Genomic DNA, 57,671 nt, shown 5'->3' with positions numbered 1-57,671 from the left:
TTCATTTTACTATTAAATAAAATCAACCGTTTGGCTTGAAATGTTGAATCTAATGGGTATGGAGGAAAACTGTGGTTTAGCCGTTTTTACTTCTATCTGTATGTGGTTATCTAAATCATTTTCCCAGTTTAATCCCACCCACTATGCCTCACTCTGCGGGATTAAACTGGTTTGATTAATTCAAGTAAAGTGCAAAGACGCAAAGCAGACTGACGGCTATCACTGAGTGCTGTAAATAACGACGGCTGGCTAATAAATTTTCTTTGCCTTGTTTTAGGCTAGCGACGAGTCTATGTTGCTTATAAATTCGGCACATGAGTTCATCGGTTTGAGGATCGATAAGCAGTTCAAACTTGCAAGGTGCGCCGTCTTTAAGCTGAATGGTATGCTCGCTTTGAGGCTTAAAGTTAAGCTTGTGCGACACCATCTGGCCATTAACGAAGACCCGCTCTAAACCACTCCAATTGCTGGCTTGCAGTTCTACGACATCTTGGTTGAGATCATATTTGAAACGGATCATAGCGCTATCCTGTGCTGGGACCTGATAGGCTAATTCAAGCAGACAAATATGACGTTTTCCAGCGTGATTAAATGAATATTCTGTGTCGAAATTAAAAGCGCGGCTAAACCATGAGCTTAGTGATAGATTAAATTTTAGATAACAAAAAAGCGACCAGAGGTCGCTTTTTTCAATATTTGACGGGCATAAAAAATAATAAACGCGTAGAAAAATTACTGCTTAGCGGCTTCGATAATGGCTTTCGCCATTTCATCAGCCACGGCGCCGGTTGTACGGTTCTGCGCATCGGCTTGGCTGAATATTTTCAGTAGCGTGTTGTAAATTTCCTCTACTTTAGCCGTCGATTTTGCTGCGTCGTAATCTTTTTCGAACGACACGTTGATAATGCCGCCTGCGTTGATCACATAGTCTGGCGCGTAAAGTATGCCCATTTCTTTCAGTTGTTCACCGTGGCGTACTTCGGCTAATTGGTTATTGGCACAGCCAGCAACAATTTTGGCTTTCAGTTGCGGTAAGGTCGCATCGTTTAAGGTTGCGCCAAGGGCACAAGGGGCATACACATCCACATCTTGCGCGTAGATGTCTTGAGGCGCGACAACAATGGCACCAAAGTCGGTAGCGACTTTGTCTAATGAGGCTTGATGAATGTCGGTAACAATCAGTTCAGCGCCTTCGTTATGCAAGTGTTTGCACAGGTAATAGCCAACGTGACCGACGCCTTGAACGGCGATTTTAAGGCCTTTAAGGCTGTCTAAACCAAGTCTATGTTTAACCGCAGCTTTGATGCCTAAATAAGTGCCAAGGGCTGTGAACGGTGATGGATCGCCACTTTTGCCTTCAAGACCCGCCATATAAGGGGTTTCTTCATGGGCGATCATAATATCAGCCGTAGTAGTGCCAACATCTTCCGCTGAATAGTAGCGGCCACCTAGGCTGTTAATCAAACGGCCAAAGGCGCGGAATAGGGCTTCGCGATCTTGTCTTTTCGGATCGGCAATGATCACGGATTTACCACCGCCCATGGTTAAACCTGCTAGGGCATTTTTATAAGTCATGCCACGAGAAAGGCGTAATACGTCAGTCAGGGCTTCATCATCCGATTGGTAGTTCCACATCCTACATCCACCCACGGCAGGACCAAGGTTAGTGTTATGGATGGCGACAATGGCCTTTAAGCCACTTTTTTTATCATGACAGAATACAACCTGTTCATGTTCGTCAAAGGATACATGATTAAATACAGCCACGTGAATTTCTCCGCTATACACAATGAAAAAGCCGACGAGGTGAGCCTCTATCGACTGCTTGTTATATTTATTGCAGAACCATAGCATTTAGCGATACTCTCAACCATGCATAATGACCGAATAAATACATTATTTGTGGCAATTTAGCTTTCCACTTTACGTAAACGTAAGTTTTACGATTAAGAATGGATTGTACTGAATTTAACGTAACGAATAGAATGAATCGCGTACTGATCCCAAGAATTAGGCTCGCGTTATAACAATAAGATAGGACGGAAGTATGACTGAACAAGCTGTCGACCAAACTCAACAAAATTTATCAGCTGAAGAAATAGAAAAGCTGCGTCAAGAGTGGGTCAGAACTCAATTTCAAAAAGCCAATCGTTTTCTCGCTGAAAAAGGCGTGATACCAAGCAAAGTCCTCGCCGATGAAAGCCGTTATCTTGCGCCTTATATGGCGATTTGGAAGATGGAATCAAAGCGTCCAAGCAACAAAACCTATTGGGTGATGTCAGGTGATTTACCGTCGGATTTTGTCGATGTGAAAGTGGCGACGACGGCCCGTGATGCCGTGCGTCATTTCTCTATGATGTGGCAAATGCAGGCGGAAAACTTAGTGCGTTCGGGTGCAACCCGTGATGCCACTCAGGCTAAATTTGCTCAACTATTAGTATCGCGTGCCGAGAGTTTATATCGTATGCACAACGACGATAAACTGTGGAATGCTTAAACTCAAATGAGTTGAGGATTGTATTTAGATAGTATTGAGTTAATACAGTCACTTGTGTCGATTGATACTGATAATTGAAATAACAATAAGGCACTCAGTTGAGTGCCTTTTTTATACTGACTTTTATGTTGATTTCCTATGTTAAGAACAAGGTCATCGAACAAAGTCGATAGGGCTTATTCTTCGCTGTCGCTCAAGTAGTAGAAACCTTGATTGATGAGTTTCAACAGTAAGGCTTGGACTTCTTCATGCTGACATATTTCAGTCGCTTCATCGGCGTTTAAGCTGACGTTATCGCTCAACTGTGCGATTACGTCTGCCGGTGTTTGGGGCAGTTCGTGTACATCACCATTGATGAATAATCGCGGCGTGGCGTCATTTTCAAGGCGCAATACTTTCAAACCGCCGATACGGCTGACGCCAGCACCTTGGGCGAAGGCATCTTGCAAATCTTCAATGCTGTAAGCTTCTTCGCCTTCACACAAATCAAGTTCGAAACGGTTTTGACTGAGCAGTTTACCTAACACGATTTGGTAGCTATTGGGATCTTGGCTCAGCTGACTCAAGAGTGACATGATGCCCACTTGATGATCTTGGCTGACAATACCCGCTGAACTCGGTTCAGTTTGCGATGTGAAACGCTGCTGACCTAAGTTATTGTCGAGCAAATAATCGGCGACTTCACTGACTAATTCTTGCTGGCTTGGTGCACGGAAACCGATAGAGTAACTCATTGCCACAGTTAGGGTTTCGCCGCAGTGTGGGAAACCAGGTGGAATATAAAGCATGTCGCCTTTTTCTAACACTACATCGATAATGGGTGTGAAGTCTTCAACCAGCGGCGAGTTTGGATTGCCGCCACGGCGTTGTTGCGGGGTATTGTCACCCACAGTCCAGCGACGTTCACCTTCGCCTTGAATGATAAACACATCGTAGTTATCGACGTGTGGGCCGACACCGCCACTTGGGGTTGCAAATGATGCCATCAAGTCATCGAAGCGCCAGTCAGGTAAAAAACGCAGCGCTTCAACTAATGGTTGCGAATCTGGGTACCAATGGTTGACGGCTTGCACTAATAATTGCCAATGGGTTTCGCCATAGCTGTCGTAATCTTCAAACGGACCTTGCACTACTTCCCAATCATTGTCTTTGGTGACGACGATGCGTGAAGAGATTTCTTCTTCACAGGCAAGGCCTGCTAATTCATCGGCGCTGATAGGATCTTCAAATTGCGGAAATGCTTTTTTGATCAACAGGGGTTTCTTTTGCCAGTATTCACTAAGAAACTGGGCGATATCGAGATTGAGTGTATACATAGTGTTAAAAAAGGCGACCACATCACGGTGATGTGGGTCGCCTTAATCCTTATTTCTGTTTAAGAAAGAGTATTGTCCGTCGCCAACTTCAGTTAATAACTAATTTCAGTCAATAGCTTAATATTAGTTAATCGCCAATTTTAATTAATAACTTACTTCAGTTCGTCGACAAACGTTTCGGCACGACCAATGTAGTTGGCTGGCGTCATTTTCTTCAGTTCAGTTTTCACTGAGTCTGGTAATTCAAGTCCGTCAATAAACACTGACAGTTGCTGCGCGTCGATACGTTTACCGCGCGTCAGTTCTTTTAATTTTTCGTATGGCTTTTCAATACCATAACGACGCATTACCGTTTGTACGGGTTCTGCTAACACTTCCCAGTTGTGATCTAACTCATCACGCAGATGCGCTTCGTTAACTTCTAACTTGCTGATGCCTTTTAAGGTCGCTTGATACGCGATCAACGCATGGGCAATACCCACACCTAAGTTACGCAGTACAGTCGAGTCAGTTAAGTCACGTTGCCATCTTGATAACGGTAGTTTAGACGCTAAATGTTGCATCAGTGCGTTAGCGATACCTAAGTTACCTTCAGAGTTTTCAAAATCGATGGGGTTAACTTTGTGCGGCATAGTCGATGAACCGATTTCACCGGCGATAGTGCGTTGTTTGAAGTGACCTAGGGCGATGTAACCCCAAATATCACGGTCAAAGTCAATCAGCACAGTGTTGAAACGGGCAACCGCATCAAACAATTCGGCAATGTAATCGTGTGGCTCGATTTGCGTCGTGTAGGCATTCCAGTGCAAGCCAAGGCTAGTCACAAAACGCTCAGACAGCTCATGCCAATTAACTTCAGGATAGGCTGACAAGTGAGCATTGTAGTTACCAACGGCACCATTCAGTTTACCCATGATTTCAACATTGGCGATTTGTTTGATTTGACGTTCAAGGCGCACTGCGACGTTCGCCATTTCTTTACCGAGCGTCGAAGGTGACGCGGGTTGGCCATGGGTACGTGACATTAATGGCACAGAGCGATATTCAATCGCCAGCTTTTTAATTGCCGTCAGCAACTCATTGCAGTAGGGCAGTAAAACATGCTCACGGGCTTCAGTCAGCATTAAACCGTGGCTTAAGTTGTTGATATCTTCAGAAGTACAAGCAAAGTGAACAAACTCACCCACTGCGGCTAATTCGCTATTGCCTGCGATTTTTTCTTTAATGAAGTATTCAACCGCTTTTACATCGTGGTTAGTGGTGCTTTCGATAGCCTTAACACGCAGCGCATCTTGTTCGTTGAAATTGTCTTTAATGCCATCTAGTACGGCGATAGCTGACGCGCTCAATGTTGGCACTTCGCTAATGTCTAGACAGTCGGCTAACAGTTTTAGCCAATTGATTTCAACCTGAACACGGTACTTGGTAAGACCGAACTCGCTGAAAATCCCTCTCAATGACGCGGTTTTACTACCATAACGACCGTCTACCGGAGAGATAGCAGTTAGTGCGGAAAGATCCATGTGTAGCTCCTTGATGAACGCTAATTTTATTATAGGGTAAGACTTTTCTTGGCTGTATCGACTATGGCTTTGCGGGCGAAGACTAAGTGTCGACGTTTACCGCCCAACTGACGCCACAGTACTGCGCTGCGTATAGCGGCAAGCAGCAGAGCACGAATTTTATGTTGTACAATAGGGCGCTGCAAACACACAGGATTACCCGATATTTGGATTTTTGGCCCTAAATTACTGATGATGTCACTGTAAATGCTGGCAAGATTGGCAACAACTTGCTCATCTGTGATGGCAAAATGATGTAGCTGGCGATTCACTTGATTAATACGTTCAGCCAACATGCCTAAGCCACTGTTAGAGCGCACGAGTTTACGCTCTAGGGCAAGCACGCCCACTAAATAGCGGGTGATTTCAACATCTTTTTGGCTGCTGTCACCGAGCTGGTTCAGGATCAGCTTATAGCCTTTTTGCAATACGATTTTATCTTGGTAGACATCGGGCGTATTGTCAGGATTGGTGACGAGAATGGTGTTTAAGCTCGCTGCGAGCTCGGCATTATCCAATTCGCCATGGCGCGCTAAATGTTGAACTTGGGCAATGGCTTGCAGTATGCCTGCAAACGCCATCGTCCGATTAATGAGTTGCTCGTTCACGCTTTACCCTCGGATTAATTGATCTATGATGCCGCCACCTAGGCAGACCTCACCATCATAAAATACCGCAGACTGTCCAGGCGTCACCGCCGCAACAGGTTCATCGAAGACCACGCGCAAGGTGTGTTCATCTGTGTAGGTTAATGTACAAGGCACATCTTGTTGGCGATAACGGGTTTTCACTGCGATATGACAACCATCGACAGGCCCAGTTCTATCTACCCAATGCAGTTGGTTAACTGTCATGCCGGTCGACATCAAACGGGGATGGTGTCCGCCTTGACCCACGATCAATACGTTACGCTCAAGATCTTTATCGACCACATACCAAGGATCGTCATTGCTGTTTTTCATGCCGCCAATGCCTAAGCCTTTACGTTGGCCTAAGGTGTGGTACATGAGTCCTTGGTGCGTGCCTATGACTTCACCTTCTGGGGTTTCAATATTGCCAGGCTGCGCCGGTAAATAAGTCCCTAGAAATTCAGTGAACTTGCGCTCACCGATAAAGCAGATGCCAGTACTGTCTTTTTTGTCATGAGTGATTAAGCCCATTTCTTTCGCAATTTCACGAACTTGATGTTTTTCGAGCTCACCGACAGGGAACAGGCTTCGGGCTACTTGCTCGTGGCTTAAGGTGTAGAGGAAATAACTTTGATCTTTATTGCCATCAACGCCACGGAGCATTTGCGTACTGCCGTCGCTGTTATCGCGACGGCGAACATAGTGGCCCATTGCGATGTAATCGGCGTCGAGGATTTCGTCGGCAAATTCTAAAAATGCCTTAAATTTGATTTCTTTGTTGCACATGATATCGGGATTTGGCGTGCGGCCCGCTTTGTATTCGGCGAGGAAATACTCAAATACATTGTCCCAATATTCGGCAGCAAAGTTGACTGTATGTAGCTTGATCCCAAGCTTGTCGCACACGGCTTGGGCGTCTTTTAAATCTTCTGCGGCCGCGCAGTACTCGTTATTGTCATCTTCTTCCCAGTTCTTCATGAAAAGGCCTTCAACCTGATAGCCTTGCTGCATAAGCAAATAGGCTGAAACAGATGAATCTACACCGCCGGACATGCCGACAATGACTTTTTTTCCTGTATGAGTGGGTTCGATTGATGTCATAAATCCTAAAAACCATTGAGTATGTGTGTTGGCTAGGTGGATGAATTTAAGCCGCGACATTGAGCGCGTAACAAAAATACCTAACCTAACTAAAAATATGGGCTAACTAAAAATCCAAGCTCACTTTAAATCCAAGCTCACTTTACATCTAGGTGCTGTGCTGCTGATTGCTAAATCAAACTTTTCCAGCGCTATCAAATAAAATGAGTCCGCAAACTGTCAGTAAACCTCGCATTTACGGCCAACTATTTATTTGCTGTACAAGGCCTCTGCAGTAGCACATGCATTAAGCTTAGCCAGCCGTTTATGCGGGGCGGTATTCTATCACGCCTTGCTCGCTTGGGCTATCGTGAGGCGGTCACTATTGAGTAAGCTAAGGGGATAAGTTTGGCCATTTTGTGCCTGATTGAGATAGTCTTTTAAGCAATCGAGTACTAAGGGGCTGCGCAGTAAAGATGGCATGGCTTCTATCTGCGCAAGACTTAACCAATGCGCACTATGGATCGCTTTATCCTGCGGCGCAGGTGAGGGCATATCATCTAACTGCACGAAAAAAGTAAAGCGCACAAAGGCTAAGTCTTCACTGGCGCTAAGTTGATAAATGCCGACGAGTCCTTGGGCTTTGAGTGATAACCCCGTTTCTTCAAACACTTCGCGCTCACAGGCTTGGATCAAGCTTTCATTCGCTTCTAAGTGACCCGCGGGTTGATTAAAGCGTTGCTCGCCTTCAATCCACTCTTCTACCATCAGATATTTGTCCTGTGAAGCTGCATGAACAATACAAGCGACGGTCACATGGGGTTTATATCTTTGACTCATGGAGCCTCCTTTGAGTGGATTTGAATGAAGAAAGTAGGCTGAAATTTAGACTTCATCACCGAGACGGATACATTTGTGCTCACCCGATGGCAAATTATCTAGACTCCATTGGCCTATTTTATAACGGATTAATCTTAAGGTCGGAAAACCGATATGCGCTGTCATGCGTCTGACTTGGCGGTTGCGGCCTTCATGAATTTGGATTTCTAGCCAAGTTGTTGGGATATTTTTGCGCTCTCTCACCGGTGGATTACGTGGCCAAATGTCGGGTGAATCCATGATTTTGACTTTAGCAGGCAGCGTCATACCATCATTTAATTCAACACCTTGGCGCAGTTTTGTCAGTACATCTTCCGTCGGAACGCCTTCTACTTGCACCCAATAGGTTTTAAAGGTTTTCTTTTTTGGCTCTGTCAGCCTTGCCTGTAATTGACCGTCATTAGTCAGCAACAACAAGCCCTCACTGTCTCTGTCTAAGCGGCCTGCGGCATACACGTCAGCAATGGGAATGTAGTCTTTTAGGGTTTTACGACCTTGTTCATCGGTAAACTGGCAAAGTACATCAAAAGGCTTATTAAACAGCACGATAATTGGTGCGAGCGTTTGACTCTGCACCGGTTTTGCCGCCGCAATTGCGCGTCGATTAGGATTTTTAAAGGGTTCTTTCTTTAAACTGCCATTGGCATTTCGTGCTGGCGCCACTTTGCTATCTACGGCGGTAGCGCGGTTGGCAGGGCCTCTGCTGGCGGGTTTAGCGGGTTTAATCGGGCTCTTGGCTGGGGAACTTGCGCTGGCATTGGCACCTTTAGGTTGAAACTTGTTTTTGTTCATACTTTTGCTAACAGGAGGTTGAGACACGCTTACCTGACTTGATTGAGTCGTTAATGTGGTCATAGTGTACTTGGCATTCGCCGTTAGTGGAATTTGAATATTATTGCGAATGCTCTATGATGTCGGCCAGAAAATGTGATCTGTGCCTAAATGTTTATTAGGTTTTAATGAGTCGTTGTAACAAATTTTAGCTTGCGCGCAAAGACAGAAGGGCATTGAGAATTTGAAAGATGAGGGCGTGGTCGATTGCCTTGATTGATATTTTTCCTGTGCTCAGATTTGTTCGCCATGCTATAAAATTATTATAAAAAATATTAAATTTTACAATAATGTAGGATGTAACATGAAAGATAACTCATCAACAATTATTTACACTGAAACAGACGAAGCGCCAGCACTGGCCACCCTCTCACTCTTACCTATTATCAGAACGTTTACCGACGCCGCGGGCGTTGCGGTTGAAACCCGTGATATCTCGTTATCGGGCCGTATTATTGCCAGTTTCCCTGAGCAACTGACTGAAGCACAAAAGATTGGCGACCATCTGACAGAGCTTGGCGAGTTAGCGAATCAGCCAGAAGCGAACATCATCAAGTTACCAAATATCAGTGCTTCGATCCCACAATTAAAAGCCTGTATCCTTGAACTGCAGCAAAAAGGTTACGACATCCCTAATTATCCGGATGAGCCAAAAACCGACGCTGAAAAGTCAATTAAAACACGTTACGACAAGATTAAAGGCAGTGCGGTAAACCCAGTACTGCGTGAAGGTAACTCAGATCGCCGTGCCCCATTATCGGTGAAAAACTTCGCCAAGAAAAACCCGCATTCCATGGGGAAATGGGCCAAAGATTCCAAGTCACACGTTGCCCACATGACTGACGGTGATTTCTACGGTAGCGAGCAGTCTGTGACTTTATCTGATGCGGGCAGCGTGAATATCGTGCTGACCCAAAAAGATGGTCAAGAAGTGGTGCTCAAATCGGGTCTTAAGCTGCTGGCTGGCGAAATTATCGATGCTGCGGTGTTGAGTAAAAAAGCCTTAGTGAGCTTCTATGAGCGTGAAATCGAAAACGCCAAAGCTGAAGATGTGCTGTTATCGCTGCATCTGAAAGCCACTATGATGAAAGTGTCTGATCCTATTATGTTTGGTCACGCTGTGAAGGTCTTCTTCAAGCCAGTATTTGACAAACATGCGGCGCTTTTCGCTGAATTAGGCGTTGATGTTAACAACGGTTTTGGTGATGTTTATGCCAAAATAGCGACATTACCTGCTGATAGCCGCGCCGAAGTCGAAGCCGATATCGCCGCCGTTTACGCTGCGCGTCCCGCATTGGCTATGGTTGATTCTGACAAAGGTATCACCAACTTACACGTACCAAGCGACATCATTATCGATGCGTCTATGCCTGCTGCGATTCGTTCATCTGGCCAAATGTGGGGACCAGACGGTCAACTGCATGACACTAAAGCCATGATCCCTGATCGTTGCTATGCCGGTATTTACCAAGAAACGATTGCTTTTTGTAAAGAGCACGGCGCTTTTGATCCTAAAACCATGGGCAGCGTGCCAAACGTGGGCTTGATGGCGCAAAAAGCCGAAGAGTACGGCAGCCACGATAAGACCTTTGAAATTCCTGCTGACGGTGTGGTTAACGTTGTCGATGCCAGCGGTAAGGTATTGATGAGCCATAACGTGGAAGCGGGCGATATCTGGAGAATGTGCCAAGTTAAAGACGCACCTATCCGTGATTGGGTAAAACTGGCCGTGCGCCGTGCCCGTTTAAGCAATACCCCTGCGGTATTCTGGTTAGATAGCAAACGTGCCCACGATGCGCAAATCATTGCAAAAGTGCAGCAGTACCTGCCAGAACATGACACTGATGGCTTAGATATCAGCATTATGTCTCCAGAAGACGCGACGCGTTTGTCTTTGGCTCGCATCAAAGAAGGCAAAGATACCATTTCAGTTACGGGTAACGTTCTACGTGACTACCTGACTGACTTGTTCCCTATCCTCGAGCTAGGCACCAGTGCTAAAATGCTGTCAATCGTTCCATTAATGAACGGCGGCGGTCTATTTGAAACAGGTGCGGGTGGTAGTGCGCCTAAGCACGTGCAACAGCTTGAGAAAGAAGGTCACTTACGTTGGGATTCGCTCGGTGAATTCTTGGCTCTGGCGGCGTCTCTTGAGCATTTAAGCCAAACAGTGGGCAATCCAAAAGCCCAAGTATTAGCCGATACTTTAGATCAAGCCATTGGCCAATTCTTAGATAGCAATAAATCGCCATCAAGAAGAGTCGGTGAGCTGGATAACCGTGGTAGCCATTTCTACTTAGCCATGTACTGGGCACAAGCCTTAGCAGCGCAAACCAGCGATGAGCAGTTACAAGCACACTTTATTCCGTTAGCGCATGCGCTCGCGGCGAATGAGCAAGTGATTGTGGCTGAATTAGCGACGGCACAAGGTGCACCAGTCGATTTAGGTGGTTACTACCGTTTAGATGCGGCTAAGGCTGAAAAAGCCATGCGCCCAAGCGAGACGTTGAACAAGCTGTTGATTGCTTAATCCCGCTCGTTATCACTTTTAGATGGCGTGCGCGTCAGTGTTGGCCATCTAAGTTGATGTAAAGTTGTAAGTCATTAGACTGATTTTAAAAAAGGGTCTGCATTGCAGATCCTTTTTTATACCTTAAATTTGCTGTCGAGACCGATGATAAAATCTTTTTGCTGGGATGCAATGGGTGATGTGCGGCGATTGAACTTGAATTAAATTCATGCGAAATGATGATGAGCGATGCAGTATTAAGTGGTGAGAATTGATGAAACACGCAGCAATAAAAAGGCAGGGACAAGTCCCTGCCTTTTAGATCATTGGCCTCACCAAACGTTATTTTGTTGGTGAAATGGCTGAAGCGTGCATCCCTTTTGGACCGGCTTCTACTTCAAATTGAACGGGTTGGCCTGCTTTTAGAGTTCGATAGCCTTCCATTTCAATGGTAGAATAGTGTGCAAAAACGTCCTCACCACCTTGATCAGGGCAAATAAACCCGAATCCTTTGGCGTTGTTGAACCATTTAACAGTTCCGCTTGCCATACTTCCACTTCCTTCTGTTGTCTACTTACCAGTAAGATAGTAAAACCTGTATAGACGGGTATTCGTTCACCGTCTGCACAACAGAATGTAAGGAGTAAATGCGGAAGTCAAGCTAAAATTAACAAAGGGGTAACAACTGATTAATTTGAACGGATCAATTGGAAGAGGCCAACACGAGAGGCTAGTATTAAAAAATGGCAAAGATAGGAAATATTGAACACGTTGAAGAACGTGTCGAATCAGAGTTAATGCCGCCTTCGATGTATAAGGTGGTACTCAATAATGATGATTACACCCCAATGGATTTTGTGATTGAAGTTTTGCAGGTTTTCTTTCGCAAGAACGAGCAGGAAGCGACCGATATCATGTTGACGATCCATCACCAAGGAAAAGGGATTTGCGGTATTTTCCCGTTTGGGATTGCAGAAACTAAGGTGATACAAGTAAATCAATTTGCAAGACAAAACCAACATCCGTTACTGTGTTCGTTAGAGAAAGCATAAAACCGCTTTACTCTGTAGTCTGTTGTTAATTTTGGGGGTGCTTATGCTGAACAAAGATCTGGAAGTCACCTTAAATCTGGCGTTTCAGCAAGCCAGAGATGCGCGTCACGAGTATATGACAGTGGAACATCTGTTATTAGCTCTGATCGACAATCCTGCGGCTCAAGAAGCGTTAATCGCCTGTGGAGCGAATCTAGATAAACTCAGAGATGAAGTGGCAAGCTTTATCCAACAAACAACCCCAATCATTGCCGATATTGATGATGACAAAGAAACTCAGCCGACGCTTGGGTTCCAGCGAGTGCTGCAACGGGCAGTATTCCATGTGCAGTCATCGGGTCGCAATGAAGTGAACGGCGCTAACGTGTTAGTTGCCATTTTCAGTGAGCAAGAATCCCAAGCCGTGTATTTACTGCGCCGCTGCGACATTAGTCGCCTCGATGTAGTGAATTTTATTTCCCATGGTTTCGCCAAAAATGATGATGCTGAGTCACATCAAGATCAAGAACGTGTCGAAGATCAGGGCGAAGGCAGCGAAGAGCGTAGTATGTTGTCGCAATTTGCGTCCAATTTAAACCAGCTTGCTAAGCAAGGGATCATCGACCCTTTGATTGGTCGCGACCAAGAAATTGAGCGCGCGATTCAAACCCTGTGCCGTCGCCGTAAAAATAATCCACTGTTAGTGGGTGAGGCGGGTGTAGGTAAAACAGCGATTGCTGAAGGGTTGGCATATCGTATCGTCAATAAACAAGTGCCCGATGTAATACTTGAAGCGACAGTGTATTCCTTAGATTTAGGTTCACTGCTGGCGGGAACTAAGTATCGCGGTGACTTTGAAAAACGCTTTAAGAACCTGTTAAAAGAACTGGCGGCGGATAAGCATGCCATCCTATTCATCGATGAGATCCACACCATTATCGGTGCGGGCGCGGCCTCTGGCGGCGTAATGGATGCCTCTAATCTGCTGAAACCTTTGCTATCTAGCGGCAATTTACGTTGCATGGGCTCTACTACTTTCCAAGAATATCAAAGTATTTTTGAGAAAGATCGCGCACTTGCACGTCGTTTCCAAAAGGTGGATATCAATGAGCCTTCAGTGGAAGAAACCACTAAGATTTTGATGGGGCTTAAGTCTAAATACGAAGAATATCATGGGGTTCGTTATACTCAGGCCGCGATCAGCAGCGCTGCAGTATTGTCGGCCAAGCACATCAACGACAGGCATTTACCCGATAAAGCCATCGATGTGATTGATGAAGCGGGTGCGCGTATGGTGATGCTGCCTATGAGTAAACGTAAAAAGACCATAGGCCAAGCCGAGATTGAGTCGATTGTGGCGAAAATGGCACGTATCCCTGAGAAGTCGGTATCCGCTACTGATAAGGACTTACTGCGTAACCTTGAGCGCAACCTTAAGATGGTGGTCTTTGGCCAAGATAAGGCCATTGAGAGTCTGAGTTCGGCCATTCGCTTATCGCGCAGTGGCTTAGGTGCTGACCGAAAACCTGTGGGGAGCTTCTTATTCGCCGGTCCCACCGGTGTGGGTAAAACCGAAGTCACTAACCAACTGGCCAACTGCTTGGGGATGAAACTGGTGCGCTTTGACATGTCTGAGTACATGGAAAGCCATACAGTGTCACGCCTGATTGGTGCGCCTCCTGGTTATGTGGGTTATGACCAAGGTGGCTTGCTCACGGATGCAGTGATTAAAAATCCGCACTGTGTCGTGCTATTGGATGAAATTGAGAAGGCCCACCGTGATGTCTATAACCTGCTGTTGCAGGTGATGGATCACGGTACTTTGACCGATAACAATGGTCGTAAGGCGGACTTCAGACATGTGACTTTGGTGATGACCACTAACGCGGGTGTACAGGAGACTATTCGTAAGTCGATTGGCTTTACCCAGCAAGATCACACCCAAGATGCATTATCTGAAATTAATCGAGTATTTTCGCCAGAATTTCGAAATCGTCTCGATTCCATCATTTGGTTCAATCATTTGGATATGACGATTATCGCCAAAGTGGTCGATAAATTCTTGGTGGAATTGCAGGCTCAGTTGGATGCAAAACACGTTACTTTGGAAGTCAGCGACGAAGCCAGAACCTTGTTGGCCGAGAAAGGCTACGATAAGAACATGGGCGCACGTCCAATGGCTCGGGTCGTGACCGAATTGATCAAACGTCCATTGGCAGACGAGATCTTATTTGGTGTCTTAGAGTCAGGCGGTGTTGCGTATGTGGATGTGAAGGAGGGCGAGATTGTCATTCGTACCGAACGTCACGAAAAAGCGACAACAAAAGCTTAACGCTTGATTATCCATTAGTTTTAGACATAAAAATGGCTGCAATTGCAGCCATTTTTTTCATCTTTCGCAAACAAAAAAACCCGGCCTTGCCGGGTTTTTAAATCTAAGAGGCTATATCAGCGTGCGCGGAAGACAATGCGACCTTTGGTCAGATCATAAGGAGTCAGCTGGACGGTAACTTTATCGCCAGTGAGGATCCGGATGTAGTTTTTACGCATTTTGCCTGAAATGTGGGCTATCACCACATGACCATTTTCAAGCTCTACACGAAACATTGTGTTTGGCAAGGTTTCAAGGATAGTGCCTTGCATTTCAATGTTGTCTTCTTTCGCCATTAATTAATTATCCCATTAGCCTTCGAATATAAAAAACGGGCGTATCATGCCCCAAATTCCCCCCGCTGTAAAGGGGAAGTACTTAGCAAACTTGGTAATACTCCCAGCCCGTCGGTGTCAGAATTTGATAAGGGCGATACAAACGCTTGTAAGACATCTTACGGTTTTCATCTATTTGATATCCGAGATAAACAAATTCTTTATTCATGAGTTTCGCTAGTCGACACTGAATTAAAATTAACAGTGCGCCGAGGGAGCGATGTTCTTCGTCGGGGTCAAAATAGCTGTAAATTGCCGAAAGACTATTGGGCAAACTATCAGTGACCGCAACTGCCAATAATTTATTTCCATCATAGACTTCGATAAACGTTGGCGGTAACCAATGGCAAAAAAGAAAGTGATTATATTGATCTTCACTCGGGGGAAACATGGGGCCGTCAAAATGTCGCCCACGAATGTAATGTTCATATAGCGTATATTGCTCGGCGGTTTGCTCCGATGTTATACGCCAAGTCAGATCTTGGTTTTTTGCTAAAGTGCGTTTTTGGCGTTTCGATGGGACAAATTCATGCGTTGGTACACGGATTGGTTGGCATGCACTGCATCTAGGGCAACGTGGTTTGTAGATAGAGCTACCACTGCGGCGAAAACCCACTGCGAGCAAACGCTCAAATAAAATGGGATCGAGCGTATCTTCTTGGATGACGAGTAGCTGCTCCTGCTGGCCATCAAGGTAGCTGCAGGGAAATATTTGACTGATACCGATAGCGATCGATGCTTTACTCGAGTTCAAGGATGACCTCTTTAGTGGCCCAAGTATTTGGGTCCACGGGATTGTTTCTCAGTTCGCTCAGTAACGTTATAAAATCAATGCGTTTAATAGCTTTAGCTCCCAAACTTTCTAGGTGGGGATTCATCACTTGTGCGTCGATGAGTTTGAATCCCATCTTGAGTAAATGTTGTTGCAGTGCTGCAACGGCGGCCTTGGACGCATTGGTTTTTCGGTGAAACATGGATTCGCCACAAAATACTTGGCCGATCGCTAAGCCGTAAAGCCCACCGATTAAACGTTCACCTTCCCACACTTCAATGGAGTGGGCATGACCTGTGTGATGCAATTCGCGATAGGCCATTTGAATTTCTTGGGTGATCCAAGTGCCGCTCTGTTTTTCTCTTGGCTGCGCACATCCCGCCATCACATCGGTGAAAGCGTGATTGATTGTGATCCGCCAAGGTTGTTTTTTTAAGTATTTACGCAGGCTGGTGCTGATGTGAATTTCACCTGGAATAAACACGGCGCGGGGATCCGGTGACCACCATAGGATGGGATCGTCAGAATTAAACCAAGGAAAAATACCGTTGTAGTAAGCAGAGAGTAAACGTTCAGGACGTAAGTCGCCGCCGATAGCCAATAAACCATTAGGATCGGTCAAGGCGAGCTCGGGCGAAGGAAAAGCGTCAAATTCGTGATTCAGGAAAGACAGTGACTTCACAATTGAGTATGATTTAGTTATAGACCTTATTATTAAGTTAGCGGAAATTCAGATATGTGGAAACCTACTCTAGCAAGCTTTATGTTTATTTTTGCTTTTATCATCAGCCCCGCTAATGCTGGCTATGATCGCAATCAAGCCGTGCCAGTTGAGAAAGTACTCTATGGCGATATCACTTCGGTACGTAATATCACCGAAACCCAGTTAATTGAAGACCGTAATCAAGGTTGGAAAACCTTCGGCGGCGCCTTAGCGGGTGGGGTGATTGGTAATCAGTTTGGTGGCGGTTCGGGTCGAGATGTGGCGACGATTTTAGGTGCCTTGATTGGTGGGGGGATCGGTAACCGTTATGGCAGCGGTACTAGCGTGCAATCGTTTAAGCTGGTGGAACTGATGATCAATCAAGAAGATGGCACTCAGGTCATGGTGATCCAAGATTACGATGCTGGCATGACGTTTAACGCGGGTGACAGAGTTCGAGTGGTGTACCTGCAAGGTGGCGTGCGTGTTGATATCGCGATGTAAGCGATTGTCTCATCTTGAATAAGTGCTCATCTTCAGTAAATGGTCATCTAGAGTAACGGACGGTAATGCAATGACACGGACAGAACTAAGCCAATATTTAGCCGATTTTTTACATGTGTCGGCCTTTAAGGATTACGCACCCAATGGGCTGCAGGTAGAAGGCAAGGATGAGATCCGCACCTTAGTCACGGGCGTGACAGCGTGTCAGGCCTTGATCGATGAAGCGATTCGATTAAACGCCGATGCGATATTGGTTCATCACGGCTTTTTTTGGAAGAATGAGCCTGAAGTGATCACAGGCATGAAACAACGCCGAATTAAGGCGCTGCTCAAGCATGATATTAGCTTGTTTGGGTATCATTTACCCTTAGATGCCCACCCAATGCTCGGTAATAACGCGACTTTGGGGAGACAGCTTGGGATCGTCGACGCAGAAGCCATCGAAGAGGTGGCTCAGGGGCTACTGTGGCGTGGAAAACTTGATCTTGCAGTCAGTGCTAGCGAATTTTCTCACACTCTTGAGAATGCGTTAGGCAGAGCCCCACTGCACATTGGTGATCGCGATGCTAAGATCCAACATGTAGCTTGGTGTACTGGTGGCGCACAGGATTATATCGATGTTGCGGCGAGTTTAGGTGTGGATGCGTTTATCAGTGGTGAAGTGTCCGAGCGAACGTTCCATAGTGCGGTAGAGCAGGGCATACATTATTTTGCGGCGGGGCACCATGCGACAGAACGTTTTGGCATTCAAGCCTTAGGCCGTCACCTCGCCCGCGAGTTTGATCTCGTGCACCATTTTGTGGATATCACCAATCCGGTCTAATCCATTCATAAAGCGGCTTATGATGACCATCTAACTGTTTTATTCCTAAACGAAAGGCGAGCATGGCTCGCCTTTTTTATTGTGGTTTATTATTACTTATAGTCACTCAAATCCGTTTCTCTAGCGTTTGTGCAATCAGCTCTTAGCCTTTAGCTGCTAGATCAGCCCAAAAGTGGACAATACAAAGATGCCTAAGGTGCACGTGATCAGCGAGCAGACTGTGGTTAGCGCAATAATATTGGCCGCAAGGGGCGCATTGCCACCCATGGCGCGCGCCATCACATAGCTTGCGGCTGCGGTGGGTGCAGAACTCATTAAAAAGACCATTGCTAACTCAATCCCTCGATAACCCAACAGCAAGGCCCCAATAGTGATAAAAAGCGGGGCAAAGATCAGTTTCAATGCGGTCGAGAACCAAGTTGTATGCTTTTCATGTTTGAGTGAACCAATATCGAGCGAGCCGCCGGTACACAGTAGCGCTAATGGCAGGGTCATATTGGCAAAGTATTGTCCCGCATCGAGCACCATTTTCGGTACTGGAATAGCAAGCAAATAGAAAAAGATGCCGGCCATAATGGCAATGATCAACGGATTTTTGGTGATGGTCTTGATGATCACGCCAAATGCACGTTGGCTGGATTCTTCACCTTTAGGGCTTAGGCAAATAACCGCTTGAATGTTATACAGCAGCGTCATCGAGGCAACATAGACTGCGGCTAAGGCAACACCAGAACTCCCATAGGCGTTGGAAACGTAAGCTAAGCCGATAATGGCGGTATTGGCCCTAAAACCCCCTTGAATAATCACTCCTTGGTCTTTGTGCTTGGGAAATAGCCGCCCAGTTGCATAGGTGGAGAGTAGAAAAAACAGGAAATTGGCTGCTAAACCATAGCCAATTAAGGGCGCGCTGGAGGCGAGATCGTGATTGGAACTAATGATGCTAAGGAACAGCAATGCTGGCAGCGTCACGTTAAAGACTAATCTTGATGCAACATCAATAAAGTTTTCATTGATGACTTGGGTGCGTTTTAGGATCACACCGAGCGCTAACATCAAACAGATTGGGCCCGTAATCGAGGCCGAAAACAGCAACTGCTCAACGATATTTCCCATAACGACTCCTCGAGTTATTCAGTTAGCACTGCGTCGATTTTAGACTTGTCACTGATATGAATGTCACATTGCCGTGAATATCTTGTCGATAGAAATACGAGTTTTAACTCGGTCTCTTAAACCACTCAGTTAAAATTAAATGGCTTAAACTCAGTCTTTTAAAAGACGAAGTGATACTCGGCACCACGAATTGACTAGCAGTCAAAACCAACAAATAAGGCCACATAAAATGCGGCCTTATTGATTTTTCGAGCGTTATCTAGCGCAGATTACTTAACCCGCATGCCAGGCTGTGCGCCTTCATGGGGTTCTAAAATCCACAGGTCGCTGCCACCAGGGCCAGCGGCCAAAACCATGCCTTCTGACATACCAAAACGCATCTTACGTGGTGCTAAGTTAGCCACCATCACAGTTAGTTTGCCTTCAAGGTCTTCTGGCGAATAGGCCGATTTGATCCCTGCAAACACTTGGCGTGTTTCGCCACCGATGTCGAGTTGTAACTTCAGTAACTTGTCGGCGTCAGCAACATGCTCGGCTTTCACGATACGAGCGATACGCAGGTCGATTTTCGCAAAATCATCAAAGTTGATGGTCTCACTGATAGGATCGTCAATCAGTGGCTCACTACTAACCGATGAAACTTTAGCTGTTTTTTCAGGCGCAGCCGTCTTTGGTGCATCGGCCGTGACTTGCAGGTTATCCTTAGAGTCGGCAACCATAGCATTGACTTTATCGAGCTCAACACGTTGCATCATGGCTTTGAATGGCGCGATTTCATGACCCGCTAAATCTTGGTTCAATGCATTCCAAGTGAGCGGTAGTTGGAAGAAGGCTTCCACATCTTGGGCTAAACGTGGCAATACAGGTTTTAGATACGTCACGAGAATACGGAACAGATTCAAGGCATTTGAACACACTTGATGGGCCGCTTCCTGTTGATCATCGTGTTTCACCATTTGCCAAGGTGCTGCATCGGCTACAAAACCGTTAGCAATATCCGCCAGTGCCATGATTTCGCGCATTGCTTTGCCGTATTCGCGGCCTTCGTAAAATTCGGCAATCACCTCTTGCTTGGCTAGAAACGCCTCAGTCAGTTTGGTGTCGTTAATTTTCGCTAGCTTGCCATCGAAACGTTTAGTGATAAAACCTGCGGTGCGCGAGGCTAAGTTCACTAGCTTACCGACTAAGTCTGAATTCACGCGCTGGGCGAAATCTTCGAGATTTAAATCTAAATCGTCGATACGGCTGCTGAGTTTGGCGGCGTAGTAGTAACGTAAATATTCAGGATCTAAATGATCTAAATAAGTTCGCGCCTTGATGAAAGTGCCTTTGGATTTTGACATCTTAGCGCCGTTGACCGTCACATAGCCGTGGGCATAGACGCTGTTTGGCTGGCGGTAACCTGAGCCGTGTAACATGGCTGGCCAAAACAGACTGTGGAAGTAGACTATGTCTTTACCGATGAAGTGATAAACCTCGGCGGTTGAATCTTTGCCCCAGAATTCCTCAAAGCTCAGCTCAGGGCGTTTGTCACAGAGGTTTTTGAACGAACCCATATAACCGATAGGCGCATCTAGCCAAACGTAGAAATACTTACCTGGCGCATCGGGAATTTCGAAACCAAAATACGGTGCATCACGGGTGATATCCCATTGCTGCAGACCTTGCTCGAACCATTCGTCGAGTTTATTGGCCATTTCGACTTGCAGGGCACCAGAGCGAGTCCACTCTTTTAGCATGCCTTCGAAGGCGGGCAGGTCGAAGAAAAAGTGCTCAGTGTCTTTCATCACTGGTGTCGCACCCGATACCGCTGATTTTGGATTGATGAGCTCAGTTGGGCTGTAAGTCGCGCCGCAGGCATCACAGTTATCGCCGTATTGATCCAGTGACTTACACTTAGGACAAGTGCCTTTTACGAAGCGGTCTGGCAGGAACATGGATTTCTCAGGATCGAACAGCTGAGAAATACTCTTGCTCTTGATATAGCCATTCGCACGTAGCTTGAGATAAATATCACTCGCCAGTACGCGGTTTTCATCGCTGTGGGTGCTGTGATAGTTATCGAAGGCGATATTGAAATCGGCAAAATCCTGCTGATGTTCTTTGTTCACTTGTGCAATCATGTCTTCTGGTGCTATGCCTAATTGCTGTGCTTTAAGCATGATTGGCGTGCCATGGGCGTCATCGGCACAAATATAGTGGCACTCATGTCCACGAAGCTTTTGATAACGCGACCAGATATCTGTCTGTATGTATTCCAGCATGTGACCTAAATGTATCGGTCCGTTTGCATAGGGAAGTGCGCTGGTCACGAGAATTTTACGTTGTGAAGTTGCCATCTTGTCTCAAATATCGTGGTGGGCCAAAAATATTGGTAGAGATACTAACCGATTACAGGATGATTTTCATCAAAACCTGAGCCAATTGAGCTAAATCTGCGCTAATGTTTTCTGCATTATCTGGTACACTTGGGCAAATTTATTGGTGGGGGTAATTCTTTTGTCTTCAACTCAAACTGATTATCGTCTGAATGACGATCTTCTCGGGCCAGTTCTGGCTATTCTCGATTCATTTGTTGACCCGTATCTCGCGAAAGGGTTAGTGAGCGCAGGATGCGTAAATAAGCTGGCATTGGAAGGTAAGCGTTTGCAGCTTGGCTTAGTCTATCCATACCCTTGTATGACTCAGTATCGCGACACTGTCATGGCGCTGACGAATAAGTTAGCGGTGCTCGATGCTATTGATGAAGTCGAGTGTGAAATCGATTTTCAACCTAAAGCCTACTCAGCGTTATCTTCTATTGCGCCGATTGCCAATGTGAAGCAAGTGATTGCCGTAGCCTCAGGTAAGGGCGGCGTGGGTAAGTCAACCACAGCGGTGAACTTAGCTTTGGCATTAGCGGCCGAAGGTGCGCAGGTGGGTATTCTCGATGCCGATATTTACGGCCCGTCAGTGCCTATGATGTTAGGTATCCCTAATTTCAGACCGCTTTCCCCCGATGGCAAACATATGACAGCCGCCAGTGCCCATGGTATTGCCGCGCAGTCGATTGGTTTTATGCTCAGTGGTGATGAAGCTGCCGTGTGGCGTGGCCCAATGGCCGCGGGCGCGTTGGCCCAGTTACTGAATGAAACCCAATGGCCAGAACTGGATTATTTAGTCGTTGATATGCCACCAGGCACAGGGGATATTCAGCTCACGTTATCGCAAAAAGTCCCTGTGAGCGGCGCTGTTATCGTGACTACACCGCAGGATATCGCGCTGGCCGATGCCAAGAAGGGCATCAATATGTTCCAGAAAGTGAACATTCCTGTGCTGGGTATTGTCGAGAACATGAGTTTCCATTTATGTCCTGAGTGTGGTCATAAAGAACATCCATTTGGAACTCACGGCGGCAGTAAAATCGCTGAACGCTATCAAGTTCCACTGTTAGGCGCTTTGCCGCTGCACATTAATATCCGTGAAGCCATGGATAATGGTGCGCCGACCGTCGTTGCCGAACCTGACAGTGAAGTCGCAGCTCTTTATCGGGAAATTGCCCGTAAAGTGGGCGCAGAACTGGCTTTAAAGCAAAGCCAGAAAACAGTTTCTATTAGTGTTTCAGATGACGAGTAAGGTTTAAGGGTATGAATTCTCAGCAGTGTGTCATTATTGCAATTGCTGGCGCGTCAGCATCGGGCAAAAGTTTAATTGCCAAAACGATTTTTGACGAATTGCGCCGCGATTTAGGCACAGATCAAATTGGGGTAATTAATGAAGACGCGTACTATCGCGATCAGAGTCATTTATCCATGGATGAACGGGTATTAACGAATTACGATCATCCAAAAGCGCTGGACCATCAACTGCTGTGCACGCATTTACAGTTGCTCAAGTCTGGCGAAGCTGTTGATATCCCTTGTTATAGCTATACAGAACATACACGCACTGCAGAAACCTTAAAGATGACACCGAAAAAAGTGATCATTTTAGAAGGTATCTTATTGCTGACCGATCCTAAGTTACGTGCCCTGATGGACGCGAGTGTGTTTATGGACACGCCGCTGGACATTTGTTTCCTACGTCGCTTAACTCGTGATGTGGCCGAGCGGGGCCGTACTATGGAGTCTGTGATTTCACAGTACAAGAAAACCGTGCGTCCGATGTTCTTACAGTTTATCGAACCCTCGAAACAATACGCCGATATTATCGTTCCCCGTGGCGGCAAAAATCGTATTGCGACCGATATTTTAAAGACTCGTATCCAACATTTACTGGCAAAATAACGACATAAAAACTCAAGGAGTAATAGGCAAGATGCGCTTAACCGATATCGAAATTGAACAGGCCCTTGATAACGGCACTATCGTAATAGAACCTCGCCCAGGCATAGAAGCTATTTCAGGCGTCAGTGTTGATGTGCGCTTAGGTGGACAGTTTCGCGTCTTTAAAGATCATACCGCGCCTTTTATCGACTTGAGTGGTCCAAGTGCTGAGATGCAAGCGGCGCTTGATCGGGTGATGAGTGAGATTATCGAAATCCCCGATGGCGAAGCATTTTTCTTGCATCCTGGAGAATTGGCTTTGGCTGTGACTTACGAGAGCGTAACTTTACCTGCTGATATCGTCGGTTGGCTTGATGGCCGTTCGTCTCTAGCGCGTTTAGGCCTGATGGTACACGTAACGGCGCACCGTATCGATCCGGGTTGGCAAGGTAAAATTGTGCTCGAGTTTTATAACAGCGGCAAGTTACCTTTAGCCTTGCGCCCACGCATGACTATAGGTGCGCTTAACTTTGAACGTTTAAATCATGCGGTTGCACGTCCTTATAACACCCGTAAAAGTGCCAAGTACAAAGATCAGCAAGAAGCGGTGGCTAGCCGTATCAGTCAGGACTAACACGCGTGTTCTGGGTGAATGGCGCATCGCAGGCAAGTGTCGACCCTTCCGATCGAGGGCTTGCCTACGGTGATGGTCTGTTTGCAACGATGCGAACGGACGCTGAGGGGATTATTTTTTTTGAAGCCCATCAAGCCCGTTTAACCGCAAGCGCCGCAAGGCTTGGATTTCAATGGCAAATGAGTGAAGCATTGCAACAGCAACTGAATATCTTAGCCATTGAATATCCGCATCATTGCATTAAGTTAATCGTTTCCCGTGGTGTTGGTGGTCGTGGCTATACACCGCCAGAAAATGTTAATCCTACCGAAATCGTCTCAGTTCATACTATCCCCGGTCATTATGCTCAGTGGCAGCAACAGGGTATTAGCCTTAAAACTTCGTCGGTACGATTGGGTTTGCAGCCTCTGTTGGCAGGGATGAAGCATTTAAATCGACTCGAACAAGTTTTGATTAAATCACACTCTTTACCGCAGGGATTTGATGACTGGTTAGTCAAAGATATCGAGGAGAATGTGATTGAATCTTCGATGGCGAATGTGTTTTTTATCAAAGATAATCGCATTATCACGCCTTCATTAGCCCTGTGTGGCGTGGCGGGTGTGATGCGCGAACAGATAATGTTGGCCTTGCTTGAACAGAACATGAATATCGAATGTTTGCCCGTTGGCGCCGAGCGTTTAATCGAATTTGACTCAGCGTTTATCACTAACAGCGTTTTAGGGATTGTGGATGTACTGGCGATAGACTCGCTCAAGTTCACCCGTGCTCCGATTACCGCGCAACTTAGACAGACACTTTCACTCACTCTATGAAAAAAATCATTATTATCGCCAGTTCAACCCTGTTGACCTTGCTAACCTTAGTCTGTTTGGGTGCCTTTTGGGGCTATCAAACGGTTGTCGAATACAGTCAAACGCCGCTGAGTCTCAGCGAGCCTAAAGAGTTGAAGGTTGAACGCGGCACCAGTGTAAATCAACTGGCGCAGCAACTTGCCGATGACGGCGTTATTCAAGATACGTGGAAACTCAAGTGGCTACTTAAGTTTCGTCCTGAGCTTGCCAAAATTCGCACGGGACTTTATGAAATATCACCTTCACAAACGATTACTGATTTACTCAATGATTTGATCGCTGGGAAAGTAAAAACCTTCAGTTTGACCTTAGTTGAAGGTAAAACTATTGTGGAATGGGAACAACAGCTTACCAGTGCTCCGCATTTACAAATGTCACCAGAAGCTTTTGCAGCGGTATTGATGGCACAAGGCGATGATTCTGGTTTGCCTGAAGGAAAATTCTTCCCCGACACTTATCATTATACCGCCGAGGCGGATGCTAAAGTCATGCTGACTCAAAGCTATAAAATGATGGAGCAGGAGCTTGCCAAAGCGTGGGCAGAACGGGCGCCAAATTTGCCGTTAAAATCGCCCTATGAAATGCTGATTTTGGCATCGATAGTTGAAAAGGAAACCGGCCAAGCCCATGAGCGTGAGCAAATCGCCGGTGTATTTGTTAATCGTCTTAACCTAGGTATGCGTCTGCAAACCGATCCGACCGTTATTTACGGCATGGGTGATCGCTATAAGGGTAATATCACCCGCAAAGATTTAGTCGAAGAGACGCCTTTTAATACTTATCGCATCTTTGGATTGCCGCCGACGCCGATAGCTGCACCGAGTAAAGCCTCATTGATGGCCGTGTCTAAGCCCGCCAGTGTGAGTTACCTTTATTTTGTATCGCGCAACGATGGCACCCATGTGTTTTCAACCACGCTTGAAGAACACAATCACGCCGTAGACGTCTATCAGCGTAAGATAAAACCAGCGACGCCAGAAAAATCCCCAAAGTAAAAATGCAGAGAAAGAAAATCCAATGTCAGTTTTTGCAAAATTTATCGTTATTGAAGGTTTAGAAGGCGCAGGTAAGTCGAGTGCGATTAACCTTATTCGCGACTTTATTGAAAAACATACGGGTAAAGCACCGATTTGCACCCGCGAACCGGGCGGTACACCATTGGCTGAACGTATCCGTGATTTAGTTAAGATTGCCGATGCGAACGATCCCCTGTGTGATGAGGCCGAGTGTTTACTCATTTATGCTGCCAGAGCTCAGTTGGTTGCTAATGTCATAAAGCCCGCGCTTGCGCAAGGGCAATGGGTATTGGGTGATAGACATAATCTATCGTCATTAGCTTATCAAGGTGGTGGCAGAGGTTTAATGCCGTTAGTGGAAGCGGTGAGCACTGCAACACTAAAGGGATTTAAACCCGATCTTACTTTGTACTTAGATTTAGATCCTAAGCTTGGGCTTACCCGTGCAGCTAAACGTGGTGAGCTTGATAGAATTGAGCAACAAGCGATTGATTTCTTTGAGCGAGCACGCGCTACATATCTCAAACTTGCCAGCGAAGATGACAGTATCGTGGTTATAGACGCGAGCCAAACTATGGCTGAAGTGCACAAAGATATCTTAGCCGTGCTTCAGGCGATGGTATGGTAGCCGAGTCCGGATTTACGGCTGAGCAATTACCTTGGCTCGAAGGGCCAAGACAGGCATTTTTAGCGCAATTAGCGCGTCAAAAAATACCTCACGCACAACTCGTGGGCATTGATTCAGCCTATGGTGGTGAGTTGCTGAGTGTGTTTATGGCGCGCGCGGCTATGTGTTTGCAGCCAACGCCTGTGGGAGCGTGCGGTTTTTGTAAGTCTTGTCAGCTCTATGATGCGGGCAATCATCCTGATTTTTATCATATCGCCGCCGATGGCAATCAAATTAAAGTCGATCAAATTCGTGAGCTGTGTACGCGTCTGACAGCCACCGCACAGCAAAGTGGCAGGCGTGTAGCGATTATCCACCACAGCGAGCGTCTTAACTCCGCAGCCGCGAACGCACTCCTTAAAACCCTTGAGGAGCCAGGTAAAGACACCTTACTGATTTTGCAGTCGGATACGCCTGCACGTTTGATGGCGACGGTTAGCAGTCGTTGTCAACGCATTCCCTTTGTCGTTCCGAGTCGAGAGGTCATCAAAAACTGGCTTGCCCAGCGATGTGGTATTCAAGAGGATGTGACTTGGTGTTTGAGTGTGGTGGGGGGGCCGTTAAAGTTGGCTGAGAGTTTGCAGTCTGAGGGTAGCCAACAGAGTCGGTATCAATCCTTGCTACAATTTCGCAAAGATTGGGCACAAAGTTTGTCGTCTGGTCATCTGTGTGCTAGTTTGTTAATAATAAGTGAACAACAAATAATTGATGTTCTTAAGGTTTTGTACCTACTTATACGACAGGTTTTACTGAAAAATAGCCATCAAGATGCGTTTGTTCATGCGCAGCTCGGGAATTTGGCGGCTAAGATCATGGGAATGTGTCATAGCTTAAGCACAATGCCGAGCGTCAATTATCTGGCCCTGTGTCAAAGTTATGTCTTAGAATATAGAGAGATAACAAATAAGTAATATGCCATGGTAGATCTCGTCGTTAATTTTGATACTTTACATCAGTTATATCGTGCCTATATGCCTTTTATTAAGCCGGCAGGATTATTTATTGCGACCAGTGAAAGTCATTATCTTGGCCAACCGCTGACGATTGCGTATCGTTTACCCGGCGCAACCCTCACTAATGAATTTCGTGGTGTTGTGGTGTGGATTAATCCCTTAGGAGCGTCGGGTGGCCGCCCTGTGGGGATTGGCATTAAAATTATTTCTGAGCCAGATAGCCATAAACACCATATCGAAAAGTTACTGTCCCGCGAACTCGCCTCCGGCGATCTAACCTGCACTATGTAGCTTAGCCTGCATTATTGATCTGGTTTAAACGTTTGTTCACTGCCTAAACTGGCTATTTACTTCTGTTGAATTTGACCTCGATCTCTTGGCTGGGTATCCTTGTCGTCCTTTGTTACTCTGCTTGGAAATCCTTGTGCTTATTGATTCACACTGCCATCTCGATCGCCTCAAAGCGGCGCCTGATCAACAAACCTTAGAACAGATTCTTGCTAATGCTAAAGCCCGTGGCGTGGACTATATGTTGTGCGTGAATGTACGCCAGCAGGGATTTGAATCGATGCGAGATAAAGTTGCAGCCTTCGAACAGGTATTTTTGTCATCGGGTGTGCATCCATTAGACGTTAAAGAAGGCCTCGATGTTGAGCAAATTCGTCGCTTTGCCACCGATCCTAAAGTGGTCGCGATTGGTGAAACGGGGTTAGATTATTTTTATGCCGACGAAACTAAACTGCTGCAACAACAATGTTTTGAGCAGCAGATTGCCCTTGCGGTAGAAGTGAATAAACCTCTAATTGTCCATACCCGTGATGCACGTGAAGACACGATCACTATGCTTAAGCAGGGTAACGCGGATAACGTTGGCGGCGTGCTGCATTGCTTTACCGAGAACTGGGAGATGGCGAAAGCGGCGATTGATCTCGGCTTTTATATTTCGGTTTCTGGCATAGTCACTTTTAAAAATGCGGGTGATCTGCGAACCGTTATTCGCAAAGTGCCTCAGGATCGTCTGCTAGTTGAAACGGACTCGCCTTATTTGGCGCCGATCCCACACCGTGGACAAGAAAATCAGCCTGCCTATGTGCGTGATGTGGCTGAGTTTGTGGCAGAGCTTAGAGGTGAGCGTTACGAAGATCTTGCGGAGTACACCAGCAATAACTTCTTTAATTTATTCAAAGATGCGGCGCGTTTAGTCGGCCGTTAGCCGCAAGTGCTTTGACCCATTTTATGCGATTGCGTGATTGTTAGCGTACAGGCATAAAAAAAGGCCCAAAACGATTAAAGCTGTTTGGGCCTAGGGGAATGGCTCATTGAAGAGCCGTGCGCTACAGGTGAAAGCGCCATGCAGTGCGCTTTACAATAGACTCAGTGTAGTCGAGCTTTTGCCCTAGAGTCGCGTTCACCTTCCCCTTTTTTAGGTTATTTATCGCTAAAAAACAGCAGAACTATAACGATTTTGTCTGTTCTGGTAGCAATAACACTTTATCTTTCACTAAGTCTCTGGGCAGGTTGTTTTTTAACTTATTGCCTAAATGTTTCGCCATGCCTAATGGCGCGCCGCCATAACAGACGATCACTTCACCTTGGGCTTTGCCTGCGGTGGCTAAGGGAATATCTCGCCCCATTAAATACTCTTTAGCTTCAACATCGCTCACATCGACCGTTTTTGCCGTTGGGCTAAGTTGTTTTCCCGCTAAAGCAATAATCGCTTCATGGCGGACTTTAAAACCGTGCTTACTGTTATCTGCGAGTTTAATGCCAATACGCTGAAAGCGCATACGGCCGATAAAAGCGTTGAATTCATGGGGAAATAGCCAGAATTCATCATCGCGAACCATGATGAGTTCGTCCGGTAAGCTGATACCTAAATCCTGCTGAAAATAGTCTTTGATCCCTTGAGCTTGTTTCGCTGATGCGGGCGTGAAGGGGAAGTTTTTCTGCAGTTTAGGCTCTGGCTGTAACCGCGGCACAGAGGCAGTTTTTGTCAATTTAGCGACAAAGAAACCTTCACTGTCGTAAATCTGCGGCCAGACATGCAAGAAGCCTTCTGCAGTCGTGGCTCGCTCAGCGCCATCAAATAAATCACTTAAGGATTCAAATTGCACAGCATCGCCGTAGACTTGCTTTAAATACTCGCACACGCCTTGGTTTTCGAGGCGGTTTAAGGTGCAGGTTGAGTAGACCAAACTGCCGCCGGGTTTCAGTGCGAGAAACGCCGATTCGATTAAGGCTTTTTGGGTTTCGCTAATCGCCAACACATCGTCAAGGCTCCAATATTTTAACGCATCGGCGTCTTTACGCACTGTGCCTTCACCGCCACAGGGCGCATCGATAAGCACGGCATCAAAACTTTCGTACAGGTATTCGCCAAATACACGGCCATCGAAATGAGTGAGGGCGCAGTGGCTCGCACCCATGCGCAGCACATTGGCGTGCAATACTTTCACGCGGCTCGCCGAATACTCATTAGCCACCAATAAGCCTTGGTTTTGCATTAATGCGGCCATTTGAGTGGTTTTTGAACCCGGCGCGGAGGCAAGATCGAGAACGCACTGCCAATGTGCATTCGGTGTAAAAAGTGCGGTCGGCGGCAACATAGAGCTGGCTTCTTGAATATAGAATAGGCCCTGAATGTGCTCTAAGGCATTGCCGAGTTGTTCTTCTTCGTCATAACTGATCCAAAATCCGTCTTCACACCAAGGAATAGGATCGAACGTCCAGCCCTTAGGTTGCATCAAGGTCTTAAAGTCGTCGCTGCTGATTTTTAAGGTATTGACCCGAATTGAACGTCTAAGCGGCCTGTCGCAGGCGGCAATAAACTCGTCCATGGATAAATGGGCGGGGAGTTCTTGGGTGATTGTATCGATAAAATTTTGATTTAATTGGACCATTGATTTCATTGAACCATAGGAAAATAGACTGTGTATCAACTGGCGCGAGTATATCATAATCCCTTATTGGGTCTGAGATTTTCTCCCGAGCAGCCAAGGCTGCTATTGTGATTTAATGTTTATGCTCTGACGATTTCAGCGATATTGGAATGAGTCGCCATAAAGCTAGCACTCAGTAGCCATGAGCTAATAGAATAAAAACAAATAAAAATAAGGGGATTAGCGTGCTGAATCGTGTGTGGTTGGCTTTCTTTGTTACGGCATTGCTGGCAATAGCGGTGCAACTGTTCAATGGGCACATAGAAGTCCTATCGGCTTCGGTCGCGGCATTATTTGCGAGTGCTAAGCTTGCCGCTGAAATTGCCCTTGGGCTGATTGGCGTGCTTTCTCTGTGGATGGGATTGATGCAGGTAGGAGAAAAGGCTGGCGTTGTCGGCGCTATTGCCTTTGTGTTTGAGCCATTACTGCGCCGTTTGATGCCTGAAGTGCCCAAGGGGCATCCGGCCTTTGGCAGTATCACGATGAATTTAACAGCGAATATCTTTGGGTTAGATAATGCCGCCACACCACTTGGTTTAAAGGCGATGCATGATTTACAGAGTTTAAATCCGCTAAAAACCGTGGCGACTAATGCGCAAATCTTATTTTTAGTACTCAATACTTCCTCTGTGACCTTAGTGCCTGTGACGGTATTCCTTTATCGTGCCCAGCAAGGTGCCGCTGCGCCTGCGGATATTTTCTTGCCTATTTTACTGGCTACTTCGGCATCGACATTGGCGGGCTTGCTGGTTGTGGCGTTAGTGCAGCGGATTTCATTATTAAACTCAGTGGTGCTCGGTTATGGCGCCTTGATGCTCTCAGGGTTAGTGGCGAGTGGTTTTTATCTGATGACCTTAAGTGCTGAGGCCATTGGCACAGTGTCGACGGCAATGGGCAATGGTATTTTGCTGTTATTGGTATTTACCTTCGTGATTGTTGCGGGCATCCGTAAGGTGGCGGTTTATGATGAGTTTATTGAAGGGGCGAAGGCGGGTTTTGCTCAATCTATCCAGTTGATCCCTTATTTGCTCGCCATGTTATTAGCGATTGGTTTACTGCGCGCATCCGGCGCCTTGGATTATCTGTTGCACTTGATTGCCACTGGTGTGCGGATATTGGGTTTTGATACGCGTTTTGTCGATGCAATGCCGACCGCGCTAATGAAACCTTTTAGTGGCTCAGGCGCTAGAGCCATGATGCTTGAGACAATGGATCACCACGGAGTAGATTCCTTTGCGGGTCGATTAGCGGCGATTTTTCAGGGTAGCACTGAAACCACTTTCTATGTTCTCGCTGTGTATTTTGGTTCTGTGGGTATTCGTCATGGACGCCACGCCTTAGCTTGCGGTTTAACCGCGGACTTTGCGGGGATCAGCGCCGCGATTGCTGTTTGCTATTGGTTTTATGGTTAACAGGATGGCAAGTGTCTTGAGCACCCTAGAATGTGCCAATAACAGTTCGAGAAGCTAAAAATAAATCAGGCGCATTATGCGCCTGATTTATTTGTAAGAGCTTTAATATTAGTGCGTTGGTGTAAGTATTTTGATGAAAAGAATTACTGGGCTGGTGCCCATTGCTGCCATTCGTTTTCGGCTTTGTGTTGCAATCTTAATACTGTCCCAGTCGCTAAACGATTATCCCCTTGAGTCGTGTCCTTAGTCGCCACATTGATGCCGCCAGCGAGTAAGGTTTCCAGCGAGCCCGCTTCGATTTGGGCACCTGAAAAGAGGCCGACATCGACTTTAATCCCTGAGGCATCCCAGAACTGACTGCTGTGATTCACTAAGTGACTGTACTGAGCCTCGATATGGGCCTGCATCAATACACTATTACCCTGTGTCGATAGGCTATAACCGTCGATTTGACCGACTTTAATCCCTCGGAAGAAGATAGGTGTGCCGACTTTCATTGAGCCTAGGCTAGTATCTTCTAGAATGAATTTCAGCGCATCTTCGGCAACATTGGCATAGCTGCTGGCAGCGAGGTTGGCAACAAACTGGGTCGCTTTTTGACTACTCTTACCCGGTAAGACTCCTATGTAAGGACCTGTGATCAGCGTTTCTGGCGCTTTGATCCCCGCCAGAGAAATTTGTGCATCCACTAAATGATATTCACAGTCACTGCGGCTGAAATGTTCGGCATATTCCCCGTAGAGATATGCGCTAGCTGTGAGTGTATTAAGATCCGCATTGAGCTTTACCTGCGACACTTCACCCACTTGATGACCTTGATAACGAATCGCTGCCTTGGCCGTAAGCTTGCTGGAGGCGGGTAATGTGAGGCGAATTGCCTGCGCCTGACTTAATGCCAACTGCTTGCTCTCATAGAGTTTTAACGGGATTGTATTGCTCACTTTGTCATTGCTATCAAGCAGTCCCAGACTGATGCTGCCCTTTAATGCCCCTTGTAGCGGGGCAACGGCGACATCAATACCGGCAAGACTGGCACTGATATCCACGGCGCTGTTACGCCAGAATACTTTTGGCTTTTTCAGCAAGGGTTGAAACTGTTTGTCGATAGCGAGCTTGATAGCGAAGTCTTCGGTTTTGCTTTGCCAGTTCACTGAGTCAACTGTGCCAATTTGCATTTTTTTATAGTAAATCGGTGAGCCTTGGCTGACATCGGCGCCATCTTGACTGATTAACGTTAAATGCACTTGCTGCTGACGATCATAAAAAGCTGTTGCGGCATCCACAGAGCTAAAGAGGGTCAGAGCACTGTTAGCAGCTAAAGGTGTGTTGCTGTGACCTTGGATCAAGCTAACTGCACCTTGAGTGAGCGTTGTAAAATCCCTTGCTTTGACTGAGACCCCGTCTAACGATGCGTTTACCGTTAATGCTGACTCAGGCACAAAATAGCTGTCGCTGCGTATTAGACTGGCAAACTCAGGTTGTAGCTCGAGTTGGTATTCCACCGCCGATAAATCTTTGGTTAACTTAACCGCAAGCACTGAACCAATGGGGATTTGCTTGAAGCGAACTTGAGCGCCCGCTGAAATGCCCATGTTTTCGGCTGAGGTTAAGGTCAAGAAACGCTTCTTCGATTGCAGTAAATCAGGTGCCTTTGATTGTAAGGCAAAGCTGCTTGGTACCGCGCTTTTGGTGTTGATGCCTGGCAGGAAGTTGATCACGCTACCTGTCAGTAAGCGTTCTGGATTCTTAATGCCTGAGAGGGAAATATCAGCACCTTCAAGCCAAAACACGCCGTCGTTAGTTAACAGTGAACCGTATTGAGGTTCAAACTTAGCCACGGCTGTAACACCATTGGACGTGAGTTGTTTACTTAAAATACTGCCAATGCTCATGCCGCGATAAACGATGCGGGTACCTTTGTCGACACCGTTAGCATCAGCCATGGTTAGGTTTATTTCTATGCCGCCAAGGGCGGTGGTTTCTGAATCATAAAGCGAAAAAACGTCACCGTTTTTAGCTATGTCTGCTTTATCGTCAGAGCTGAAACTCACGCCGCCAGCCAGAATGGACGCCAAACTCTCTGAACTGACTTTAACTCCAGTTAGTGAAGCATCAATTTTGACGCCAGAAACATTCCAAAAGTGAGAATTTTTCTTCACTAATCGCGCGTATTGCTCTTGAATGAAAGCGCTGATAATGACTCTTTGATTGCCATCTAAACGATAGCTGACCACGCTACCCACAGGGATTTGGCGGAAAAATATTGACGAGCCAACATCGAGCGAACCGAGTTTATCGGAGGTCAATTCGACCATCACACCTTCTGAGCCGATTTGCATCGGCGGCGGTTGGCGTTCTGCTTCAAAAAAGGTCGAGGCATTACCTTTCCCTGGTTGGATAGCAATATAGTTACCCGAAAACAGCGCATCTAAGCCTTCAACACCTGTAATACTTGCTTTAGGTGTGACAAGCCAGAAGAGGGTTTCTTTATTCAAGAAAGGCTTAGCACGGTAGTCCATCATGACCTTGACGTTCACGCCTTTGAGATCTTCATCTATGCCAATGTCTTTCACTTTACCGACAGTCAAACCTTGGTATTTGACTAAGGTTTTACCTACATCAATCCCAGTGGCGCTCGGAAAGTGAATTTGAATTTCAACCCCCGATTCTTTAATGCTCTTAATGCCCAGCCAAGCACCTAATGCCAACGCGACAATAGGAAGCAGCCAAATGGGCGAAAAGAGTTTTTTCTTTACAACTTTCGGCGATTCAATTTGTGTCATCTTGAGGTTCCAATCGATCCCAGAGTAAACGAGTGTCTAAAACTTTTGCGGCTAACTGAGTTAACAGAATCACCAAGGCAAATGCGGTAGCCGCAGGCGCGGGTTTCGCGTCGAGTAATTGTCCCATGTTCACTAATGCCACTGTGATTGAGATGACAAATAAATCGAGCATTGACCAGCGGCCAATCCATTCGATGATGTGAAAACCCACCATCAATTTCTTTTTTGAAATCGGAATGTCAAAGCTGATCGCACACAGATAAATGGATAAGCCGATGATTTTAATCCATGGTACTAAAATACTGGCGGTAAACACTATGATGGCAATAGGCAGCATATCTGAATGCACTAAATGCAAAATGCCCGAAAAAATCGTGTCGTGCCGCACTTGGCCTTGGTTGGTCAGCATAGTGATAGGGTAAATGTTGGCTGGCACCAGCAAGATGGCAGCGGTAATCAACAAAGCCCAACTTTTTTGCAGGCTGGAATAGTCTCTGACGTGCAACTCAGTTTCACAGCGCTGACAGTGCGTGAGTTCACTGCTGTTGAGTTGGCGACACACTTTACAGAGACATAGGCCGATATCTTTACCTTGTTGTTTCATATCAGCTATGACCTTCCAATAACGTCCACATATGTTCTAAGTCGTATTCTCTTTGTAGAAACAAGGTCACGAGAAACAGCATAGTGAAGCAAAATGTGCCCATACCAAAATAAATGTCCGAAAAATCAGATAGCTGAAATGATGAAACTAAGAAGCTGATCACATAAATTTCCAGCATAGTGAGCTGCGATAAGATACCATGAAATTTTAATAACTGCTTCAATGAGTTACGCCAAAAAAGGCTATTCAATCCCCATTTCACAATTAAAATCTGTGTCAATATCGATAACAGTAATAAGCCTGGACCTATCACAGCTGCGGCAAGTACGGCGACACCTACAACCCAATAGCCTTGGTCAAATACTGCAAATGCCCCTTGGAAAACCGTGGTAGTACGAATACTGCCGAAAAAGTGGATCTCGAGTACGGGTAAAAAATTAGCAGGGAAATAAAACACTAATGCCGAAATACATAGGGCTAACATACCATTCACAGAGCAGTATGGCGTGTCATAAAGTGCAGTGCTGCAACGAGGACAGATTGCTCTAACGCCGCTAGGCAAGGCACGTTTGCGGACTGCTAAATCGCAGGAGCGGCATAGGGTTACTGAATTTTCTGCTGCGTTTTCATGCATATAAAAATATATATTAGCCTAATAGGAGTCATAACAGCGAGATCGGTGCAAAGTGTCGTGCTAGTTAGCTGTTAAGCCACGTCTAGCGCTTTATAATCTTGGCAACGAAAGTACGCTAATAATATCAGATTAATCAGAACACTTGCATCACAAGTTCAATCTATGTCACTCTAGTTACTGTATATAAAAACAGTGCGAGGGCAGTCATGGCAGTAATAACACAGTTTGTCGTGGTCAGAGAAGGGGTTGAAAAGATGACATTCACATCTAAGAAGGAGGCTGATGCCTACGATAAGATGCTCGATATCGCCGATAACCTTATCCCCTTCATTCAAAAAGCTGATTTGGGTATAGATGAAAGTGTGGGTGAAAAGCTCGCATTCTATTTTGCTAACAATAAAGATGAGCTGACGAACTTGCTTAAAGGCGCCGTTCAGGTTAATAGTACGCCAACGAATCCGCCTGCAGCGAAAAAAGCGGCTAAAAAGACCGAAGCAGCAGAATAAAATTGTTAGGAAATGTAATGAAATCGAAATTTTATGAGTCACTTAACCGTCAAGCCTTGGCCTTGTTGGAAGGGGAAGACGACCTTGTTGCGGCGATGGCGAATTTTTCAGCCTTGCTCAATGATAATTTAACTGAGCTGAACTGGGTGGGATTCTACGTTATGCGTGGCGAACAACTAGTATTAGGCCCGTTTCAAGGTAAAGTGGCTTGTACACGCATTCCGTTAGGAAAAGGTGTGTGTGGTACTGCAGCATTCACTAATCAAACTCAGCGAGTGGCTGATGTCCATCAATTTGATGGTCATATTGCCTGTGATTCTGCCAGTAATTCTGAAATCGTTGTGCCAGTTCGTGCGCAAGGTAACGTGGTTGCCGTGCTCGATATTGACAGTCCTATCTTCGATCGTTTCGATGAAGAAGACCAAAAGGGGCTGGAATTACTGGTTAAAAGTTTTGAAAACTGCCTATTTGATTAATTTGCGTACAATAACGCATAATTCATAGTCGCAATCGGTGGCGTGCGCCTTATAATATGCGCCTGCACGCATTAAGCTGGTTTGATTGGCATGCAATGAATAAGCTTAGTGTTTTGAGCTGTCAAAATTTGTTAAGGTATATTTTTTAACTTTAGTAAACGCGGCTAGGATGCTAATTTGTACGTTGACTCAATATTGAGTTTAACGAAGATAAACGACATGTAAGAAGCTGATATATATCACCTCGAATCGATGTCCCTTTTTGACTGTGGAAGTAATGATGGAATCAACAGAAAAGTTGACCGACACCAATGCAATTTTGGCGTATTTGTATGAAACATTTCCTTTGTGCTTTATTGCTGAAGGTGAAACTAAGCCATTAAAAATCGGATTGTTTCAAGATTTGGCTGAAAGGTTGGCTGATGATTCTAAAGTCAGTAAAACTCAGCTCAGAGTTGCCTTGAGACGTTACACCAGCAGCTGGCGCTATTTAAAGTGCGTTAAAGCAGGCGCACAACGCGTAAATCTGGATGGCGAACCTTGCGGCGAGTTAGAGCAAGAGCACATTGATCATGCTCAAGCCATGTTGAAAGAGAGTCAGGATAAGGCCAAAGCGAAACGTGCAGCACTTGCACCTAAGCCTGCGGCGAAGAAAACACCTAAAAAGGTGGCCGTTCCTCAGCGTGCTAAAACTGAGCGTCCTGCTAAGCCTGCGCCAAAAGCTGCAGCGCCAGTCGTCAATTATGTTCAAGCACAATTGACTGATTTAACGAAAAAACAACGCGTCAATGTTAAATTAGGTATGACACCCGTAGCCGGTGTGATTACTGACATTAACAAGGAAGATATTCATGTTCAGCTTGATAGTGGCCTAACGATTAAAGTTAGAGCAGAACATATCCTGCTGTAATCATTTATTAAAACGGAGTAACTTGTTGATGCGAAAACTCACTTTGGCTACCTCGATCGCCACTGTTTTTGTCGGATTCTCGGCTTGGGCCGTACCACCCACGATTCAAATCAGCGAGTTACCCACTCTCAAGCAGGAAGCGCAACATAAGGTTGCGAGCAAAAGGGTAACGGACTTATACACTCGTTCGCACTATCATAGATTCAATCTTGATGACGCCTTTTCTGCGCAAATTTTTGATCGTTATCTGCAGCAGTTGGATTATCGCCGCAATGTGTTAACCCAAGCGGATGTCGATAGTTTTAAACCTTATGCAACCCAATTCGATGACATGCTCAGTTCTGGTGAACTTGAGCCTGCCTATAAAATGTTTGATATCGTCCAAAAGCGCCGCTATGAAGGCTTTGTCTATGCTTTATCTCTATTAGATAAAGAGATGGATTTTTCTGCGCCCGGTGATGCCTATGAGTACGACCGCGATGAGGCCGCATGGCCAAAAGACCAGACAGAAATTAATGAGTTATGGCGTCAACGTGTTAAATACGATGCACTAAATCTTAAACTCACAGGTAAGCAATGGCCTGAGATTGTTGATATCCTCCAAAAGCGTTACAACAACGCTATTAAACGGTTGATTCAAACTAACAGTGAAGATGTGTTCCAAGGCGTGATGAATGCCTTCTCCCGTAGCATTGAGCCACATACAAGTTACCTTTCACCACGCAATGCTGAACGTTTCCAAATGGAAATGAACTTGAGCCTTGAAGGCATTGGTGCTCAACTGCAACTCGAAGACGATTACACTGTCATTAAAAGTTTAATTACTGGCGGCCCTGCTGCGGGCAGTGAAAAACTGTCGCCGGAAGACAAGATTGTCGGTGTCGGTCAAGAAGGCGGTGAAATTGTTGATGTGATCGGCTGGCGTTTAGACGACGTGGTCGACCTGATCAAAGGTCCTAAGGGCAGTAAAGTTGTTTTGCAAATTTTACCGAAGAAAGGCGGTTCCAATGCTAAGCCATTCGACGTTACCTTAGTACGCGATAAAATTCGTCTTGAAGACAGAGCTGCAACCTCTAAGGTGATTGAACCTAAAGACGGCGAGTACGCAAATCGCAAAGTCGGTGTGATCCAAATTCCTGGTTTCTATATGAATTTGTCGCAGGACGTTGAAAAAGAGCTAGTGAAGTTAAACGACGCCAAAGTAGAAGGCATAGTCATCGACCTTAGAGGTAACGGTGGGGGGGCATTAACGGAAGCCGTGCTGCTGACGGGACTCTTTATCGATATGGGCCCTGTAGTGCAAATTCGTGATGCCGATGGACGAGTGTCTGCGCATCGTGATAACGACGGTAAAACCAGTTATGCAGGACCATTGACTGTGATGGTTGACCGTTACAGTGCTTCAGCCTCTGAAATTTTTGCTGCCGCATTGCAAGATTATGACCGTGCACTGATTGTCGGTGAGTCGAGTTTTGGGAAAGGCACAGTACAGCAGCATAAGAGCCTAGGCCGTATCTACGACATGTATGAGAAGCCAATTGGCCATGTGCAGTATACGATTCAAAAGTTCTACCGTATTAATGGTGGTAGTACACAGATTAAAGGTGTGACCCCCAACATTGCTTACCCAAGTGCGTTGGAGCCGGGCGAGTACGGTGAAGCTGAAGAGAAAAATGCTTTACCTTGGGATAAAGTGCCTATGGCGCAATATGGTACGCTTAATGATGTTACGCCTGAGTTAGTGACTAGCCTTGAGGCCAAGCACCTTAACCGCATCAAAAGCAGCGTAGAGTTTGCTTATATCAATCAAGATATTGCCGACTTTAAAAAGCACCACAAAGAGAAGACAGTTTCTCTGGTTGAAAGTGAGCGCATTGCTTCCCGCGAAGCCGATGAGAAAAAAGTCCTCGACAGAACAAACGAGCGTCGAGTCGCCAATGGTTTAGCACCGGTTAAATCAATGGAAGACATTAAAGACGACGCTGAATTGCCAGATGCATTTTTAGACGAAACCGCTTATATCACCTTAGATATGGCTGATGTGCAAAAAATGGCTAAAACTAGTGCTAAGTAGGCGCTAGTCGAGTCGATTTATCCGATATCAAAACGCGCTTATGGCGCGTTTTTTCTTATTTAGATCAGCGTTAAAGGGATCGCAATGACACAAGCTCAAGCAAAATACTTAAAAGATTATCAAGCGCCACTTTTTACGATAGAGACTATCGATTTAGCTTTTAATTTGGCTGGCAATGAAACCCAAGTGCAGGCGATCAGTCGTATAAAACGCACTTCAAAACATGCACAAGCCTTAGTGTTGGATGGCGAAGATTTGACCGTTGTTTCGCTGACTGTTAATGGTGATGCTGTGCCTTACCATGTTAGTGCAGGTCAATTAGTTCTAGAAACTGAGCTTGATGAGTTTGAGCTGAACATTATCACTAAGCTCGATCCTGAAGCTAATTCGAGTCTTGAAGGGCTCTATATGTCCGATGGTGCCTACTGCACGCAATGCGAGGCAGAGGGCTTTCGACGTATCACTTATTTCCTTGATCGCCCTGATGTATTAGCTAAATACACTGTTCGTATCGAAGCCGATAGAGCCGCATTCCCGTTTTTACTGAGTAACGGTAATTTGATTGATCAAGGTGAGTTAGATGGCGGACGCCATTATGTTTGCTGGCAAGATCCATTTCCAAAACCAGCGTATTTATTTGCCTTAGTCGCTGGCGATTTTGATCTATTGCAAGATGAGTTCATTACTCGCAGTCGCCGTAAAGTGATCCTGCAAGTGTTCGTTGATAAAGGTAATTTACATAAAGCACACCATGCGATGGCATCACTTAAGAAATCCATGGCATGGGATGAGAGCCGTTTTGATCTTGAGTATGATTTAGATATTTACATGATAGTGGCCGTCGACTTTTTCAATATGGGGGCGATGGAAAACAAAGGCTTAAATATCTTTAACACTAAATATGTGCTTGCAGATACCTTAACGGCCACCGACGAGGATTATCACGGCATTGAATCGGTTGTAGGCCATGAGTATTTTCATAATTGGACAGGAAACCGCGTAACGTGCCGCGATTGGTTCCAATTAAGTTTAAAAGAAGGCTTAACGGTTTTTCGCGATCAAGAATTTAGCTCAGATTTAGGCTCTCGTGCTGTGAATCGAATTCATGCAATTAAAGTGATCAAGAATCAGCAATTTGCAGAAGATTCTGGCCCTATGTCCCATCCTATTCGTCCAGAATCTGTCATTGAGATGAATAATTTCTACACTGTGACTGTGTATAACAAGGGCGCTGAAGTCATCCGCATGATGCACACTTTGCTCGGCGAAGAAAAGTTTCAGGCGGGAATGAAACTGTATTTTAAACGCCACGACGGCCAAGCTGTCACCTGTGATGATTTTGTGGCGGCAATGGAAGATGCCAGCGGAGTGGATTTAACCCAGTTCCGTTTATGGTATAGCCAAGCTGGTACGCCGATTGTGACTGCGATTGACAGCTTTGATGCGCAAACGGGCGTTTATCAATTGACCCTTAAACAAAGTCTAGCGAACTGTGCATCACCGCTGCATATTCCGTTTAGCTTAGAGCTCTTAGATGCGAAGGGCCATTCTTTAGTGAATGAAATCCTCAATTTTACTCAAACTGAACAAGTGTTTAGCTTTGATGGACTCACTCATAAACCTGTCGCTTCGTTACTGCAAAACTTTTCCGCGCCCGTCAAATTACAATATCGATTCAATGTGGATCAACTCGTTCACTTGATGCGTTTTGCTAGCAGCGAAGTGGCGCGTTGGGAAGCTTCTGTGACCTTAGTGAGCCAAGCTATTTGGCAAAATGTGGCGAGTTTACAACAGCAACAAGCTATGGCTCTCGATCCCCGTGTGCGCGATAGTTTTAAAGGTGTGTTGTTAGACACTGAGCTTGATCCGGCATTGATCGCCGAAATATTAGCGATACCTACGGCTTCGGCTTTGATTGAGCAAACAGAGAGTGTCGATCTAGATGCGTTAGCTTTAGCACGTGAATTTGTATTAATAGAGCTCGCTTCACATAGTGAAGATGAATTGATTGCGCTATATCGTTCTTTAGTCGCAGTAGAGAGTACGCAGGCAAGAGCCCTTAAAAATCAGTGTTTAACTTGGTTAGCTCGGGTGTCGGATGAGGCAGAGGGGTTAGTGATTTCTCAGTTCGATAACGCCAGTAATATGACGGATTCTCTTGGTGCGTTGACGGCAGCCAATGTTGGGAATTTACCTTGTCGTGATGAACTGATGACGACATTTGAGCTACGTTGGCAGGATACGCCATTGGTGATGGATAAATGGTTTATGTTGCAAGCGACCCGTGATGCAGATGATGTGATTGAGTGTTTGCGTCAGTTGCAGCAACACAAGTGCTTTAGTATGAGCAATCCAAACCGAGTGCGTGCTTTAGTGGGCAGTTTTGCTGCCGGTAATATTTATCAATTCCACCGTAGAGACGGTAAGGGTTATGCTTTCTTAACCGAATGCTTAATGACCCTTAATAAGCTCAATCCGCAGGTTGCGGCCCGTATGGTGACGCCATTGATCCAGTATCATAAATTCGACTTAGGCCGCCAAACCTTGATAAAAGCCTGTTTAGGGCAACTTTTGGCTTTGCCTGACTTATCTAAGGATATGTACGAAAAAGTCTCTAAAGCATTGGCAAAATAGCAGTTTGTAGGAGGAGGGCAGCAGTCTGTGCTGCCCTGATATTATGGAACTGTATTTCAAACTATCGATCAGCTATCGAGATTTCTTACCTTATTATCAAGGGCTTGCCGATAAAGTCGAGGTTCGTGAAACTCAAGGGCGGATTTTGTGGATTAATGGCCGTCATTTTAGGCGTTTTTTAACCGAAAATGGCATTCAAGGCTATTTCAAATTGGTTTTAGATGACAAGGGACAATTTGTTTCATTAAATCGAGTTTAGTCTTAATTTGTTTATCTTTACTTAGAGCAATTACTTTAAACGGTCGGCTGATTACTAAGCTCGCTTTGTGATATTTTATTTTTAAATATGTTAATGAATTATATGATTTTTTAATGTGTTTTTATGTTTCATTCCTATTCTGCTTTTCGCTAATTTAAATCTCTCCTTTTTAGTTATCGGTACAAATGTACCTACATGCTTAATTCTTTAGAAAATTTTCTCTAACTGCGCCTTGCTCAAGGGGATTAATTGCTGTAACAATGATGTTACCTGTGAGCTAACAAGATGTTGGTTGTAATTCCTAAAACAAAGAATCCAGCAGGGTACGGAGAGCTAAAATGAAAATTGTTAAAAATAGTTTTAACAAATCGGCGCTTGCTTTGGGGGTGGCGTCGGCATTGAGTTTGTTAATGATCCCAAGCGTTAATGCAGTATCTTTTAATTGGGGAGAGGTTGAGGGCACATTTGACTCAACTTGGACTGCTGGTGCGAGCTGGCGTGTAGGGGAGCGCGATTGGGAAGGTCAAATTGGTAAGGTTAATCAACCCCAATTCGATTGGTCTAATTACAGCGCATTTGGCAATACTAAATACACTTCTGCTGAGATTTGGGCCCAGCCCGGATCGTATTCCAGTAACAATGACTTAAGTAATTTACTTTATTCTCAAGGCGATACTACATCCGAAATCGTTAAAGGTTTGCATGAATTGTCATTGAAATACAAAAACTACGGTTTATTCGCTCGTGGTATGTATTTCTATGATCGTAAACTCAATGACGGTAATTATGATTTTAATGATCCGATAACGGGCAAAGAGTTTGACCCTTGTGAAGATAACCGTGCTTCAGAAGTTCAATGTAAAGATATTCGCCTACTCGATGCGTTTGTGTATGGCAATTTTGATCTTAACGATGGCGCTAATCCATTATCTATTCGTGTAGGTAATCAAGTGGTGTCATGGGGTGAAAGTACACTGATTGCCCATGGGATCAGTGAAATCAACGCCGTTGACTTGAACATACTTAACGCGCCTGGTGCTGAACTCAAAGAAGCGTTCAGACCTCAAGGTATGGTGTGGGCTTCCCTTGGTTTGACGGATTCATTAACGGTAGAAGCATTCTATCAATATGATTGGCAACCTATTTGGGTACCGACACCGGGTTCTATTTTTGCTACTAACGATTTTGCGGGTTTCGGTGGTTACGCTCAAAACGCTCAGCTTGGGTTTAATGCTAACCCTGACATCAATTTAGACTTTGTGATGCAAGAATACGAGCGTTTAGCGGGCATGATTGCCAGCGGCCAATCTATTCCGACACAGCAATTGGTTTCTATGGCCTTAGCCTACCCAACAAAAGTGACGCTAGTGCAGGATGAGGCAGAGCCAAGTAATGATGGCCAATACGGTATTAAGCTGGGTTATTACGCGCCTTCACTGGGTGAAACCGAATTTGGTTTTTATTTCATGAATTATCATAGCCGTCGTCCTCTTATCAGTGGTACTGCCGCCGATTTTAGCACGGGTGCACTTTTATCTGATCTGGCGACCATAGGTCAAAACTCGGGTAATATTGATCGTGAATTGCTGCTCAATTTGAAGAGTTTCTCTAAGGCGCAAATCGTTTATCCAGAAGATATCAAGCTTTACGGTTTCAGTTTCAATACCCTGGTTGGTGATACCTCTGTCGCGGCTGAAATTGCCCATCGTCAGGATGAACCACTGCAAATCGATGACGTAGAATTGTTGTTTGCCGGTATGCCACAGCAGTTAGCTAACGCTGGTCTTCGTCCAGATCTCGATGGTATTTCACAGATTAAAGATGTTAAGCCGGGTGAAACCGTGGATGGCTTTATCCGTCTTGATACCACTCAGGCGCAGATGACTTTCACCCATTTATTTGGTCCAACGTTAGGTTTAGATAACTTGACTATGTTGGCCGAAGTGGGTGGCGTGTGGATCCATGATATGCCAGGTTTTGATGAGCTACGTCTCAATGGTCCAGGTACGTCACGTTCTGGCGGCAACCCAGATATGCCCGGCATCATTCAAGCCTTGCACAACGGTCCTGAAACTAACCCGTTCCCAACCGACTTTGCTTGGGGATACCGTTTAGTTGGAAAGGCGGATTTCAACAACGTATTTGCTGGGGTCAATATGTCTCCACGGGTGATTTTCTCCCATGACGTTGATGGTATTACACCTGATCCTATGTTCCTGTTCACGGAAGGACGTAAGTCTGTCGCGCTAGGCGTTAACTTCGACTATCAAAACCGTTGGGGTGCAGATATCTCCTATAACAATTTCTTTGGCGGTGTCGGTACGACGAATGCGATGGCAGATCGTGATTATGTTTCATTCAATATCAAGTATTCGATCTAAAAGGACTCAAACAATGAAGAAACTGACGATATTGGCGAGTGCAGTCATGCTGGCGTTCGCAGCGCCAGTCGCTATGGCTAAGATATCAGAAGCTGATGCGGCAAAACTTGGCAATGAACTTACCCCTTTAGGTGCTGAAAAAGCAGGTAATGCTGATGGTTCTATTCCTGCGTGGGATGGTGGTATCACTAAGCCTGTGGCGGGTTATACCAAAGGGATGCATCACCCAGATCCTTTCCCTGAGGATAAGATTGAATTTACTATTACCAATGCTAACAAAGCGCAATATAAAGATTTTTTAACGCTGGGTCAGATGAAGTTGTTCGAACTTTACCCTGATACCTACAAGATGAATGTGTATAAGACTCGCCGTAGCGCCTCTGTACCACAGTTCGTTTACGATGCGACTAAAGTTAACGCGACTCGTGCTGAACTGATTGCACAGGGCAATGGTATTTCTGGTGCGGCTATTGGTATTCCATTCCCGATCCCTGCAAATGGTTTAGAAGCAATTTGGAACCACATTTTGCGTTTTCGTGGTATCGATATCGAAACTTCCCGTAGCCAAGCTGCACCGACAGCCGATGGTAGCTATAGCTTAGTCGAAACGGCTGAGGAAATTCGTTTCGAATATTCTCGTCCAGAAATTACCTTAGATCAGCTTAAAGCCAGCAATACGCTGTTCTACTTTAAGCAAGTGGTGACTCAGCCTGCACGTTTAGCAGGTACAGCCTTATTGGTTAAAGAAACCATGGATCAAGAGGCGCTTCCCCGCCAAGCTTGGACCTATAACACAGGTCAACGTCGAGTACGTAAAGCGCCGAACGTGGCTTTTGATACACCGGGTACAGTGTCAGATGGTCTGCGTACGACAGATGATTTCGATATGTTTAACGGCTCTCCAGTGCGTTACAACTGGGAACTGGTTGGCAAAAAAGAAATTTATATCCCGTACAACGATTACAAACTGCATTCGGATAAGCTGAAATATGACCAAATATTGAAACCTGGTCATGTGAATCCTGAGTACGTTCGTTGGGAAAAACACCGCGTATGGCAAGTGAGGGCGACGCTGAAAGACGGTATGCGCCACATTTATAAAGTGCGCGATATGTACCTTGATGAAGATTCATGGCAAGTGTCAATCGCCGATCTCTACGACAACCGTGATCAGTTGTATCGTGTGGCCGTTGCACATGGCTTGAATTACTACGAAGTACCTGCACAGTGGGATACTTTGGAAGTCTTCCATGATTTGCAATCCCGTCGTTATCTCGCCATGGGCTTAGACAACCAAAGTGGCATGTATAACTTCGATGCCAAACTGACTGAAGCTAACTTTACCCCCGATGCATTGCGTCGTGAGGGTATCCGTTAATAGGCCAAGTACAAAGGGGCGCTTAGCGCCCCTCATTAGTTTAAGGAAGTTTGTATGTCGTTTCGCATCCTTCAGTGTGTCGCTGTATTAAGTTTCGGTGGCGCTTTTTTTCCTTCTACGTTATCTGCAACGCCCTCTGATCCGATTTTTTCTCAAGTTCAACCTCTTGCTGCTTCATCTTTGATTTTAGATATTGCCAACGTAGGTGCTGGTTTAGTGGCTGTGGGTGAACGTGGTCATGCTCTGGTGTATGACGGCAGTTGGCATCAAGTAGCAACGCCCGTGAGTTCACAGCTGACCAAAGTCTTTTTTCTCAATGAAAAACGCGGTTGGGCTGTAGGTCATGATGCAACCATTTTACAGACTCAGGATGGTGGCCAAACTTGGCAGCAGCAGATGCATTCGCCCGAGATTGAAAAACCATTCCTCGATGTGGTGTTTTTAGACGAAAACAATGGTATTGCCATTGGTGCTTACGGTTTGTTTTATCGCACCAACGATGGCGGTGCCCAGTGGCGCGAGGAGTTCCATGAGGAGCTCTTAGCAGAAGAAGATGTGGCTTATTTGGCGGAGTTAAAAGGCAGCGATCAATCGGCCTATTTGAGTGCGCGCGCTTCATTATTGCCGCACTTTAATCGTATTTTAACCTTAACCGATGGACGTTTATTATTGGTTGGCGAGCTGGGCTTAGTCGCTGTTTCTGGCGATCAAGGTAAAACATTTACGCGTACCAATTTTGATTACGATGGTTCTATGTTTAACGCCGTAGAAACGAAAAATGCTGTGTATGTGATGGGCCTTCGCGGTCATATATTCAAAGCTGATGTGAGTTTAAGCCAATGGAATCAAATAGAACTGCCTGTGCAATCCTCAATCAACGGTGCCATGGTTGTTTCTGACGACGCGCTATATTTAGTGGGAAATGCGGGGATAGTGATCAAGCTAAATGAGGACGACACTAGCAGTATCGTGACTCGTCGCCAAGGGGAAAACTTAGTGTCTATTGCGAAGGATAATCAAGGGAATATGTGGTTATCCGGCAGCCAAGGGCTGTTTATTCTTAAGCCATAAAATTTTAAAACTACAATAAATAACAGGGCCGAGAAGATGTTAGAAAAACTGGTCAACGGATTTGAGTCATTTTTGTTTCGCAATCGCGCATGGGTCGTCGGCATTTTTGTGTTTTTGACGTTGTTTTTTGGCTATCAGGCCAGTCAACTCAAAATGGATGCGGCTTTTATCAAAAATATTCCACTGCAGCACAGTTATATGCAGACCTACCTGAAACACCAAAAAGATTTTGGTGGTGCCAACAGCATCATGGTGGCGGTTGAGGATACCAGCGGTAATATTTTTAATGCTAACTATTTTGATACCTTAAAAAATGTGCATGATCAGCTGTTTTTTATTCCAGGGGTTGACCGTGCGCAGGTGAAATCAATTTTTTCGCCTTCCACTCGTTTTACTGAAGTCGTTGAGGATGGTTTTGCTGGCGGGCCTGTTATTCCAGCGGATTTTTCAACTTCAGTGTCTGGGTTAGAAACGGTTCGCGATAATATTGAAAAAGCAGGGATTGTCGGCCGATTAATTGCTAACGATTACAGTGCGGCTATGGTGTCGGCTCAATTAATGGATTTTGATCCACAGACGGGTAAACCGCTTGATACTATTGCTTTTGCTGCACAATTAGAAAAAGAGCTTAGGGGCAAGTTCGAAACCGATAAGGTTAAAATTCACATCATAGGTTTCGCCAAAATGGCGGGGGATGTGGCTGATGGTGCTAAGGGGGTATTGCTGTTCTTCGTGATCGCGATTTTGGTCACCGCCATCATGGTTTACCTCTTTTCTAAATCCATCATCTTGACCATGCTGCCACTGGTCTGCAGTTTAACGGCTGTGGTCTGGCAGCTTGGTTTATTGACTGTGATAGGTTTCGGTCTCGATCCTATGTCGATTCTGGTACCGTTTTTAGTCTTCGCCATCGGTGTGAGCCACGGGGTGCAGATCATCAATGCTGTACGGCGCCGAGTGCTTGACGGGCAAACGACAAAAGCGGCTTCGGCGTCGGCATTTCGTAGTTTATTAGTGCCGGGTGGTGTGGCATTACTGTCCGATACTGTTGGTTTTATTACCCTGTTATTTATCGATATTGGGATTATTCGCGAGCTGGCGATTTCTGCCTCGCTCGGTGTGGGCGTGATCATTTTCACTAACCTTATCCTGTTGCCTTTGGTGATTTCTTTTACTGAAATCAAAGTCAATAAACACGCAGAACCGACCGCTGAAGAAGTGCGAACTGAGGCTATTTGGCGCTTCATGGCGCGTTTTGCAACGCCTAAATATGCTGTGGTAGTCATTATTGCCACTGTGGTGTTGTATTTTGTGGGTTTGCAACAAGCCAATCAGATGAAGATTGGTGATCTACAGGGCGGCGCGCCAGCGTTACATCAAGATTCGCGTTATAACCTCGATACCTTCTTCATCACAGATCATTTCTCTATCACCACAGATGTGATGACTGTGATTGTTGAGGCAGCACCTGAAGCCTGTACTTACCACGATGTGCTCACTCAAATTGATCAGTTTGAGTGGTTAGTGCGAAATACCCCTGGGGTGGAGTCGACTGTAAGTCTGGCGTCTGTCGCTAAAAAAGTGAATGCAGGCTTCAACGAAGGTAATCCAAGATGGGAAGTGTTGCCGCGTACAACGGCGAGCTTAGTACAGGCCATTGGCCAAATTCCGACGACTTCAGGTTTATTAAATGGCGATTGTTCTGTCATGCCTGTGTATCTGTTTATGAAAGATCACAAGGCCGAAACCATAGAAACTGTGGTCGCTAAAGTCAAAGCCGTCGCCGCGAAAATGGACAACGAGAAGTTGCAGTTTAAACTGGCGTCGGGTCCTGTGGGTGTAATGGCAGCGACTAACGAAGCGGTGGCCGAGGCGCAGTTACCTATGATGATATACGTCTATGGTGCTGTGTTTGTACTCTGCTTAATCAGCTTTAAATCTTTTAAAGCCACTGTGGCGGTCATTATTCCGTTATATGTCGTGTCGACACTGGCACAAGCCTTGATGACGCAACTGGATATTGGCTTAGCTGTCAGTACTTTACCTGTCATTGCACTGGGGGTTGGTATTGGTGTGGACTATGGTATTTATATCCTCTCGACTATGTCATCTAAGCTATCAAATGGTATGCCAGTACAACAGGCTTACTATGAGGCGTTGGTCGAACGGGGCAGTGCAGTGATCTTTACGGGCCTGACTTTAGCGATTGGTGTCAGTACTTGGTTCTTCTCGGCGCTTAAATTCCAAATGGATATGGGAATATTGTTAACATTCATGTTTGTGGTAAATATGCTCGGTGCCATAATTATCCTACCTGCATTGGCCGCCATTTTCTGGCGTCAGCCTAAGTAGAGTCTACAAATGGGGAGCTAAGCTCCCCATTTACTTTTGAATACTTAGTCTGCTTTATCGATTGTTTGGTCATTTGTCATTCCTTGTTTACGCCAATACTGGATTTCAAGAGGATGTACCACTAAAATTTTCCTCGAAATACAGCGGTTTTAGTAATAAACTTCGCGCGACGATCTAGATCACATTAATTTATCTGCGATTGTTAAGCCGAAGCATCCAAATAATGAAAAAAGCGCTGCCATAGACGCTTAAGGAAACAGCAACATGGCCTTGAAAGATGCAATGCCTTCAGTACTACTTGAAAATGTAGTCAGTTTAATTCACGCTAAAGTCCCTAATTCACAAGCCAAGCAAGTTGAACAGTTCGCCACCTGCCTTTATGCCCACATGTCGAAAGACGATCTCAATGCGCGTAATGACAGTGATTTATACGGTGCGGTTCTCAGTTTATGGAACGCCCTGAACAAAACACCAAAAGGTAACACTCATCTGAGAGTGTTCAATCCTAGCCAAGCCAAACACGGCTGGCAATCTACTCACTCGATCATTGAAGTTATCCAACCTGACATGCCATTCTTGGTCGATTCAGTTGGTATGGCATTGAAGCGAATGGGTATTACTGCTCACATGATGTTGCACACTCCACTGGCGATTGAGCGTTCAGAAAGTGGTGTGACGAATGTCACTTATCTTAATCAGAGCCCTGAAAGCACTGAGCATGTCGCTGTATTTTTGATTGAAATTGACCGTCAAAGCAGCACGGTTGATATCAAAGCATTAGAGCGCGAAATTCAGTCTGTGCTTGCCGATGTCGCTTCATCAGTCAACGACTGGGAAGCCATGTCTGCCAAGTTGGCTGAGATGATCAAGGAATTGCCAAAACGTCCGTTCCCGGGCGATAAGCAAGAGTTAGAAGAAGCGATTAACTTCCTGACTTACTTGAATAATCATCACTTTACGCTATTAGGTTACCGTCAATACGATTTGAAACGTGTCGAAGGTGACGTTGAGTTAGTGCCTAATATCGCCTCTAGTTTAGGTTTGATGAACAAGCACACTAAAGCGCAACCTGAGCAAGGTTTGTTGTTATCTAGCTTCTCCGATAGTGCCCGCAAAGAAGCCTTAGACCACAGCTTACTGATCCTCACTAAGAGCAGTGCTAAGAGCCGCGTGCATCGCCCAGCTTATGTCGATTATATTGGTATTAAGCGTTTCGATAAGAAAGGCAATGTGATTGGCGAAGATAGATTTATCGGTTTATATGCGTCAAACCTGTATAACCGTAGCCCACGTGAAATCCCACTGCTGAATGAAAAAGTGCAGCGTGTGTTAGATCGTTCAGGCTTGACCCCACGTTCACACGACTATAAAGCCCTGCTAAACATCCTTGAGAATTTACCTCGTGACGAGCTAATTCAAGCCAATGTTGATGATTTATCGCACATGGCCCATGGCGTGTTAGAAATGCAAGACAGAGACAAGCTGAAACTCTTTGTACGCAAAGATGGCTTTGGCCGTTTCTTATCCTGTTTAGTGTACGTTTCTAAGGATCGTTACAACACTAAACTCCGCCAAGATACTCAACGTATTCTGGCCCAGCACTTTAACAGCAAAGAAGATGTAGAGTTTACGACTTATTTTTCCGAGTCGACGCTAGCCCGCACTCACTACATAGTCAAAGTTGATAACAATAATATGGATGTAGATGTGGCTGCCATAGAGAACAACTTAATAGAAGCGGCACGTTCGTGGGAAGATAAGTTAAGCACTGCGCTTAACAGTGCACTCGGCGAAGAAGCTGGCACTCATCTGACTAAGCGTTATTTCAATGCGTTTGAGCAAAGCTATAAAGAAGACGTATTGCCAAGTTCTGCCGTCGTCGACATGCAACAGCTCGAAGCACTGGATGATGAACACAAGCTCGGCATGTTGTTCTATCAACCGCAGGAAGCGGCGCTGAACGACAACAAAGTGCGTTTAAAGCTATTCCACAAAGATGAGCCTATTCATCTTTCTGACGTGCTGCCAATGCTCGAAAACTTTGGTCTGCGCGTGATCAACGAGCGTCCATATGAAGTCACGACTTCAGACGGTTCTACCTTCTGGATCTTAGACTTCTTGATGACAGTTAAAGTCGTCAACACAGATAACATCGCTGATAGCCAAGACAGATTCCAAACTGCACTGTCACAAGTGTGGCAAAAGAAGTTAGAAGATGACGGCTTCAACCGCATTATTCTGGCATCTGGTTTAACCGGCCGTGAAGTCTCTGTATTGCGCGCGTATGCGAAATACATGCGTCAAATCGATGCAACTTTCAGTCAGTCATATATTGAAGAAACCTTCGGTCGTTACCCACAAATCGCTGATTTGTTGGTGAAGATGTTCATCCGTAAATTTAACCCTAAACTGAAAACCCGTACTCTGGGCAAGTTTTTGGAGCAGATCAATTTACGTTTAGACGAAGTGTCTAGCTTAGATGATGACCGTATTATTCGTCGTTATTTAGACTTGATTAACGCCACTCTGCGTACCAACTTCTACCAACTGGATGCCAAAGGCGAATCTAAGAGTTATATCTCGTTTAAATTCATGCCTTCACTGATCCCTGAAATGCCACGTCCACTGCCGAAATTCGAAATATTCGTTTATTCGCCACGGGTTGAAGGTGTGCATTTACGTTACGGTAAAGTGGCTCGTGGTGGTCTGCGTTGGTCAGATCGCCGTGAAGATTTCCGTACCGAAGTATTAGGTTTGGTAAAAGCACAGCAAGTGAAAAACACTGTGATTGTGCCTGTGGGTGCTAAAGGTGGCTTTGTTTGTAAACAATTGCCAACTGAAGGCGGCCGTGAAGCTTTCTTCACCGAAGGTCAAGAATGTTACCGCATCTTTATCCGTGCATTGCTCGATATTACCGATAACATTTTGAACGGTGAAATCGTCCATCCATTGGATGTGGTTCGTCACGATGAAGATGACCCCTATTTAGTGGTAGCAGCCGATAAAGGCACAGCGACTTTCTCTGATATCGCGAACTCGATTTCCCTCGAATACCGCTTCTGGCTCGGTGATGCATTCGCATCGGGTGGCAGCAACGGTTATGACCATAAGAAAATGGGTATCACGGCCAAAGGCGGCTGGGAATCGGTTAAGCGTCATTTCCGCGAAGTCGGTATTGATTGCCAAACTACAGACTTTACCTGTTTAGGTATAGGTGACATGGCGGGCGACGTATTCGGTAACGGTATGTTGTTGTCTAAGCACACTAAACTGGTTGCAGCCTTTAACCACATGCATATCTTTATCGATCCAAATCCGGATACGGCATTAAGTTATGATGAACGGGCGCGTTTATTCGCTCTGCCACGTTCAAGCTGGGAAGACTACAGCAGCAAGTTGATTTCTAAAGGTGGCGGTATTTTCCTCCGTTCATCTAAATCAATTCCATTATCGGCAGAGATGAAGCAAATGTTGGCCACAGAGAAAACCTCTATGACCCCAACTGAGCTGATGAAAGAACTGTTGAAAATGCCAGTGGATTTGATCTGGAACGGCGGTATCGGTACGTATGTGAAATCTTCACGTGAAACCCACGCTGAAGTCGGCGATCGTGCCAACGATGCTCTACGTGTCAACGGTGGCGAACTGCGCGCTAAGATAGTCGGCGAGGGCGGTAACTTAGGTTGTACTCAGTTAGGTCGTATTGAATATGCGTCTAATGGCGGTCGCATCAACACTGACTTCGTGGATAACGTTGGTGGTGTGGACTGTTCAGACAACGAAGTGAACATCAAGATTTTGCTGAACGCTATGGTGACTGAAGGTGAACTGACGCTTAAGCAGCGTAACCGTTTACTGGAAGAAATGACTGAAGAAGTCGGCCAAATCGTACTACAAGACTGTAAAGATCAAACTCGTACTATCTCTGTGACTCAAGTGCGCGGTGCTGAGCAGTTAAAAGAGCAGATCCGCTTTATCCAGTACCTGGAAAAAGAAGGCAAGTTAGACAGAGCGTTAGAGTTCTTACCGTCTGACGATGAGCTAGCTGAACGTTTAGCCAGTGGTCGTGCATTAACGCGCCCAGAGCTATCAGTATTGGTTGCTTATGCGAAAATGGTACTGAAAGAGCAATTAGTGACGCCAGAAATCACTGAAGATACTCTGTTAAGCCAACTGCTTATCGCGTATTTCCCGAAAAAACTTCAGGAAAAATACAGCGACAAAATGGCAACCCATCCACTGCGTGGCGAAATCATTGCGACCTCACTCGCCAATGAACTCGTCAACGACATGGGCTTGAATTTTGTTCAACGTATGCAAGATGAGACTGGTGCCTCAGTTGCCGACGCGGCAATTTGCTACACTATGGCCCGCGAAGTATTTGGTTTAGCTGAATTAACTAAATCGATCACTGACTTAAACGGCATAGTTCCGGCTGTGGTTCAAGGTGAAATGCTGCATCAGTTACGACGCAATATGCGTCGTGCTAGCCGCTGGTTCCTCCGTCACCGTAACCGCTCTTGGAGCATCGAACAAACCGTTGCTTTCTTCAAACCGGTATTTGAACAAATTAAAGATAATGTTCATTTATATCTGGTCGAAGAAGAAGCTAAAGGTATCCAATCTGAGATCAATGCCTTGGTCAAAGAAAACGTACCACAAGCTGTGGCAACCATTGTGGCTAACATGAGCACCTTGTTCTCTGCCTTAGACATTGCCCAAATTGCGCAAACAGAAGATAAGACAGTGGCATTAGTGGCTGAAACTTACTTCAAACTCGGCGCCCGCGTTGAGCTGCACTGGTTCTTAGAACAGATCAGCGCTCAACCTGTAGCGAACCATTGGCAAGCACTGGCTCGTGCCGCCTTTAGGGAAGAGTTAGATTGGCAACAACGTGCATTGAGTTCAGTGGTCTTAAGAACTTGCAGTGCAACCTGTGATGCCGAAAGTGTGATTTCTCAGTGGATTGAGATAAATCAAGGCTTATTGGAAAGATGGTTCCATATGCTAGCTGACTTTAAAACGTCGCAAATCCATGAGTTTGCTAAGTTCTCCGTCGCCCTACGTGAACTTAACCTTCTGATCCTTCATTGCGAAGGCCAAAAGTAAACTTATTATAACAATCAGAAGCCCTGGCGATCGCCGGGGCTTTTTTTAGGTCGAGGAAAGTACATGTTTTATAAAATCGCACAGAAAGTCATGTTTCAGATGGATCCTGAGCGAGCTCACCATCTTGCTATAGGCAGTTTAAAAATGACCGCCAATAGCCCGTTAACGTGTCTATATGGACAAACGATTGCACCCGCTCCTGTCAGCTTTATGGGGTTGACCTTTCCTAACCCAGTGGGACTTGCTGCCGGTATGGACAAGGACGGCGAATCGATTGATGCCTTTCATGCGATGGGATTTGGTCATATTGAAGTGGGTACAGTTACCCCAAGACCACAGCCTGGTAACGATTTACCCCGTCTATTTAGATTAAAGCCTGCCAAAGGCATCATTAATCGCATGGGGTTTAATAATAAGGGTGTCGATAATCTGGTCAAAAATTTGATCGCTAAAAAGACCAATATCATGGTTGGCGTCAATATTGGCAAAAATAAAGACACGCCAGTAGAACAAGGTAAAGACGATTATTTGATCTGCATGGATAAAGTTTATCTCCATGCGGCTTATATTGCGGTGAATATTTCATCACCCAATACCCCAGGATTACGATCGCTACAATATGGCGATCTATTAGATGAATTATTGAGCGCAATTAAAACCAAGCAACTTGAGCTGGCCGAAAAGCATAAAAAATACGTGCCCATCGCGCTTAAAATTGCTCCAGATTTAACCATCGAAGAAATTGAAAATATCGCGCAAGCTTTGATTAAAAACAAATTTGATGGCGCAATTGCGACCAATACTACTTTAACACGTGATGGTGTTAGCGGTCTTGCCAACGCCAATGAAAGCGGCGGGTTAAGTGGCAAACCCTTAACTGAGCTGTCTACTAAAGTGATTAAGCAATTGGCGATTTGTTTGAAAGGGCAGATCCCGATCATCGGTGTGGGCGGTATTAATAGCGCAGAAGATGCCTTAGCCAAATTTGATGCGGGCGCCACTATGGTTCAGATTTATTCAGGTTTTATTTATCAAGGTCCGAAGTTAATTAAAGAAATAGTGAATGCATACCGCTTGAAATAATGATCTTAAGATCAATATAACGATCTAAAATAAGATCTTATTCTTTAACAGCGATCTAAAATGATCCTTAGATCGCTGTTAAGATCTTACAATAGAACGACTAAGTAACTGTTAAATAATTTGTATTTTATTATTTTTATTTTGATATTGGATAAAATATCTACTATTATGTCCCAGTGTTCAAATATTGGGTCACCGTTATGTTATTAATGCCGCAAAAAGATTGGCAATGGAAATATAACGATTCGTATGGTGTATTAGGCGTATCGTTAGGTTCCGAGATAGAATTTCTGACGTCTTATAAAGCAAAATTACTCATTCCAGATGCCTTATCAAGCATGGAATTTAATATTGCGCACGCCAAATTCTATATGAACTTACTCGATAGATTGCCTAAAACCCTGTCTTTGTCCGATGCCGCTATTGTTCAAATTGCGCTCAATGCCACCGCAGCCCATTTTATGCTGACACCGCAAATGCCTAAATCATGGTTTTTTGATACCAGTGATGTCTGTGTTTATAGCGATGTAGGTAAAGTCTTTGAACTTAAATGCCAAAAGCAAAGGGCACTCGTGCTTGTGGTTGAAAACACCCTGCAATCGGCCTTAGTGATGTTATTATCGCCCGAATGTGTTTTATCCGGTGCTAAAACTATGGTGCAGTTTGAAACCATCAAAGTGATGCATAATCGCTTACACCCCCTACGTGCGCAGCGCCACGTGGTTGCGGCATAGCGTAGTTGTAGATCAATAGTCATTATTGGTTTTTGATATCTATTATTAGCCGATAATTCGCTTAAATCTCCATAGCATTAGTGCGCTATCCGTACTCTTTTCTGCTAAGAAAGCTTTTATCTAAAATTAGTCACGTGACTCTTCAACACCTTTCTATCGAATGCTACCCAACGATAATTTGTGAGTCTTATTACTCTAAACTCGGCTCAGCTTTTTCTATCAAATAGAAGGAGAGTGACGAGGCAAAGGCTAAAAAGAACACAGATCGCAATATTCCGTCATGGATTGCAAGCATTTTAAAGTGAATTTATTCCTTATTGATAATAAGCTCATTTGATCCACATAGATCGGTTTGCCATGGCATTTACTCGGCGACTCGCAGCTAGTCCATCCGTGGATGCTCGACCGCCCCATCCATGGGGCGGACGGTCGTCTCGCCAATCACCATGGCGCACCTTTTAGCATTTGCGTAGTCTGTTGATTTGAAAGATTAGAGATTACATTTAACGGTTTTTACTTTGATTTTTTAGTGTTGTCTGTGCAGCGCTAAAAGCAAAAAATCTGTGGGTGTTCGGTCTTTTCGATGTATATAGCATTTATTATCAACAACTTATTTTTTGACAGCTTGAGATAATAGGTTTGGAAAACGCGCATGCGCGTTTTTCCTGATGGTATATCTAAACAAAAGCTGATAAGTTCCTTTTATTACAGTTAGTTAACCATGCGCGCTTTTACTGGTCTAATGAGGTAAACGCGCATGCGCACTATACAAAGTTAGGCTCTAGGTTCACGATATTTGAGTCTCATACAGAAACACTGAGTGCAGTAAAGGAGCACTTTAAATATGGTGGAGGACTTTACTGGAACCCAAAAATTCAGACCAGTGTAATCCTAGAAGTGACGGAAGCCTAACCAAGCTATGTAATTGACGTCAAAAAGTTACGTTCGCTTCACTTACTCCACTTTTTGCCGCAATTGATAGCGGCGTTATAAGCCAAATTGAACATGA

48 protein-coding genes (1 of these 48 cut by a window edge) are annotated in these 57,671 nt (G+C 45.4%); 30 read left to right on the top strand and 18 right to left on the bottom strand.

The genetic code is table 11. The annotated features are described in order from the left end of the window. A protein-coding gene (locus L5M40_RS02215; protein ID WP_028759729.1) for a MarR family winged helix-turn-helix transcriptional regulator crosses the window boundary here: on the top strand, positions 1-39 show its 3' portion. The gene continues 378 nt to the left of window position 1, outside the view; only the last 39 of its 417 coding nucleotides appear in the window; its start codon lies off the left edge, out of view; the stop codon is at positions 37-39. Positions 40-175: 136 nt separating this feature from the next. Here L5M40_RS02215 and L5M40_RS02210 read toward each other — a convergent pair whose 3' ends face one another. After that, on the bottom strand, positions 176-520 hold the full coding sequence (locus L5M40_RS02210; protein WP_011789104.1) for a hypothetical protein: 345 nt from the start codon (positions 518-520) through the stop codon (positions 176-178). 212 nt (positions 521-732) lie between these two features. Further along, positions 733-1,767 carry a Glu/Leu/Phe/Val dehydrogenase dimerization domain-containing protein gene (locus L5M40_RS02205; RefSeq protein ID WP_263176754.1) on the bottom strand — a complete coding sequence of 345 codons (1,035 nt, stop codon included), beginning with the start codon at positions 1,765-1,767 and terminating at the stop codon, positions 733-735. Positions 1,768-2,047: 280 nt separating this feature from the next. On the opposite strand from L5M40_RS02205, the gene L5M40_RS02200 reads away from it, so the two are divergent. Then, positions 2,048-2,497: a DUF4826 family protein gene (locus L5M40_RS02200; RefSeq protein ID WP_263176753.1), complete on the top strand. Its 450-nt coding sequence runs from the start codon at positions 2,048-2,050 to the stop codon at positions 2,495-2,497. A gap of 176 nt (positions 2,498-2,673) precedes the next feature. Here the strand turns inward: L5M40_RS02200 and L5M40_RS02195 are convergent, their stop codons facing one another. From L5M40_RS02195 to rluE, 6 genes are all read right to left on the bottom strand, one after another. After that, entirely contained in the window at positions 2,674-3,813 is a 1,140-nt protein-coding gene (locus L5M40_RS02195) for a cupin domain-containing protein (protein ID WP_014610719.1), read from the bottom strand. Positions 3,814-3,965: 152 nt separating this feature from the next. Next, complete coding sequence (gene purB / locus L5M40_RS02190) at positions 3,966-5,336, bottom strand: adenylosuccinate lyase (RefSeq protein WP_263176752.1); 1,371 nt, start codon at positions 5,334-5,336, stop codon at positions 3,966-3,968. Between the two features lie 29 nt (positions 5,337-5,365). Further along, entirely contained in the window at positions 5,366-5,983 is a 618-nt protein-coding gene (gene hflD, locus L5M40_RS02185) for a high frequency lysogenization protein HflD (RefSeq protein ID WP_028759733.1), read from the bottom strand. 3 nt (positions 5,984-5,986) lie between these two features. Next, the gene (gene mnmA, locus L5M40_RS02180; protein ID WP_173244504.1) at positions 5,987-7,105 is read right to left on the bottom strand and encodes a tRNA 2-thiouridine(34) synthase MnmA; all 1,119 of its coding nucleotides are present in this window, start codon (positions 7,103-7,105) and stop codon (positions 5,987-5,989) included. Between the two features lie 324 nt (positions 7,106-7,429). After that, the gene (locus tag L5M40_RS02175; RefSeq protein ID WP_263176751.1) at positions 7,430-7,924 is read right to left on the bottom strand and encodes an NUDIX hydrolase; all 495 of its coding nucleotides are present in this window, start codon (positions 7,922-7,924) and stop codon (positions 7,430-7,432) included. Between the two features lie 45 nt (positions 7,925-7,969). After that, a complete protein-coding gene (gene rluE / locus L5M40_RS02170; protein ID WP_211085895.1) occupies positions 7,970-8,755 on the bottom strand; it encodes a 23S rRNA pseudouridine(2457) synthase RluE in 786 nt (261 codons plus the stop codon). 343 nt (positions 8,756-9,098) lie between these two features. Here rluE and L5M40_RS02165 point away from each other — a divergent pair, with 343 nt between their 5' ends. Continuing rightward, a complete protein-coding gene (locus tag L5M40_RS02165) occupies positions 9,099-11,324 on the top strand; it encodes an NADP-dependent isocitrate dehydrogenase (protein ID WP_028759736.1) in 2,226 nt (741 codons plus the stop codon). Positions 11,325-11,645: 321 nt separating this feature from the next. Here L5M40_RS02165 and cspD read toward each other — a convergent pair whose 3' ends face one another. Next, positions 11,646-11,852 (bottom strand): cold shock domain-containing protein CspD, encoded by a 207-nt coding sequence (gene cspD, locus L5M40_RS02160; protein WP_006081937.1) that lies wholly within the window; start codon positions 11,850-11,852, stop codon positions 11,646-11,648. A gap of 194 nt (positions 11,853-12,046) precedes the next feature. Here cspD and clpS point away from each other — a divergent pair, with 194 nt between their 5' ends. Further along, a complete protein-coding gene (gene clpS / locus L5M40_RS02155) occupies positions 12,047-12,355 on the top strand; it encodes an ATP-dependent Clp protease adapter ClpS (protein WP_006081936.1) in 309 nt (102 codons plus the stop codon). Between the two features lie 43 nt (positions 12,356-12,398). Beyond that, the gene (clpA, locus tag L5M40_RS02150; RefSeq protein WP_263176750.1) at positions 12,399-14,666 is read left to right on the top strand and encodes an ATP-dependent Clp protease ATP-binding subunit ClpA; all 2,268 of its coding nucleotides are present in this window, start codon (positions 12,399-12,401) and stop codon (positions 14,664-14,666) included. Positions 14,667-14,782: 116 nt separating this feature from the next. On the opposite strand, the gene infA is transcribed toward clpA, so the two are convergent. The 3 genes from infA to aat form a co-directional block, all read right to left on the bottom strand. After that, positions 14,783-15,001 (bottom strand): translation initiation factor IF-1, encoded by a 219-nt coding sequence (gene infA, locus L5M40_RS02145; RefSeq protein ID WP_006081934.1) that lies wholly within the window; start codon positions 14,999-15,001, stop codon positions 14,783-14,785. Between the two features lie 82 nt (positions 15,002-15,083). Continuing rightward, positions 15,084-15,794: an arginyltransferase gene (locus L5M40_RS02140; protein WP_263148402.1), complete on the bottom strand. Its 711-nt coding sequence runs from the start codon at positions 15,792-15,794 to the stop codon at positions 15,084-15,086. Beyond that, entirely contained in the window at positions 15,781-16,494 is a 714-nt protein-coding gene (aat, locus tag L5M40_RS02135; RefSeq protein ID WP_131523329.1) for a leucyl/phenylalanyl-tRNA--protein transferase, read from the bottom strand. Before aat ends, L5M40_RS02140 begins: the two co-directional genes overlap by 14 nt. A 54-nt stretch (positions 16,495-16,548) precedes the next feature. Between aat and L5M40_RS02130 the strand changes: the two genes are divergently transcribed. Further along, positions 16,549-17,019 carry a glycine zipper 2TM domain-containing protein gene (locus L5M40_RS02130; RefSeq protein ID WP_028759742.1) on the top strand — a complete coding sequence of 157 codons (471 nt, stop codon included), beginning with the start codon at positions 16,549-16,551 and terminating at the stop codon, positions 17,017-17,019. Between the two features lie 70 nt (positions 17,020-17,089). Further along, the gene (locus tag L5M40_RS02125; RefSeq protein ID WP_263162763.1) at positions 17,090-17,842 is read left to right on the top strand and encodes a Nif3-like dinuclear metal center hexameric protein; all 753 of its coding nucleotides are present in this window, start codon (positions 17,090-17,092) and stop codon (positions 17,840-17,842) included. 156 nt (positions 17,843-17,998) lie between these two features. Here the strand turns inward: L5M40_RS02125 and L5M40_RS02120 are convergent, their stop codons facing one another. Both L5M40_RS02120 and metG read right to left on the bottom strand, forming a co-directional pair. After that, entirely contained in the window at positions 17,999-18,955 is a 957-nt protein-coding gene (locus L5M40_RS02120; RefSeq protein WP_263176749.1) for an AEC family transporter, read from the bottom strand. 269 nt (positions 18,956-19,224) lie between these two features. After that, positions 19,225-21,294 carry a methionine--tRNA ligase gene (gene metG, locus L5M40_RS02115; protein ID WP_263176748.1) on the bottom strand — a complete coding sequence of 690 codons (2,070 nt, stop codon included), beginning with the start codon at positions 21,292-21,294 and terminating at the stop codon, positions 19,225-19,227. Positions 21,295-21,454: 160 nt separating this feature from the next. On the opposite strand from metG, the gene apbC reads away from it, so the two are divergent. The 9 genes from apbC to L5M40_RS02070 all read left to right on the top strand — a co-directional run bounded on the left by apbC (position 21,455) and on the right by L5M40_RS02070 (position 28,536). Further along, positions 21,455-22,570: an iron-sulfur cluster carrier protein ApbC gene (gene apbC / locus L5M40_RS02110; protein WP_006081927.1), complete on the top strand. Its 1,116-nt coding sequence runs from the start codon at positions 21,455-21,457 to the stop codon at positions 22,568-22,570. An 11-nt stretch (positions 22,571-22,581) separates the two neighbouring features. Next, positions 22,582-23,220, top strand: coding sequence for a uridine kinase (gene udk / locus L5M40_RS02105; RefSeq protein ID WP_028759746.1), 639 nt, complete (start codon positions 22,582-22,584; stop codon positions 23,218-23,220). Positions 23,221-23,251: 31 nt separating this feature from the next. Further along, the gene (dcd, locus tag L5M40_RS02100) at positions 23,252-23,833 is read left to right on the top strand and encodes a dCTP deaminase (protein ID WP_028759747.1); all 582 of its coding nucleotides are present in this window, start codon (positions 23,252-23,254) and stop codon (positions 23,831-23,833) included. 5 nt (positions 23,834-23,838) lie between these two features. Beyond that, on the top strand, positions 23,839-24,648 hold the full coding sequence (pabC, locus tag L5M40_RS02095) for an aminodeoxychorismate lyase (RefSeq protein ID WP_173244531.1): 810 nt from the start codon (positions 23,839-23,841) through the stop codon (positions 24,646-24,648). Next, positions 24,645-25,682, top strand: coding sequence for an endolytic transglycosylase MltG (mltG, locus tag L5M40_RS02090; protein WP_173244534.1), 1,038 nt, complete (start codon positions 24,645-24,647; stop codon positions 25,680-25,682). The genes pabC and mltG overlap by 4 nt, the downstream gene beginning before the upstream one ends. A gap of 22 nt (positions 25,683-25,704) precedes the next feature. Beyond that, positions 25,705-26,331: a dTMP kinase gene (gene tmk, locus L5M40_RS02085; RefSeq protein WP_028759750.1), complete on the top strand. Its 627-nt coding sequence runs from the start codon at positions 25,705-25,707 to the stop codon at positions 26,329-26,331. Next, complete coding sequence (gene holB / locus L5M40_RS02080) at positions 26,325-27,281, top strand: DNA polymerase III subunit delta' (protein WP_173244537.1); 957 nt, start codon at positions 26,325-26,327, stop codon at positions 27,279-27,281. Before tmk ends, holB begins: the two co-directional genes overlap by 7 nt. 6 nt (positions 27,282-27,287) lie before the next feature. Further along, positions 27,288-27,614 (top strand): PilZ domain-containing protein, encoded by a 327-nt coding sequence (locus tag L5M40_RS02075; protein ID WP_028759752.1) that lies wholly within the window; start codon positions 27,288-27,290, stop codon positions 27,612-27,614. A 133-nt stretch (positions 27,615-27,747) separates the two neighbouring features. Continuing rightward, a complete protein-coding gene (locus tag L5M40_RS02070; protein ID WP_173244540.1) occupies positions 27,748-28,536 on the top strand; it encodes a TatD family hydrolase in 789 nt (262 codons plus the stop codon). 241 nt (positions 28,537-28,777) lie between these two features. Here L5M40_RS02070 and rsmF read toward each other — a convergent pair whose 3' ends face one another. Next, positions 28,778-30,223, bottom strand: coding sequence for a 16S rRNA (cytosine(1407)-C(5))-methyltransferase RsmF (rsmF, locus tag L5M40_RS02065; protein ID WP_263176747.1), 1,446 nt, complete (start codon positions 30,221-30,223; stop codon positions 28,778-28,780). A 224-nt stretch (positions 30,224-30,447) separates the two neighbouring features. Here rsmF and L5M40_RS02060 point away from each other — a divergent pair, with 224 nt between their 5' ends. Further along, positions 30,448-31,674, top strand: coding sequence for a nucleoside recognition domain-containing protein (locus L5M40_RS02060; RefSeq protein ID WP_263176746.1), 1,227 nt, complete (start codon positions 30,448-30,450; stop codon positions 31,672-31,674). Positions 31,675-31,817: 143 nt separating this feature from the next. Here the strand turns inward: L5M40_RS02060 and L5M40_RS02055 are convergent, their stop codons facing one another. Genes L5M40_RS02055 through L5M40_RS02045 form a run of 3 tightly spaced genes read right to left on the bottom strand, consistent with a single transcriptional unit; the run spans position 31,818 to position 35,695 of the window. After that, positions 31,818-34,457, bottom strand: coding sequence for a PqiB family protein (locus L5M40_RS02055; protein WP_263256213.1), 2,640 nt, complete (start codon positions 34,455-34,457; stop codon positions 31,818-31,820). Then, positions 34,444-35,061, bottom strand: a complete 618-nt coding sequence (locus L5M40_RS02050; protein WP_105252657.1) for a paraquat-inducible protein A — start codon at positions 35,059-35,061, stop codon at positions 34,444-34,446. The genes L5M40_RS02055 and L5M40_RS02050 overlap by 14 nt, the downstream gene beginning before the upstream one ends. Before the next feature lies 1 nt (position 35,062). Continuing rightward, a complete protein-coding gene (locus tag L5M40_RS02045; RefSeq protein WP_168825441.1) occupies positions 35,063-35,695 on the bottom strand; it encodes a paraquat-inducible protein A in 633 nt (210 codons plus the stop codon). Positions 35,696-35,901: 206 nt separating this feature from the next. Between L5M40_RS02045 and L5M40_RS02040 the strand changes: the two genes are divergently transcribed. The 13 genes from L5M40_RS02040 to L5M40_RS01980 all read left to right on the top strand — a co-directional run bounded on the left by L5M40_RS02040 (position 35,902) and on the right by L5M40_RS01980 (position 56,662). Continuing rightward, positions 35,902-36,201, top strand: coding sequence for a YebG family protein (locus tag L5M40_RS02040; protein WP_105252655.1), 300 nt, complete (start codon positions 35,902-35,904; stop codon positions 36,199-36,201). Between the two features lie 17 nt (positions 36,202-36,218). Next, positions 36,219-36,677 carry a GAF domain-containing protein gene (locus L5M40_RS02035; RefSeq protein ID WP_028759760.1) on the top strand — a complete coding sequence of 153 codons (459 nt, stop codon included), beginning with the start codon at positions 36,219-36,221 and terminating at the stop codon, positions 36,675-36,677. A gap of 280 nt (positions 36,678-36,957) precedes the next feature. After that, positions 36,958-37,587, top strand: coding sequence for an RNA chaperone ProQ (proQ, locus tag L5M40_RS02030; RefSeq protein WP_263176758.1), 630 nt, complete (start codon positions 36,958-36,960; stop codon positions 37,585-37,587). A 28-nt stretch (positions 37,588-37,615) separates the two neighbouring features. Next, on the top strand, positions 37,616-39,661 hold the full coding sequence (gene prc / locus L5M40_RS02025; RefSeq protein WP_263176743.1) for a carboxy terminal-processing peptidase: 2,046 nt from the start codon (positions 37,616-37,618) through the stop codon (positions 39,659-39,661). A gap of 84 nt (positions 39,662-39,745) precedes the next feature. Continuing rightward, positions 39,746-42,295 carry an aminopeptidase N gene (gene pepN / locus L5M40_RS02020; RefSeq protein ID WP_212600211.1) on the top strand — a complete coding sequence of 850 codons (2,550 nt, stop codon included), beginning with the start codon at positions 39,746-39,748 and terminating at the stop codon, positions 42,293-42,295. Positions 42,296-42,338: 43 nt separating this feature from the next. Beyond that, a complete protein-coding gene (locus tag L5M40_RS02015) occupies positions 42,339-42,554 on the top strand; it encodes a DUF2835 domain-containing protein (protein ID WP_028759764.1) in 216 nt (71 codons plus the stop codon). A 338-nt stretch (positions 42,555-42,892) separates the two neighbouring features. Continuing rightward, positions 42,893-44,935, top strand: a complete 2,043-nt coding sequence (locus L5M40_RS02010; RefSeq protein ID WP_105252651.1) for a DUF1302 domain-containing protein — start codon at positions 42,893-42,895, stop codon at positions 44,933-44,935. Positions 44,936-44,948: 13 nt separating this feature from the next. Continuing rightward, positions 44,949-46,313, top strand: coding sequence for a DUF1329 domain-containing protein (locus L5M40_RS02005; RefSeq protein ID WP_263256212.1), 1,365 nt, complete (start codon positions 44,949-44,951; stop codon positions 46,311-46,313). Positions 46,314-46,367: 54 nt separating this feature from the next. Then, positions 46,368-47,384, top strand: a complete 1,017-nt coding sequence (locus L5M40_RS02000) for a WD40/YVTN/BNR-like repeat-containing protein (protein ID WP_173496835.1) — start codon at positions 46,368-46,370, stop codon at positions 47,382-47,384. A gap of 36 nt (positions 47,385-47,420) precedes the next feature. Beyond that, a complete protein-coding gene (locus tag L5M40_RS01995; protein WP_113940560.1) occupies positions 47,421-49,736 on the top strand; it encodes an efflux RND transporter permease subunit in 2,316 nt (771 codons plus the stop codon). A gap of 264 nt (positions 49,737-50,000) precedes the next feature. Then, a complete protein-coding gene (locus L5M40_RS01990) occupies positions 50,001-54,845 on the top strand; it encodes an NAD-glutamate dehydrogenase (RefSeq protein ID WP_263176742.1) in 4,845 nt (1,614 codons plus the stop codon). Between the two features lie 63 nt (positions 54,846-54,908). Further along, positions 54,909-55,928: a quinone-dependent dihydroorotate dehydrogenase gene (gene pyrD, locus L5M40_RS01985; RefSeq protein WP_113940562.1), complete on the top strand. Its 1,020-nt coding sequence runs from the start codon at positions 54,909-54,911 to the stop codon at positions 55,926-55,928. 200 nt (positions 55,929-56,128) lie between these two features. Continuing rightward, positions 56,129-56,662: a cell division protein ZapC gene (locus tag L5M40_RS01980; RefSeq protein WP_173244574.1), complete on the top strand. Its 534-nt coding sequence runs from the start codon at positions 56,129-56,131 to the stop codon at positions 56,660-56,662. Positions 56,663-57,671 lie beyond the last annotated feature (1,009 nt).

The organism is Shewanella sp. SM68 (assembly GCF_025653925.1).
GTDB lineage: Bacteria > Pseudomonadota > Gammaproteobacteria > Enterobacterales > Shewanellaceae > Shewanella > Shewanella oncorhynchi.
This window is presented reverse-complemented; position numbering and strand designations above follow the sequence as displayed.

Coding starts and splice junctions, on each gene's coding strand:
- L5M40_RS02210 (WP_011789104.1), bottom strand. CDS start 520: ATGATCCGTTTCAAATATGATCTCAACCAAGATGTCGTAGAACTGCAA.
- L5M40_RS02200 (WP_263176753.1), top strand. CDS start 2,048: ATGACTGAACAAGCTGTCGACCAAACTCAACAAAATTTATCAGCTGAA.
- L5M40_RS02195 (WP_014610719.1), bottom strand. CDS start 3,813: ATGTATACACTCAATCTCGATATCGCCCAGTTTCTTAGTGAATACTGG.
- purB (WP_263176752.1), bottom strand. CDS start 5,336: ATGGATCTTTCCGCACTAACTGCTATCTCTCCGGTAGACGGTCGTTAT.
- mnmA (WP_173244504.1), bottom strand. CDS start 7,105: ATGACATCAATCGAACCCACTCATACAGGAAAAAAAGTCATTGTCGGC.
- L5M40_RS02175 (WP_263176751.1), bottom strand. CDS start 7,924: ATGAGTCAAAGATATAAACCCCATGTGACCGTCGCTTGTATTGTTCAT.
- rluE (WP_211085895.1), bottom strand. CDS start 8,755: ATGAACAAAAACAAGTTTCAACCTAAAGGTGCCAATGCCAGCGCAAGT.
- L5M40_RS02165 (WP_028759736.1), top strand. CDS start 9,099: ATGAAAGATAACTCATCAACAATTATTTACACTGAAACAGACGAAGCG.
- cspD (WP_006081937.1), bottom strand. CDS start 11,852: ATGGCAAGCGGAACTGTTAAATGGTTCAACAACGCCAAAGGATTCGGG.
- clpS (WP_006081936.1), top strand. CDS start 12,047: ATGGCAAAGATAGGAAATATTGAACACGTTGAAGAACGTGTCGAATCA.
- clpA (WP_263176750.1), top strand. CDS start 12,399: ATGCTGAACAAAGATCTGGAAGTCACCTTAAATCTGGCGTTTCAGCAA.
- infA (WP_006081934.1), bottom strand. CDS start 15,001: ATGGCGAAAGAAGACAACATTGAAATGCAAGGCACTATCCTTGAAACC.
- L5M40_RS02130 (WP_028759742.1), top strand. CDS start 16,549: ATGTGGAAACCTACTCTAGCAAGCTTTATGTTTATTTTTGCTTTTATC.
- L5M40_RS02125 (WP_263162763.1), top strand. CDS start 17,090: ATGACACGGACAGAACTAAGCCAATATTTAGCCGATTTTTTACATGTG.
- L5M40_RS02120 (WP_263176749.1), bottom strand. CDS start 18,955: ATGGGAAATATCGTTGAGCAGTTGCTGTTTTCGGCCTCGATTACGGGC.
- metG (WP_263176748.1), bottom strand. CDS start 21,294: ATGGCAACTTCACAACGTAAAATTCTCGTGACCAGCGCACTTCCCTAT.
- udk (WP_028759746.1), top strand. CDS start 22,582: ATGAATTCTCAGCAGTGTGTCATTATTGCAATTGCTGGCGCGTCAGCA.
- dcd (WP_028759747.1), top strand. CDS start 23,252: ATGCGCTTAACCGATATCGAAATTGAACAGGCCCTTGATAACGGCACT.
- mltG (WP_173244534.1), top strand. CDS start 24,645: ATGAAAAAAATCATTATTATCGCCAGTTCAACCCTGTTGACCTTGCTA.
- tmk (WP_028759750.1), top strand. CDS start 25,705: ATGTCAGTTTTTGCAAAATTTATCGTTATTGAAGGTTTAGAAGGCGCA.
- holB (WP_173244537.1), top strand. CDS start 26,325: ATGGTAGCCGAGTCCGGATTTACGGCTGAGCAATTACCTTGGCTCGAA.
- L5M40_RS02075 (WP_028759752.1), top strand. CDS start 27,288: ATGGTAGATCTCGTCGTTAATTTTGATACTTTACATCAGTTATATCGT.
- rsmF (WP_263176747.1), bottom strand. CDS start 30,223: ATGGTCCAATTAAATCAAAATTTTATCGATACAATCACCCAAGAACTC.
- L5M40_RS02055 (WP_263256213.1), bottom strand. CDS start 34,457: ATGACACAAATTGAATCGCCGAAAGTTGTAAAGAAAAAACTCTTTTCG.
- L5M40_RS02050 (WP_105252657.1), bottom strand. CDS start 35,061: ATGAAACAACAAGGTAAAGATATCGGCCTATGTCTCTGTAAAGTGTGT.
- L5M40_RS02045 (WP_168825441.1), bottom strand. CDS start 35,695: ATGCATGAAAACGCAGCAGAAAATTCAGTAACCCTATGCCGCTCCTGC.
- L5M40_RS02040 (WP_105252655.1), top strand. CDS start 35,902: ATGGCAGTAATAACACAGTTTGTCGTGGTCAGAGAAGGGGTTGAAAAG.
- L5M40_RS02035 (WP_028759760.1), top strand. CDS start 36,219: ATGAAATCGAAATTTTATGAGTCACTTAACCGTCAAGCCTTGGCCTTG.
- proQ (WP_263176758.1), top strand. CDS start 36,958: ATGGAATCAACAGAAAAGTTGACCGACACCAATGCAATTTTGGCGTAT.
- prc (WP_263176743.1), top strand. CDS start 37,616: ATGCGAAAACTCACTTTGGCTACCTCGATCGCCACTGTTTTTGTCGGA.
- pepN (WP_212600211.1), top strand. CDS start 39,746: ATGACACAAGCTCAAGCAAAATACTTAAAAGATTATCAAGCGCCACTT.
- L5M40_RS02015 (WP_028759764.1), top strand. CDS start 42,339: ATGGAACTGTATTTCAAACTATCGATCAGCTATCGAGATTTCTTACCT.
- L5M40_RS02010 (WP_105252651.1), top strand. CDS start 42,893: ATGAAAATTGTTAAAAATAGTTTTAACAAATCGGCGCTTGCTTTGGGG.
- L5M40_RS02005 (WP_263256212.1), top strand. CDS start 44,949: ATGAAGAAACTGACGATATTGGCGAGTGCAGTCATGCTGGCGTTCGCA.
- L5M40_RS02000 (WP_173496835.1), top strand. CDS start 46,368: ATGTCGTTTCGCATCCTTCAGTGTGTCGCTGTATTAAGTTTCGGTGGC.
- L5M40_RS01995 (WP_113940560.1), top strand. CDS start 47,421: ATGTTAGAAAAACTGGTCAACGGATTTGAGTCATTTTTGTTTCGCAAT.
- L5M40_RS01990 (WP_263176742.1), top strand. CDS start 50,001: ATGGCCTTGAAAGATGCAATGCCTTCAGTACTACTTGAAAATGTAGTC.
- pyrD (WP_113940562.1), top strand. CDS start 54,909: ATGTTTTATAAAATCGCACAGAAAGTCATGTTTCAGATGGATCCTGAG.
- L5M40_RS01980 (WP_173244574.1), top strand. CDS start 56,129: ATGTTATTAATGCCGCAAAAAGATTGGCAATGGAAATATAACGATTCG.